The sequence below is a fragment of the Bradyrhizobium sp. SZCCT0153 genome (assembly GCF_018129995.1).
Taxonomy (GTDB): Bacteria; Pseudomonadota; Alphaproteobacteria; order Rhizobiales; family Xanthobacteraceae; genus Bradyrhizobium; species Bradyrhizobium japonicum_G.
In genome coordinates, this window is sequence record NZ_JAFCKS010000001.1 from 1,469,088 (window position 1) to 1,524,760 (window position 55,673).

54 protein-coding genes and 1 pseudogene (2 of these 55 cut by a window edge) are annotated in these 55,673 nt (G+C 64.3%); 32 read left to right on the top strand and 23 right to left on the bottom strand.

Going from position 1 to position 55,673, the window contains the following annotated elements; genetic code table 11:
• Positions 1–396 carry the 3' portion of a TetR/AcrR family transcriptional regulator gene (locus tag JQ572_RS07090; protein ID WP_211382223.1) on the top strand. 285 nt of this gene lie to the left of the window's left edge, so only the last 396 of its 681 coding nucleotides appear in the window; the start codon falls outside the window, past its left edge; its stop codon occupies positions 394–396.
• 151 nt (positions 397–547) lie between these two features.
• Here the strand turns inward: JQ572_RS07090 and pyk are convergent, their stop codons facing one another.
• Both pyk and JQ572_RS07100 read right to left on the bottom strand, forming a co-directional pair.
• Positions 548–1,984, bottom strand: coding sequence for a pyruvate kinase (gene pyk / locus JQ572_RS07095; RefSeq protein WP_211382224.1), 1,437 nt, complete (start codon positions 1,982–1,984; stop codon positions 548–550).
• A complete protein-coding gene (locus JQ572_RS07100; protein ID WP_211382225.1) occupies positions 1,981–2,568 on the bottom strand; it encodes a DUF1036 domain-containing protein in 588 nt (195 codons plus the stop codon). Before JQ572_RS07100 ends, pyk begins: the two co-directional genes overlap by 4 nt.
• Before the next feature lie 181 nt (positions 2,569–2,749).
• On the opposite strand from JQ572_RS07100, the gene JQ572_RS07105 reads away from it, so the two are divergent.
• The 4 genes from JQ572_RS07105 (at position 2,750) to JQ572_RS07120 (ending at position 5,863) form a co-directional block, all read left to right on the top strand.
• Entirely contained in the window at positions 2,750–3,052 is a 303-nt protein-coding gene (locus JQ572_RS07105; RefSeq protein WP_211382226.1) for a DUF1244 domain-containing protein, read from the top strand.
• A 188-nt stretch (positions 3,053–3,240) separates the two neighbouring features.
• A complete protein-coding gene (locus tag JQ572_RS07110; protein WP_200295726.1) occupies positions 3,241–3,513 on the top strand; it encodes a DUF2312 domain-containing protein in 273 nt (90 codons plus the stop codon).
• Between the two features lie 116 nt (positions 3,514–3,629).
• Positions 3,630–5,396: an adenylate/guanylate cyclase domain-containing protein gene (locus tag JQ572_RS07115; RefSeq protein WP_211382227.1), complete on the top strand. Its 1,767-nt coding sequence runs from the start codon at positions 3,630–3,632 to the stop codon at positions 5,394–5,396.
• Positions 5,397–5,443: 47 nt separating this feature from the next.
• Positions 5,444–5,863, top strand: coding sequence for a DUF1801 domain-containing protein (locus JQ572_RS07120; RefSeq protein ID WP_211382228.1), 420 nt, complete (start codon positions 5,444–5,446; stop codon positions 5,861–5,863).
• 116 nt (positions 5,864–5,979) lie between these two features.
• Here the strand turns inward: JQ572_RS07120 and JQ572_RS07125 are convergent, their stop codons facing one another.
• The 3 genes from JQ572_RS07125 to JQ572_RS07135 all read right to left on the bottom strand — a co-directional run bounded on the left by JQ572_RS07125 (position 5,980) and on the right by JQ572_RS07135 (position 11,959).
• Positions 5,980–7,602: a peptidoglycan L,D-endopeptidase MepK gene (locus tag JQ572_RS07125; protein WP_256805691.1), complete on the bottom strand. Its 1,623-nt coding sequence runs from the start codon at positions 7,600–7,602 to the stop codon at positions 5,980–5,982.
• 287 nt (positions 7,603–7,889) lie between these two features.
• The gene (locus JQ572_RS07130) at positions 7,890–10,100 is read right to left on the bottom strand and encodes a L,D-transpeptidase scaffold domain-containing protein (RefSeq protein ID WP_211382230.1); all 2,211 of its coding nucleotides are present in this window, start codon (positions 10,098–10,100) and stop codon (positions 7,890–7,892) included.
• Positions 10,101–10,462: 362 nt separating this feature from the next.
• Positions 10,463–11,959, bottom strand: a complete 1,497-nt coding sequence (locus tag JQ572_RS07135) for a sigma-54-dependent transcriptional regulator (RefSeq protein WP_211382231.1) — start codon at positions 11,957–11,959, stop codon at positions 10,463–10,465.
• A gap of 127 nt (positions 11,960–12,086) precedes the next feature.
• Between JQ572_RS07135 and JQ572_RS07140 the strand changes: the two genes are divergently transcribed.
• The 12 genes and pseudogenes from JQ572_RS07140 to JQ572_RS07195 all read left to right on the top strand — a co-directional run bounded on the left by JQ572_RS07140 (position 12,087) and on the right by JQ572_RS07195 (position 22,796).
• A complete protein-coding gene (locus JQ572_RS07140) occupies positions 12,087–14,039 on the top strand; it encodes a M3 family oligoendopeptidase (RefSeq protein ID WP_211382232.1) in 1,953 nt (650 codons plus the stop codon).
• A gap of 113 nt (positions 14,040–14,152) precedes the next feature.
• Positions 14,153–14,377 (top strand): AbrB/MazE/SpoVT family DNA-binding domain-containing protein, encoded by a 225-nt coding sequence (locus JQ572_RS07145; RefSeq protein ID WP_211382233.1) that lies wholly within the window; start codon positions 14,153–14,155, stop codon positions 14,375–14,377.
• A 12-nt stretch (positions 14,378–14,389) separates the two neighbouring features.
• On the top strand, positions 14,390–14,782 hold the full coding sequence (locus JQ572_RS07150; protein WP_211382234.1) for a type II toxin-antitoxin system death-on-curing family toxin: 393 nt from the start codon (positions 14,390–14,392) through the stop codon (positions 14,780–14,782).
• Positions 14,783–14,878: 96 nt separating this feature from the next.
• Positions 14,879–15,031 (top strand): aa3-type cytochrome c oxidase subunit IV, encoded by a 153-nt coding sequence (locus tag JQ572_RS07155; protein ID WP_008546229.1) that lies wholly within the window; start codon positions 14,879–14,881, stop codon positions 15,029–15,031.
• Between the two features lie 134 nt (positions 15,032–15,165).
• The gene (locus JQ572_RS07160) at positions 15,166–16,293 is read left to right on the top strand and encodes a Re/Si-specific NAD(P)(+) transhydrogenase subunit alpha (protein ID WP_211382235.1); all 1,128 of its coding nucleotides are present in this window, start codon (positions 15,166–15,168) and stop codon (positions 16,291–16,293) included.
• Positions 16,294–16,304: 11 nt separating this feature from the next.
• The gene (locus JQ572_RS07165; RefSeq protein WP_211382236.1) at positions 16,305–16,622 is read left to right on the top strand and encodes a proton-translocating transhydrogenase family protein; all 318 of its coding nucleotides are present in this window, start codon (positions 16,305–16,307) and stop codon (positions 16,620–16,622) included.
• A gap of 38 nt (positions 16,623–16,660) precedes the next feature.
• Positions 16,661–18,058 carry an NAD(P)(+) transhydrogenase (Re/Si-specific) subunit beta gene (locus JQ572_RS07170; protein ID WP_211382237.1) on the top strand — a complete coding sequence of 466 codons (1,398 nt, stop codon included), beginning with the start codon at positions 16,661–16,663 and terminating at the stop codon, positions 18,056–18,058.
• Between the two features lie 253 nt (positions 18,059–18,311).
• A pseudogene (locus JQ572_RS07175) lies at positions 18,312–18,716 on the top strand (alpha/beta hydrolase); the annotation flags it as partial.
• The gene (locus JQ572_RS07180) at positions 18,670–20,151 is read left to right on the top strand and encodes a sodium:proton antiporter (protein ID WP_211382238.1); all 1,482 of its coding nucleotides are present in this window, start codon (positions 18,670–18,672) and stop codon (positions 20,149–20,151) included. The pseudogene JQ572_RS07175 and the gene JQ572_RS07180, both read left to right, overlap by 47 nt.
• 141 nt (positions 20,152–20,292) lie before the next feature.
• Positions 20,293–21,390: a calcium:cation antiporter gene (locus tag JQ572_RS07185; RefSeq protein WP_211382239.1), complete on the top strand. Its 1,098-nt coding sequence runs from the start codon at positions 20,293–20,295 to the stop codon at positions 21,388–21,390.
• Positions 21,391–21,474: 84 nt separating this feature from the next.
• Positions 21,475–21,759: a cupin domain-containing protein gene (locus JQ572_RS07190; RefSeq protein ID WP_211382240.1), complete on the top strand. Its 285-nt coding sequence runs from the start codon at positions 21,475–21,477 to the stop codon at positions 21,757–21,759.
• Positions 21,760–21,851: 92 nt separating this feature from the next.
• Positions 21,852–22,796, top strand: a complete 945-nt coding sequence (locus JQ572_RS07195; RefSeq protein ID WP_211382241.1) for a hypothetical protein — start codon at positions 21,852–21,854, stop codon at positions 22,794–22,796.
• Positions 22,797–22,822: 26 nt separating this feature from the next.
• Here the strand turns inward: JQ572_RS07195 and JQ572_RS07200 are convergent, their stop codons facing one another.
• Together JQ572_RS07200 and rpsU are read right to left on the bottom strand one after the other, a co-directional pair.
• On the bottom strand, positions 22,823–23,473 hold the full coding sequence (locus tag JQ572_RS07200; RefSeq protein ID WP_211382242.1) for a tetratricopeptide repeat protein: 651 nt from the start codon (positions 23,471–23,473) through the stop codon (positions 22,823–22,825).
• A gap of 126 nt (positions 23,474–23,599) precedes the next feature.
• Complete coding sequence (rpsU, locus tag JQ572_RS07205; RefSeq protein ID WP_071909764.1) at positions 23,600–23,902, bottom strand: 30S ribosomal protein S21; 303 nt, start codon at positions 23,900–23,902, stop codon at positions 23,600–23,602.
• A 260-nt stretch (positions 23,903–24,162) separates the two neighbouring features.
• Here rpsU and aqpZ point away from each other — a divergent pair, with 260 nt between their 5' ends.
• Positions 24,163–24,885 carry an aquaporin Z gene (aqpZ, locus tag JQ572_RS07210; RefSeq protein ID WP_211382243.1) on the top strand — a complete coding sequence of 241 codons (723 nt, stop codon included), beginning with the start codon at positions 24,163–24,165 and terminating at the stop codon, positions 24,883–24,885.
• A 36-nt stretch (positions 24,886–24,921) separates the two neighbouring features.
• Here the strand turns inward: aqpZ and JQ572_RS07215 are convergent, their stop codons facing one another.
• Both JQ572_RS07215 and purE read right to left on the bottom strand, forming a co-directional pair.
• On the bottom strand, positions 24,922–26,028 hold the full coding sequence (locus JQ572_RS07215; protein ID WP_211382244.1) for a 5-(carboxyamino)imidazole ribonucleotide synthase: 1,107 nt from the start codon (positions 26,026–26,028) through the stop codon (positions 24,922–24,924).
• Entirely contained in the window at positions 26,025–26,513 is a 489-nt protein-coding gene (purE, locus tag JQ572_RS07220) for a 5-(carboxyamino)imidazole ribonucleotide mutase (protein ID WP_211382245.1), read from the bottom strand. Before purE ends, JQ572_RS07215 begins: the two co-directional genes overlap by 4 nt.
• Positions 26,514–26,654: 141 nt before the next feature.
• Between purE and JQ572_RS07225 the strand changes: the two genes are divergently transcribed.
• A complete protein-coding gene (locus JQ572_RS07225; RefSeq protein ID WP_211382246.1) occupies positions 26,655–27,413 on the top strand; it encodes a GGDEF domain-containing protein in 759 nt (252 codons plus the stop codon).
• Between the two features lie 40 nt (positions 27,414–27,453).
• On the opposite strand, the gene JQ572_RS07230 is transcribed toward JQ572_RS07225, so the two are convergent.
• The 3 genes from JQ572_RS07230 to JQ572_RS07240 all read right to left on the bottom strand — a co-directional run bounded on the left by JQ572_RS07230 (position 27,454) and on the right by JQ572_RS07240 (position 28,268).
• Positions 27,454–27,705 carry a hypothetical protein gene (locus JQ572_RS07230; protein ID WP_211382247.1) on the bottom strand — a complete coding sequence of 84 codons (252 nt, stop codon included), beginning with the start codon at positions 27,703–27,705 and terminating at the stop codon, positions 27,454–27,456.
• Positions 27,706–27,725: 20 nt separating this feature from the next.
• Complete coding sequence (locus tag JQ572_RS07235) at positions 27,726–27,944, bottom strand: hypothetical protein (protein ID WP_211382248.1); 219 nt, start codon at positions 27,942–27,944, stop codon at positions 27,726–27,728.
• Positions 27,945–28,061: 117 nt separating this feature from the next.
• Positions 28,062–28,268: a YdcH family protein gene (locus JQ572_RS07240; protein ID WP_027553252.1), complete on the bottom strand. Its 207-nt coding sequence runs from the start codon at positions 28,266–28,268 to the stop codon at positions 28,062–28,064.
• Between the two features lie 330 nt (positions 28,269–28,598).
• Here JQ572_RS07240 and JQ572_RS07250 point away from each other — a divergent pair, with 330 nt between their 5' ends.
• The gene (locus tag JQ572_RS07250) at positions 28,599–28,778 is read left to right on the top strand and encodes a YdcH family protein (protein ID WP_211382250.1); all 180 of its coding nucleotides are present in this window, start codon (positions 28,599–28,601) and stop codon (positions 28,776–28,778) included.
• Between the two features lie 206 nt (positions 28,779–28,984).
• On the opposite strand, the gene JQ572_RS07255 is transcribed toward JQ572_RS07250, so the two are convergent.
• The gene (locus JQ572_RS07255) at positions 28,985–30,088 is read right to left on the bottom strand and encodes an NAD(P)/FAD-dependent oxidoreductase (RefSeq protein WP_211382251.1); all 1,104 of its coding nucleotides are present in this window, start codon (positions 30,086–30,088) and stop codon (positions 28,985–28,987) included.
• A 202-nt stretch (positions 30,089–30,290) separates the two neighbouring features.
• Here JQ572_RS07255 and JQ572_RS07260 point away from each other — a divergent pair, with 202 nt between their 5' ends.
• From JQ572_RS07260 to JQ572_RS07280, 5 genes are all read left to right on the top strand, one after another.
• On the top strand, positions 30,291–32,978 hold the full coding sequence (locus JQ572_RS07260) for a sensor domain-containing protein (protein ID WP_211382252.1): 2,688 nt from the start codon (positions 30,291–30,293) through the stop codon (positions 32,976–32,978).
• A gap of 140 nt (positions 32,979–33,118) precedes the next feature.
• Positions 33,119–34,579 (top strand): glycerol-3-phosphate dehydrogenase, encoded by a 1,461-nt coding sequence (locus JQ572_RS07265; RefSeq protein WP_211382253.1) that lies wholly within the window; start codon positions 33,119–33,121, stop codon positions 34,577–34,579.
• Between the two features lie 75 nt (positions 34,580–34,654).
• A complete protein-coding gene (locus JQ572_RS07270; protein ID WP_211382254.1) occupies positions 34,655–35,827 on the top strand; it encodes an ABC transporter ATP-binding protein in 1,173 nt (390 codons plus the stop codon).
• A complete protein-coding gene (locus JQ572_RS07275) occupies positions 35,824–36,738 on the top strand; it encodes an ABC transporter permease (RefSeq protein ID WP_211382255.1) in 915 nt (304 codons plus the stop codon). The genes JQ572_RS07270 and JQ572_RS07275 overlap by 4 nt, the downstream gene beginning before the upstream one ends.
• A gap of 4 nt (positions 36,739–36,742) precedes the next feature.
• On the top strand, positions 36,743–37,555 hold the full coding sequence (locus JQ572_RS07280; protein ID WP_211382256.1) for an ABC transporter permease: 813 nt from the start codon (positions 36,743–36,745) through the stop codon (positions 37,553–37,555).
• On the opposite strand, the gene JQ572_RS07285 is transcribed toward JQ572_RS07280, so the two are convergent.
• The 5 genes from JQ572_RS07285 to JQ572_RS07305 all read right to left on the bottom strand — a co-directional run bounded on the left by JQ572_RS07285 (position 37,488) and on the right by JQ572_RS07305 (position 43,002).
• Positions 37,488–38,480, bottom strand: coding sequence for a hypothetical protein (locus JQ572_RS07285; RefSeq protein WP_211382257.1), 993 nt, complete (start codon positions 38,478–38,480; stop codon positions 37,488–37,490). The genes JQ572_RS07280 and JQ572_RS07285 overlap by 68 nt on opposite strands.
• Positions 38,481–38,592: 112 nt before the next feature.
• Positions 38,593–39,444 (bottom strand): carbohydrate ABC transporter permease, encoded by an 852-nt coding sequence (locus JQ572_RS07290; RefSeq protein WP_211382258.1) that lies wholly within the window; start codon positions 39,442–39,444, stop codon positions 38,593–38,595.
• Positions 39,441–40,313 carry a carbohydrate ABC transporter permease gene (locus JQ572_RS07295; protein ID WP_211382259.1) on the bottom strand — a complete coding sequence of 291 codons (873 nt, stop codon included), beginning with the start codon at positions 40,311–40,313 and terminating at the stop codon, positions 39,441–39,443. The genes JQ572_RS07290 and JQ572_RS07295 overlap by 4 nt, the downstream gene beginning before the upstream one ends.
• A gap of 66 nt (positions 40,314–40,379) precedes the next feature.
• A complete protein-coding gene (locus JQ572_RS07300; RefSeq protein WP_211382260.1) occupies positions 40,380–41,765 on the bottom strand; it encodes an ABC transporter substrate-binding protein in 1,386 nt (461 codons plus the stop codon).
• Between the two features lie 253 nt (positions 41,766–42,018).
• Entirely contained in the window at positions 42,019–43,002 is a 984-nt protein-coding gene (locus JQ572_RS07305; RefSeq protein WP_211382261.1) for a LysR family transcriptional regulator, read from the bottom strand.
• A 118-nt stretch (positions 43,003–43,120) separates the two neighbouring features.
• Between JQ572_RS07305 and JQ572_RS07310 the strand changes: the two genes are divergently transcribed.
• Both JQ572_RS07310 and dctA read left to right on the top strand, forming a co-directional pair.
• Positions 43,121–44,194, top strand: coding sequence for a 4-oxalomesaconate tautomerase (locus JQ572_RS07310; protein WP_211382262.1), 1,074 nt, complete (start codon positions 43,121–43,123; stop codon positions 44,192–44,194).
• A 54-nt stretch (positions 44,195–44,248) separates the two neighbouring features.
• A complete protein-coding gene (dctA, locus tag JQ572_RS07315; RefSeq protein ID WP_211382263.1) occupies positions 44,249–45,634 on the top strand; it encodes a C4-dicarboxylate transporter DctA in 1,386 nt (461 codons plus the stop codon).
• A 76-nt stretch (positions 45,635–45,710) separates the two neighbouring features.
• Here dctA and JQ572_RS07320 read toward each other — a convergent pair whose 3' ends face one another.
• Positions 45,711–47,639, bottom strand: a complete 1,929-nt coding sequence (locus JQ572_RS07320; RefSeq protein WP_211382434.1) for an AsmA family protein — start codon at positions 47,637–47,639, stop codon at positions 45,711–45,713.
• 271 nt (positions 47,640–47,910) lie between these two features.
• Between JQ572_RS07320 and JQ572_RS07325 the strand changes: the two genes are divergently transcribed.
• From JQ572_RS07325 to JQ572_RS07335, 3 genes are all read left to right on the top strand, one after another.
• On the top strand, positions 47,911–48,618 hold the full coding sequence (locus JQ572_RS07325; protein WP_211382264.1) for a CoA transferase subunit A: 708 nt from the start codon (positions 47,911–47,913) through the stop codon (positions 48,616–48,618).
• A gap of 15 nt (positions 48,619–48,633) precedes the next feature.
• A complete protein-coding gene (locus JQ572_RS07330; RefSeq protein WP_211382265.1) occupies positions 48,634–49,284 on the top strand; it encodes a CoA transferase subunit B in 651 nt (216 codons plus the stop codon).
• Between the two features lie 378 nt (positions 49,285–49,662).
• Complete coding sequence (locus JQ572_RS07335; RefSeq protein ID WP_211382266.1) at positions 49,663–50,856, top strand: hypothetical protein; 1,194 nt, start codon at positions 49,663–49,665, stop codon at positions 50,854–50,856.
• A 132-nt stretch (positions 50,857–50,988) separates the two neighbouring features.
• On the opposite strand, the gene JQ572_RS07340 is transcribed toward JQ572_RS07335, so the two are convergent.
• From JQ572_RS07340 to JQ572_RS07350, 3 genes are all read right to left on the bottom strand, one after another.
• Complete coding sequence (locus JQ572_RS07340; protein ID WP_211382267.1) at positions 50,989–51,867, bottom strand: SUMF1/EgtB/PvdO family nonheme iron enzyme; 879 nt, start codon at positions 51,865–51,867, stop codon at positions 50,989–50,991.
• Between the two features lie 54 nt (positions 51,868–51,921).
• Entirely contained in the window at positions 51,922–53,019 is a 1,098-nt protein-coding gene (gene nirK / locus JQ572_RS07345; protein WP_211382268.1) for a copper-containing nitrite reductase, read from the bottom strand.
• A 234-nt stretch (positions 53,020–53,253) separates the two neighbouring features.
• A complete protein-coding gene (locus JQ572_RS07350; RefSeq protein WP_211382269.1) occupies positions 53,254–53,460 on the bottom strand; it encodes a hypothetical protein in 207 nt (68 codons plus the stop codon).
• Between the two features lie 193 nt (positions 53,461–53,653).
• Between JQ572_RS07350 and hemN the strand changes: the two genes are divergently transcribed.
• Positions 53,654–55,006 (top strand): oxygen-independent coproporphyrinogen III oxidase, encoded by a 1,353-nt coding sequence (gene hemN, locus JQ572_RS07355; RefSeq protein WP_211382270.1) that lies wholly within the window; start codon positions 53,654–53,656, stop codon positions 55,004–55,006.
• Positions 55,007–55,081: 75 nt separating this feature from the next.
• Positions 55,082–55,279 carry a DUF1858 domain-containing protein gene (locus JQ572_RS07360; protein ID WP_211382271.1) on the top strand — a complete coding sequence of 66 codons (198 nt, stop codon included), beginning with the start codon at positions 55,082–55,084 and terminating at the stop codon, positions 55,277–55,279.
• A 111-nt stretch (positions 55,280–55,390) separates the two neighbouring features.
• Here the strand turns inward: JQ572_RS07360 and JQ572_RS07365 are convergent, their stop codons facing one another.
• On the bottom strand, positions 55,391–55,673 hold the 3' portion of the coding sequence (locus tag JQ572_RS07365; protein ID WP_211382272.1) for a Crp/Fnr family transcriptional regulator. 428 nt of this gene lie beyond the right edge of the window; 283 of the gene's 711 nt are visible here — the last part of the coding sequence; the start codon falls outside the window, past its right edge; its stop codon occupies positions 55,391–55,393.

Sequence of the window (55,673 nt, forward strand, 5' to 3'; positions counted from 1 at the left end):
GTGACCACCGTGGCGGTCCATACCCTGTCGCAGCGCAGGCTGGCGTGGGGCATCGTGGCCGAGCCTGTCGACGTCGATGTCAGCGCCTCGCGCCTGGCCAGCCGCCGCGAGATCGCCGGCGAGATCGCCTCGCGGATCGACGCCGCCGTGCGTGCCGGTCACCTGCCCGCGCAGGACACCGCGCTCGCCGCCACCGCGCTGCTCGGTGCGCTGCAGGAGGCCCTGGTGGGTCCGCTCGCGCCCGATAATCTCGAAGATCCAGCCCGGATGCGCGATGCCGTGCAGACCGTGACGCTGCTGGCGCTGCGTGCCGTCGGCGTCATGGACGCCCGCGCCCGTGGTCTTGTCGTGCAGCAGACGTTGCTGCCGGCGGCGAAAGCGCTGGTCGGGGCGTAGAGCCCGGGCAGGCCGGGGCTGGAGGCCTGATCGCGCTCAGGCCATTGGCTGAGCGCGTCTTTTCGGGAAACCCAGGCAACTTCGCCGGACCAGCCGGCTACTGTGCATGGGGTTGTTTTCGACGTTTTTGTCTTGCCGCGTGCCGGCGGACCTAAATATCGGCGCCGCCATCGGGGCCGACCGAGGCAATGCGCACCATGTTGGTCGTGCCGGGAATGCCGAGCGGCACGCCGGCGACGATCAGCACGCGCTGGCCGGCGCGGACGAAGCCGTCGCGGAACGCGATCTGGCCGGCGCGGCTCACCATGTCGTCCTGGTCGCGCGCATCTTCCGCCACCACGCAATGCACGCCCCAGACCACCGCAAGCCGACGGCCGGCGGTGATGTTGGGCGTGATCGCCACGATCGGCGGCTTCGGCCGCTCGCGCGCCACGCGCACGGCGGTGGAGCCCGAGCTGGTCCAGCAGATCAGGGCAGGCAGGTCCAATGTCTCGGCGATCTGCCGCGCGGCGTCGGCGATGGCGTCGCCGGCGGTGGCTTCCGGCGCCGGGCGCTGAGCTGTAATGACGGAGCGGTAGATCGGGTCGCGCTCGACCTCCTCGCCGATGCGGTTCATGGTCGAGACCGCCTCGACCGGGAATTTTCCGGCCGCCGATTCCGCCGACAGCATGATGGCGTCGGCGCCCTCATAGACGGCGGTGGCGACGTCGGAGACCTCAGCGCGGGTCGGCACCGGCGACTGGATCATCGATTCCAGCATCTGGGTCGCGATCACCACCGGCTTGCCGGCGCGGCGCGCCATCCGCGTCATCTGCTTCTGCAGGCTCGGCACGCGCTCCAGCGGCAGTTCGACGCCGAGGTCGCCGCGCGCCACCATCAGGGCGTCGGAGACCTCGAGGATGTCGGCGAGGCGGTCGATCGCCTGCGGTTTCTCGATCTTGGCCATGACAGCAGCGCGGCCGCGGATCATCTTCTTGGCCTCGATGACGTCGTCGGCGCGCTGCACGAAGGACAGCGCGATCCAGTCGACGCCGGTGACCAGCGCCGCCTCGAGGTCGGCGCGGTCCTTCGGTGTCATCGCCGAGACCGGCAGGTCGGTGTCGGGCAGGCTGACGCCCTTGCGGTCGGACATCCGGCCGCCGACCACGACGCGCGTCACCGCGTGTTCCTTCGAGGTCTCCTCGGCGATCAGGCGCACCTTGCCGTCGTCGAGCAGCAGCGAATGGCCCGGCCGCAGCGCGGCCAGGATCTCCGGATGCGGGAGCTGGACGCGGGTGGTGTCGCCCGGCGTCTTGTCGGAATCCAGCGTGAAGGTCTGGCCGTTCTGCAGCTGGACCGCGCCCTCGGCGAAGGCGCCGAGCCGCAGCTTCGGCCCCTGCAGGTCGACCAGGATGCCGATCGGCCGGCCATAGCTGCTCTCGACGTTGCGGATCGTCGCCACCAGCTCCCGCATCTTGTCATGCGGGGTGTGGCTCATGTTGATGCGGAACAGGTCGGCGCCGGCCTCGAACAGGCGGCGGATCATCGCGAGGTCTGAAGAGGCAGGTCCCAGGGTCGCGAGAATCTTGATACGGCGAAGACGCCTCATGGCTTATTTCCAGGCGGGGGTGGCAGGCCGGGCGAGCCCGGGGGGGTAGCACCGGGCGGGCCATTGGGCAAACCCGGAACGCCGCCACCCGGACCGACGGGGCCGGGCATGCCGGGCAAGCGCTGCTGTTGTGACGGCTGCTCATTGGCGTCGGTGAGCTGCACCGTCCAGGCCCGCTGCTCGCCGGTATCGACCTCGAAATAGCCGGTCCGGTCGTAGCCGCGCGCCAGGCAATCCTCGGTGCCGCGGATGGTGAATTCCTTGTCGCGCGAGCACATGAAGGCCTGGCCCGACCATTCGCCGCCGCGGTCGTAGTCGATGGCGTAGATGTAATAGAAGCGGGCGACCAGCGTTCCCCGCAGCAGGGTCTCGCAGGAGCGGGAGGAGATGTTCCACCAGCCCTCGGTGGTCCAGCCCTCGGCATCCTTGTAGCCCAGCGCGATGCCGACCCGGCTCGATGTGTTGTTGCAAAGCCGGAAATCGGCGGAGGCCGGGCTGGCCCAGAGGCACAGCAGGCCAACCACCAGCACCGGGACCAACCGGGCGAGCAGGCGAAGGGGGGAGCGGGGAGATTCGGCGATCATTGTCGCGGAAGCTATATCAGATCATTGACGATTTGGCGTAGGGCCCAGGGAACGGCCCCAAAGCCGGGTTCGAGCTCCGTTTGACCCGCGATATGGCAAAATCTGTGACAAGGCCCCACCTGATCCCGTAATGGTGACCACCATCCGGGTCAGTCCAATTCGCAAGCCGAGGGATCCAGCCATGGCAATCGACGACAAAACCAGAACGGAGCTCGAGGCCGCCGCTTTCCGGCGCCTGGTCGATCATCTGAAGACGCGGACGGACGTCCAGAACATCGACCTGATGAATCTGGCGGGCTTCTGCCGCAATTGCCTGTCCAACTGGCTCAAGGATGCTGCGGACGCGCAAGGCGTGCCCTTAAGCAAGGACGAGAGCCGCGAGGCCGTCTACGGCATGCCCTACGAGACCTGGAAGTCGAAATACCAGGGCACGGCCACGGCCGAGCAGATCGAGGCCATGAAGAAGGTCCATCCCGGGCACTGAATTCGCGCGGCCTGAGTCGCACCACACAACAGCTTTCTTCGCCTTGCCGAAGGAAGGTGTGGGCGCGCTGTGGACGAGCGCGATGCTTGCTTGAACGCAGGGGACACCAACCCTAAGGGTCTACCCAGCACGCGCGGTGACGGATGCCGGCGTCACCTCGTTTTGCCAGTTCCATTGGGAGTACCAAGATGGCCACCTCCGCCGCCGTCCGCGACGACGAGCCCGCGACGAAATTTGCCAAGGACCAGCTCAAATCCATCATCGAGCGCATCGAGCGGCTGGAGGAAGAGAAGAAGGCGATCTCCGACGACATCCGCGACGTCTATGCCGAGAGCAAGGGCAACGGCTACGACGTCAAGGCGCTGCGCGCCATCGTGCGGATGCGCAAGCAGGATCCCAACGAGCGCGCCGAGGCCGAGACGATTCTCGAAACCTATATGCAGGCGCTGGGGATGATCTGAGGCGATGAGGCCGCTGCGTCAGCGGTAGGAGGACCTCGTCCCGCCGCAATTTGCAGCGCACCCGGCTTGGGCAAAATCCGCACGTCTGCTAGAGTGCTCGGTGAAGGGACCGAGCAATGGACGTGCCTGGACCAGAGCGCAGGCTCGCAGCCGTCCTCGCGGCTGACATGGTCGGCTTTAGTCGGCTCATGGAGGTGGACGAGGCTGGTACGCTCGCACGCCTCAAGACCCACCGGATCGAGCTCATCGATCCGGCCATTGCCAAAAATCACGGCCGCATCATCAAGACGACGGGTGACGGCATGCTCGTCGAATTCCATAGCGTCGTCGACGCCGTGCTGTGTGCCGCTGAAATTCAGGGCCGGATGGGGCGACGCAATGCCGACGTCACGCCGCCGCGATGGATGCAATTCCGCATTGGCATCAATCTGGGCGACGTGATCGTCGACCAGAACGATATTTTCGGCGACGGCGTCAACGTCGCGGCACGGTTGGAGGCACTGGCCGAGCCTGGAGGTATCTGCATCTCGAGCGCGGTGCGCGACCAACTCGGCCAGCGCCTTGATGGCGTTGCATTCGAGGATATCGGCGAGCAGAACGTCAAGAACATCGCCCGTCCAATCCGCGTCTACCGGATACGGCTGGAGGAGGGTCCGGCAAGCACGCCAGTCGGCACGAAGGGCACTGCAAAGACGACAGGCAAGTCGAAGAAGCCGTCCATCGCGGTGCTGCCCTTCGCCAACATGAGCGGCGACCCGGAGCAGGAGTTCTTTGCGGACGGCCTGACCGAAGACATCATCACCGAGCTTTCACGCTTCCACGACCTGTTGGTGATCTCCCGCAACTCGACCTTCGTGTACAAGGGCAAGGCGGTCAAGGTGCAGGACGTCGGCCGCGAATTCGGCGTCGATTATGTCATCGAGGGCAGTGTGCGAAAGGCCGGAGATCGCGTTCGCGTCACCGTACAGCTGATCGATGCGGAAACCGACCGGCACATTTGGGCCGAACGCTACGACGGCGAGCTCAGAGACATCTTCGCCATCCAGGACGAGATGACACGGGCGATCGTCGCCACGTTGCCCGGCCGCGTCGAGGCGGCGACGCACGATCGGGCGAACCGCAAGCCCACGGACAACATGGCGGCCTATGAATGCGTGTTGGCCGCCAAGGTCTTGCATCATCGTTCCAATCGCGAAGACAATGCGCGGGCGCAACTTCTGCTCGACCGGGCGCTCGAACTCGATGCGAACTATGCTCACGCACACGCGTGGAAGGCGTGCGTCCTGGGCCAGACCTGGGTCTATAGCTGGTGCGCGGATCGCGAAGTCACCTTCCAGAAGGTCGCTTCAGAGCTGGAGACCGCGCTGGTCCTCGACGACAATGACAGCGACGTCCACCGCATCCTCGCGGCGCTCAATCTGAACCGCGACGACCATGACAAGGCCACCTACCATCAGGAGCGGGCGCTTGCGCTCAACCCGAACTACGACTTGGTCGTGGTGCAACAGGGCGAACTCCTGACCTGGTTGGGCCGACCTGAAGAGGGCGTCGACTGGATCAAGAAGGCGATGCGGCTCAACCCGTATCACCCGGAACGCTTCTGGAGCCATCTCGGGCGCGCCTATTATTGTGCCGAGAAATACGCCGAAGCCGCCGAGGCCCTCTCACGGATCACACGCCCCGATCACACCCATCACGCGTTCCTTGCGGGCATCTTCGCGCAAATGGGCAACGCAATTGCCGCTGGCGCGCACGCAGCCGAAGTTCTCAAGCGTGAACCGGCATTTTCGGTGGCCAATCATCTCTCTACCCAGCATTATAAGCGCGACGTAGATCGTCAGCGCTACGAGGCGGGCCTTCTCAGGGCAGGCCTGCCGGCTTGATCCGGCGCGCAGCGGAGACCGATTGGCGATCGATCGAGAGTGAGAACGTGACTGAGCCGCTGTTGCCGCGCGAGGTGAGCCGGGCCTTCGACGACTTTCCATTGCCGATCCGCCGGCGCCTTCTCGACGTGCGCAAGCTCATCTTTGCGACAGCCAAGGCGCATGGCGACGTCGGTCCGCTGACCGAGACGTTGAAATGGGGCGAACCGGCCTATCTTACCGAGCAGTCCGGAAGCGGCAGCACCATCCGGCTCGGCCGCGTAAAGGATTCCGAGCACGCCGCCATTCTGTTCAATTGCAGGACGACGCTGGTCGATACGTTCCGCGAGCGCTTTCCCGATCAGTTCGAATATCGGCAGACCAGGGCGTTGTTGTTGCCGATGTCGGGCAAGCTGTCCACGCAGCCGCTATCGGTCTGTCTATCGCTAGCGCTCACGTATCATCTGGATCGGCGGCGGAAGCGCTAGAGCATGATCCGGAAAAGTGCGAAGCGGTTTTCCGAAAAGATCATGCTCAAACAAGAACCTAAAGCGCGATGACGATTCATCCCAATCTCATCGCGCTTTAGCATCGCTCCAAGACGTCAGCGCAGCGAAGCCGTCCGCATGACGAACGACGTCGTCTCGAGCTTTGCGGTCGCAGTGCCCGTGAAACTGTCGCAGGACATGCCCTGCATCGGATCGTCGACAAACCCCACGGCGATCACGGACTGCGGCTTGACGAAGTAGGCGCGCATTGCGGCGGTGTCGAGCTCGCCCATCAGCGTGACGGACATCGCGCGGCTGGCGCTCGGCGACAGCATCACGATCTTGAGCCAGATGCTCTCGCCCTTGGCCGCGGAGAGCCGGGTCGCGGTCGCGACCATGCCGTCGATGCGCTTGCCGACCACCGTGTTGATCTCGGTCGCGGGCGCAAGGTTGCGCGCCGCGGAGGCGGGGCGACCGGAGCGCGGGATCGGCGCGGAGGCAGCGACGACGTTGGCGCGGTCGACCGGCGATGCGGACGCCGGCGCATAGGCCAGCGCCTGATAGGCCGCGTTGGAGACGCTCGCGGTTGCTTGCGGATCGGTGGCGGAAGCAAGCGCCTGACGTGCCTTCAGCGCGGCGATCTGCGCCGGCGTCGCCTGCTGCGGCGTGGCCGGGGTGTCCCAGAAACCGCGGGCATTGATGATGTCGGCGGGGGTCTCGGGCTTGCTGTCGGCAGGTCTGCCGGCTGCCGGCTTGTCAGCCACGGGCGCGGGCTTCGGCCTGGGCGGCGCGACGATCTGCGCATCGGCCGAAGCGAGCTGGATCGTGGCGGCCACTGACGGCTTGGCGCGCGGCGTCGGCACCGGATCGGCGGGCCTGGCTGCGGCGGCGACCACGGTCGGCGCGGCTGGCTTCGCGCTCGCGGCGGGCGCGCCCTCGTCATCCTCGTCGCTGCTCGTGGCGGCCGGAGCCGACTTGCCCCTGAATAATGCGGCAAAGAAATTCGGCTTGCTGCCGGAATCGTCGCCGCTACCGCGGCGCTCGATGTCGGCCTTGGCGAGCTCATAGCCCTTCAGCGGCGTGCCGTCGGCCGGGACATGCACCGTGCGGCCGTCCGGGAAGACGCGGGCGAGCTGGTCATGCGTCATGCGCGGCCAGTGCCGGATGCTGCCGGTGTCCAGATGCACGAAGGGCGAGCCGGAGGTCGGATAGAAGCCGACGCCGCCGCGCTGGAGGCGCAGTCCGGCGAAGCGGATCTGCTCCAGCGGCACGTTCGGAATGTAGAAGTCCATCGCATGCCCCAGCATGTGCTGGCTGAAGCGCGCCACACCGGAGGAGCGGCGGCGGAGCATGGCGTTGGTGGCAGGGGAGCGGTAGGAGGAGATGATCTGGATCGGCTGCTTGGCGTCGACGTCGCGATAGACTTCCCAGAGGATGTCGAAGAGGTGACGGTCCATGACCGTCTCGTCCTGGGTGCGCCAGTCGCGCAGGAAGTGGTTGAGCTGCTTCAGCGCCGTTTCGTCGTAGCGCCCTTCGCGCTTGAAGGTGACGGTGAGGTCTTCGCCGGAATGGGTGTGGTGGAACGAGAGCGTCTTGGTTTCGTTCAGCGCCGCCGCGTCATGAACCGAACCCGCGGCAGCAAACAGCAATACGGAAGCAAGGCCGATCCGGGATCCGGCCTTCACTCCCGCATGGGACAACGACAGCACAGCGAATTGGCGTGCGAGACCAGTCAGCACGTTAGAGCCCACCCAGTCGACCAGCGTTCAAAATGGACTCTCCCGCCAACCCCGTTAGCGCGCGAAAGAGGATGAACGCTTTGTTAAAGCGAGAAGGTTAATTTGAGGTTGACCTTCCCGCCCCCAAACCAAGTCAGAATACGAACCTAACCGGCTGAGTGTGGCAAAAAAACGCCCGCTGCCCGAGGTCGGATGGAGAATGGTTAACGTTAAGCGACCCCATCCAGAGGATGAGGTCGCTGATTTTATTGCAGAATTTCAAAAAACAGACGCCGGGCCGGCCCGGCTCAGCGGGTGAACACCCGCTGTTGCTGCGTACGGCGGCCGACCGGAGCCGGCGGCGGCGGGGTCGTCGGAGCCCCGAACAGCCGCTCGAAGAAGTTCGGGCCGGACGAGCCGAAGCCGCCGCCGTTGTTGGCCACCGCCACGCCGGGCGGCAGCGTCGTCGACGGACGCGAATAGCTGGGCTGGGAGTGCGCCACCACGTTCTCGAGATCCTTGCCGCGGCCGTTCTTCAGGATGTTGATCATGGTCGCGTCGCGGCCATAGACGTCCTTGCGGAATTGCAGCTTGCCGGCGTCATCCACGAACGCGGTCTGATAGGTGATGTTGACCGGGATCGGGGTCGGGAATTTCAGGTCGACCTCGCTCTTGCCGTACATGCTGCGCACGCGCTCCGGCGTGTACTTCTCGTTCGGCATGGTGATGTTGAGCAGGACGGAGGCGTACTGATCCGGATTCTGCACGCGCATGCAGCCATGGCTGAAAGCGCGCTCGTCCCTGGCGAACAGGTTCTTGTCCGGCGTGTCGTGCTGATAGACCAGGAACTTGTTGGGGAAGTTGAAGCGGATGCGGCCGAGCGCGTTGGCTTCGCCCGGCGGCTGCGAGATGTGCACCGAGCCGTCGCGGTTCTGCTCGAGCTTGAGGCCCATGCGCTGCAGCACGGTCGGGTCCTGCTGAAGCGCCGGCAGATATTCGTTGTAGACGATCGAGGGCGGCACGTTCCAGGTCGGATTGACCGTGATGTACTTCATCGTCTCGGTGAGCAGCGGGGTCGCGTGCGTGCCCGGCTTGCCGGTGACGACGCGGGTGGTCCAGACCTGCTGGCCGCGCTGCATGACCTTCAGCGTGTAGTCGGGAATGTTGAGGATGACATAGGCATCGCCCAGCGAGGGTACGCCGAGGTCGCGCGGCAGCCAGCGCCAGCGCTCCATGTTCACCTGCACCACGTCGATCTGCTTGTCGCGCTTCGGGGTGTTGATCGCCTTGACGGTCTTGTCGTCGAGGATGCCGGTCGCCTTCATCTCGGCGCTGGTCTGGAATTTCCGCACGGCTTCGGCGACCGTCGCGTCATACCGGGTGTCGCTCGCGTTCTCGGCGATGCCAAGTTTGGCACGGAGCTGCGGCACGCGCGGATCTTCGACGACGATTTCAGCCTGCTTCTTGCCGCGGGCCGGGGTGTATTTCAGCGCGGGACCATCGGCGATCTCGATCACCGGGCCGTTGCCCTGGCCGCGGAGCTCCGCGAGCTTGGCCTTCAGCTCCTTGTAGAGCTTCTGCGGCGGGTTGTAGCTGTCGAGCGCAGCGGAGGCGTCAGTCGCGGTCGTGATCTTGGCGAGCACCTCGTTCGGGTCGACCGGATGCTCGGGATAGAGGATGTCGCCGCTGACCTGCGACCAGTGCATGCGGCCGCTCTGGGCCTGGCGCGCATAGTCGAACATGCTGGCGGTGAGCTTGAGCTCGGCATCGGCGAGCGCGTCGGGGCTCGTCGCGGCAGCGAAATCCGGCACCGGATAGTCGGCCGGGTTGAGGCCGTCGGAGGCCGCGTCCTTCAGCCGCGCGATCAAGCCCTTGGCCGCAGCGGTCAGGCTGCCGGCTTGCGTCCAGACCGGCGCGAAGTCGCGTGCGCCGTAGAACTTCTCGACGGCGGCGCGCTCGTTCTTGCGGTCGAAATGGCGCGAGGTCTTGGCGCCGATGATGTCCTTGAGCTTGTCGGCGACCGGCTGGTCGGCGGCGGGAACATTGCTCGCGGCCTTGACCGGCTCCGAGGCCGGAGCAGCTGCCGTGGCGGGCGCGGCCGGCGTTGTGGTCGCGGTGTCGGCCTTGGCAGGCTCAATCTTGGCAGGCTCGGTCTTCGCTGGTTCAGTCTTCGCCGTCTCGCTCTTCGGCGCCTCGGCAGGCGTTGTGGCGACGTCGGAAGGCTTGGTCTCGACCTTGTCCGGGGCCGGTGCGGCTTCCGCCTTGACGGGCTCCTTCGCAGCTTCCTTGGCCGGTTCCTGAACCGTGGCGGTGGCGTCGAGCTTGATGTCGGAGGCGGTCGGAGGCGGGACGTTTGCGGGCTCGGGGCGCGGGATCGCGGCTTCGATCGCAAGCTCGGCAGCGCTGCTGCGCGCCTGATCCTGGGCCAAGGCTGAGCTGGCCGATACCGTGAGGAAGGTCGCAGCGACCGTCATCAAGACACGGTCGAGGCCTGCACGGTGGTTCAAACAGTCACGCATTGTGTCGCACCCCTCGGGTGAACTGTCCCTCGTGGAACAGCTTCGTTATCGTCTATTGAGCTTCGGCTAAACTGCGCCGGCCTCTCGAAAGTTGCACGCCTGCACGCAACGATTCCTACGGAGACGAATCCTACGCAGACGATATACAGGCCCCGATTTCGCAGCCAGCGCTACCCGGGACAACTCACGACAAACTGACTTCAAGGAAGCCCGTTTGCAACGGATTGTGCGTCTCTGCCACGCGCTTTTCCCTGTGTCTGTCACTTCCAAGTCACGGTTCACGCCGCAGTCGAATTCTGTCGTCATGCGAACGGCTTACAGTCGCCGCGCACCGGCCGAACGAACCTCCGTTCGCATCAGGCTCAGTGCGTCTCCTCACCGCTTTTGCCGCCATGGCCGGGAACCCCGGCCTCGTCGAGTTTGCGGTAGAGGGTGGACCGGCCGATTTTGAGGCGGCGGGCGACCTCGGACATCTGGCCGCGGTAATGCGAGATCGCGAAACGGATGATCTCGTTCTCAATCTCCTCCAGCGGGCGGACGTCGCCGGTCGCGGTCAGCATGGGGAGGGTCCCCGTCAGGGGGAACGGCGCAATCGGTATTTCATTTCCTGACACCACGGAGGGCGCCGCGATCGGCTCGAGCATCAGCGGCGCGGTCGGAATCTCCGTCGCGTGATGCGGCTGCGACGTGAGAAGGGGGAAGTCGGCAAGGCCAAGCTGGTCACCGTCGCTCATGACCACGGCGCGGTAGACCGCGTTTTCGAGCTGGCGGATGTTGCCGGGCCAGTCGAGCTGGGCCAGGTGTGCGACGGCCTCGCCGCTGATGCCGGTGATGGGACGGTTCTCCTCGGCGGCAAAGCGCGCCAGGAAATGCCGGAGCAGATGCGGGATGTCCTCGCGCCGGGAGCGCAGCGAGGGGATCGTCAGCGGCAGCACGTGCAGGCGATAGAACAGGTCTTCCCGGAAATGTCCCTGTTTCACCCGCTCCAGCAGCCTGCGGTTGGTCGCCGAGATGATGCGGACGTCGACCTTGACCGGTTTGCGTCCGCCGACCGCCTCGACCGCGCCTTCCTGGAGCGCGCGGAGCAGCTTGACCTGCGCGGCCAGCGGCAGCTCGCTGACTTCGTCCAGAAACAGCGTGCCGCCATGAGCTTCGACGAACTTGCCGGTGTGGCGTTCGGTGGCGCCGGTGAAGGCACCCTTCTCGTGACCGAACAGGATGGACTCGACGAGGTTGTCGGGGATGGCGCCGCAATTGACCGCGACGAACGGCTTTGCCTTGCGCTCGCCGCTGCCATGGATGGCGCGCGCGAACATCTCCTTGCCGACGCCGGACTCGCCCTCGATCAGCACGGGGATCGACGAGCCTGCCGCCTTCTGCGCGGTCCGCATCACGCCCGCCATCGCCTCGGCGCGGGTGATGATATCGGAGAAGGTCAGCCGGCCCTCGCGGCTGTGACGGATGCGCTGCAATTCGCCCTTGAGCGCGGATGCGTTGAGCGCATTGCGCAGAGAAACCTGAAGCCGCTCCAGGCCGACCGGCTTGACGACGAAGTCGGCCGCGCCCGCGCGCATCGCCGAGATCACGTTGTCGATGCCGCCATGGGCGGTCTGCACGATGACGGGGATGCTGAGGCCTGCTTCGCGGATTTTCGCCAGCACGCCCATGCCGTCGAGCCCGGGCATCACGAGATCGAGGATGACGCCGTCGATGGCCGGTGCGTCAGGGGCGGTGAGGGCGGCGATCGCGGCGTCGCCGGAGTCCACGACGACCGTCTCATAGCCGCATTTCTGCACCATGTTCTCGACCAGCCGGCGGGCTACAGCGTCGTCGTCGGCGATCAAAATACTGGCAGCCATGGTGTTCCCCGCACGCTACTACTATCTGTCTCGAATCGGGGCACTCTGGCCGAAGCCGATTAACGCACTCTTAAACCTTGGTGCCCCCGCCCGCCGTCGCGATTGTTGAACACAGGTTTCCCACACAATGAATTCGCGCTCCAAGTCTGCCGTTAAAAAGCCTGCTCTCAAGAAGCCCGTTCCGAGCAAAGCCGCCGTCCGCAAGCCGAGCACCAAGAAATCCGCTGCCAAGGCAAAGCCCTCCAAACCTTCACGCGCCGAACCTTCACGCGCCAAATCTTCACGCGCCAAGCCTGCGATCAAGACCGGCAAGCTTCCGGAGTGGAACCTCGCCGATCTCTATTCCGGGATCGATGCGCCGGAAGTGGCGCGCGATCTCGAGAAGATGGATGCCGATTGCGTCGCGTTCGAGACCGACTACAAGGGCAAGCTCGCGACAGGCACAGCAAATGAAGATGGCGGAAAATGGCTCGCGGGCGCCGTGCGACGCTATGAGGCGATCGACGATCTGGCCGGCCGTCTCGGCTCCTATGCCGGTCTCGTCCATGCCGGCGACAGCGTGGACCCTGCGATTTCAAAGTTTTACGGTGATGTCTCTGAGCGGCTGACGACCGCGTCCACGCATCTGCTGTTCTTCGCGCTCGAGCTCAATCGTGTCGATGACGATATCTTGAACCGTGCGATGCAGGCCGCCGAGCTCGCGCACTACCGTCCCTGGATCGAGGATCTGCGCAAGGAGAAGCCGTATCAGCTCGACGACAAGCTCGAGCAGCTCTTCCTGGAGAAGTCGCAGACCGGCTATTCCGCCTTCAACCGGCTGTTCGACCAGACCATCTCGGGCTTGCGCTTCAAGGTCGGGGCCAAGGAGCTCGCGATCGAGCCGACGCTCAATTTGTTGCAGGACCGCGACGGCGCCAAGCGCAAGAGCGCTGCGGAAGCGCTGGCCAAAACCTTCAAGGCCAATGAGCGCACCTTTGCGCTGATCACCAACACGCTCGCCAAGGACAAGGACATCTCCGACAATTGGCGCGGCTTCAAGGACGTCGCGGATTCTCGCCATCTCAACAATCGCGTCGAGCGCGAAGTGGTGGATGCGCTGGTCGCTTCGGTGCGTGCGGCCTATCCAAAGCTGTCGCATCGCTATTACGGGCTGAAGGCGAAGTGGTTCGGCAAGAAACGGCTGGCCTATTGGGACCGCAACGCGCCACTGCCGTTTGCGGCGACCGACATCATCGGCTGGCCCGACGCGCGAAGCATGGTGCTCACGGCCTATCGCGGCTTCTCGCCGAAAATGGCCGATATCGCCGAGCGCTTCTTCACCGACCGCTGGATCGATGCGCCGGTGCGGCCCGGCAAGGCGCCGGGCGCCTTCTCGCATCCGACCACGCCGTCGGCCCACCCCTATGTGCTGATGAATTACCAGGGCAAGCCGCGCGACGTGATGACGCTTGCGCACGAACTCGGCCATGGCGTGCACCAGGTTCTGGCCGCCAGGAACGGCGCGCTGATGGCGCCGACGCCGCTGACGCTGGCCGAGACCGCAAGCGTGTTCGGGGAGATGCTGACTTTCCGCCGGTTGCTGGCGCAGACCAAGAGCGCAAAGCAGCGCCAGGCGCTGCTCGCCGGCAAGGTCGAGGACATGATCAACACCGTGGTGCGGCAGATCGCGTTCTATTCCTTCGAGCGCGCGGTCCACACCGAGCGCAAGAACGGCGAGCTCACGGCAACGCGGCTTGGCGAGATCTGGCTCTCGGTGCAGGGCGAGAGCCTCGGGCCGGCGATCGAGATCAAGGCGGGCTACGAGAACTACTGGATGTACATTCCGCACTTCATCCATTCGCCGTTCTACGTCTACGCCTATGCCTTCGGCGATTGTCTCGTGAACTCGCTGTACGCCGTCTACGAGAACGCGGCCGAGGGTTTTGCCGAACGCTATCTCGACATGCTCGCCGCCGGCGGCACCAAGCACTATTCCGAGCTGCTGCGGCCGTTCGGCCTCGATGCCAAGGATCCGAAATTCTGGGACGGGGGGCTGTCGGTCATCGCAGGTATGATCGATGAGCTGGAGGCGATGGGCTGAGGGCGGGGGGCTGGGCTCAGTCCTGGCGCCAGCGGAAGGCTAGTAAAACATTTGTTGAACTTCCGTCCGACCGATGTTATACAAATGTATAACGTGCGAGCGGGCGGGAAGTCATGAAGATCGAGATCAGGAAAATCGGCAATTCGGATGGTCTGTTGCTGCCGCGCGAGTTGATGCAGCGGCTCGATCTCAAGCGTGGACAGCAACTCCACATCGTGGAATTGTCCGGCGGTGGTTTCCAGTTGCTGCCGTATGATCCCGATTTCGAGCGGACGATGGAAATCGCCGACGAGATCATGGACAAATATCGCGACACTCTCGCGGCGCTCGCGAAGTAAGGGCTCGTTTAAATGAGCGAGCCCGAGGAGCCGCTCTGGATCACCTACGAGCAGGCTGTGGCAATTCATGGTCGACAACTCCGGCGCTTTGGCGGTGCGCCGGGATTGCGCGACGAAGGAATGTTGCGTTCAGCGTTGGAGCGGCCGATCAAATGGCGCTATGAGCAGGCCCCGCTGGAAGAGCTTGCTGCGGCATATGCATTCGGTCTTGCGAAAAACCACGCATTCGTCGACGGTAACAAGCGCATCGCCTTCATGGCGTTGATGGTCTTCCTCCACAAGAACGGTGTTGCCTTCAGTCCCGATCCTGCGGAGGCGACCACCATCATCCTCTCGCTCGCCGCTGGCGAAGTCAGCGAGCAGAGCCTCACTCGCTGGATCCGCGACAATCTGGATTCCAAATGACCTGATTTGCGTGAAACCGCGCCTGGCCGCCGTTGCCCTGCCCGGCGGTTTGCGCTATTGCCAGCCGGGAATTCGACTTTCGACGGGGGACAATCCATGGCTGACCATAGCGAAGTGGCCTACACCACGGCCGACGGCAACGACTACGTTGCCCACGAGCAGACCTATGAGGGCTTCATCAAGCTGGTGAAGTACGGCACGGTTTCCGTCGCGCTCATCGTGATCCTGATGGCGATCTTCCTGACCTGATCCATCGCCTACCGCACCGCCAGCGTCGTCGGTGCCCAGAAAATTTGCAATCAAGCCGGATTGAAAACCGGTATCCAACGTTGCGGGAGTGACGCTAAGTTGCGTGCGCGCTTTTCCGCGTCGCCGGAGGGCCTATGAAGATCGCCGTTGCCAAAGAAATCGATCCGTCGGAGCCGCGCGTTGCCGCTTCGCCTGATACGGTGAAGAAGTTTAGGGCGTTGGGCGTCGAGATCGCCGTCGAGCCGGGCGCCGGCCTCAAATCGGGCCTTCCGGATTCCGAATTCACCGCCGTGGGCGCCACCGTCAGCGCCGATGCGCTGAAGGACGCCGACATCATCATCAAGGTGAAGCGTCCCGAGGCGTCCGAGCTCGCGCAGTACAAGCGCGGCGCGCTCGTCATCGCCATAATGGACCCCTACGGCAACGAGGCCGCGCTGAAGACGATCGCCGATGCAGGCGTCTCCGCCTTCGCGATGGAATTGATGCCGCGTATCACGCGCGCGCAGGTGATGGACGTGCTGTCGTCGCAGGCGAACCTTGCCGGCTACCGTGCCGTGATCGAGGGTGCCGAGGCTTTCGGCCGCGCCTTCCCGATGATGATGACGGCGGCCGGCACCGTGCCTGCCGCCAAGGTGTTCGTGATGGGCGTCGGCGTCGCCGGCCTCCAGGCGATCGCGACCGCGCGCCGTCTCGGCGCGATCGTCACCGCCACCGACGTGCGGCCCGCAACGAAGGAGCAGGTGGAATCGCTCGGCGCGAAGTTCCTCGCCGTCGAGGACGAGGAATTCAAGAATGCGCAGACCGCCGGCGGCTACGCCAAGGAGATGTCGAAGGAATACCAGGCCAAGCAGGCCGCGCTCACCGCCGAGCACATCAAGAAGCAGGACATCGTGATCACGACGGCGCTGATCCCGGGCCGGCCCGCGCCGAAGCTCGTCAGCGCCGAGATGGTCAAGTCGATGAAGCCGGGTTCGGTGCTGGTCGATCTCGCCGTCGAGCGCGGCGGCAATGTCGAGGGCGCCAGGCCCGGCGAGGTCGTCGACCTCGATGGCATCAAGATCGTCGGCTACACCAACGTCGCCGGCCGCGTCGCTGCCTCGGCCTCCAGCCTCTACGCGCGCAATCTGTTCTCCTTCATCGAGACCATGGTCGACAAGAAGGAGCAGAAGCTCGCCGTGAACTGGGACGACGAACTGGTCAAGGCCACCGCGCTGACCAGGGACGGCGCCGTGATCCACCCGAACTTCCAGCCGAAAGCTTAAGGAGAGCCGCCATGGAGCACATTGCACAGGTCGTCGACCCCTTCGTCTTCCGGCTGTCGATTTTCGTTCTCGCCGTCTTCGTCGGCTATTTCGTGGTGTGGTCGGTCACGCCCGCGCTGCATACGCCGCTGATGAGCGTGACTAACGCGATCTCCTCGGTGATCGTGGTCGGTGCGCTGCTCGCCGGCGGGGTTGCGAATGTTTCGAGCGGCTCGGGCTGGGCCCGAGCCTTCGGCTTCGTGGCGCTGATCTTTGCCTGCATCAATATCTTCGGCGGCTTCCTTGTCACCCAGCGCATGCTGGGGATGTACAAGAAGAAGGCCAAGTAAGCGTCACCTCGGGGTGAACTGGCGAATGGGGACCTGAGATGAGCGCCAATCTGTCTGCAGTCTTGTATCTCGTGGCGGGTGTGCTGTTCATCCTGTCGCTGCGAGGTTTGTCGAGCCCGGCCACGTCGCGCCAGGGCAATTTGTTCGGCATGATCGGCATGGCGATCGCGGTCGCCACCACCCTTGCCAACCATCCGCCGGCGGATGGCCTTGCCTGGCTTCTCGTCATCGTCGGCATCGCGATCGGCGGTGGCATTGGTGCGGTCGTTGCGCGCCGCGTGCCGATGACCTCGATGCCGGAACTGGTCGCCGCCTTCCACTCGCTGGTCGGCATGGCCGCGGTGCTGGTCGCCGCCGGCGCGTTCTACGCGCCCGAGGCCTTCGATATCGGCAGCCCCGGCAACATCCATCCGCAGAGCCTGGTCGAGATGTCGCTCGGCGTCGCCATCGGCGCGCTGACCTTCACCGGCTCGGTGATCGCGTTCCTGAAGCTGTCCGCGCGCATGAGCGGTGCGCCGATCATCCTACCGTTCCGCCATGTCATCAACATCGCGCTTGCCGTGGCCCTGGTGGTCTTCATCGTCGGCCTCGTGCTGACCGGCAGCGCAGTGGACTTCTGGCTGATCGTCATCATCGCGCTGGCGCTCGGCGTGCTCATGATCATCCCGATCGGCGGCGCCGACATGCCGGTCGTGATCTCGATGCTGAACTCCTACTCCGGCTGGGCCGCGGCCGGCATCGGCTTCACCCTCGGCAATTCCGCGCTGATCATCACCGGCGCGCTGGTGGGCTCGTCCGGTGCGATCCTGTCCTACATCATGTGCCACGCGATGAACCGGTCCTTCATCTCGGTCATCCTCGGCGGCTTCGGCGGCGAGACCGCCGCAGCGGGCGGGGCTACGGGCGAGCAGAAGCCCGCCAAGCTCGGCTCGGCGGACGACGCGGCCTTCATCATGAAGAACGCGCAGAAGGTCATCATCGTGCCCGGCTACGGCATGGCGGTGGCGCAAGCCCAGCATGCGCTGCGCGAAATGGGCGACATCCTGAAGAAGGAAGGCGTCGAGGTGAAGTACGCCATTCACCCGGTCGCCGGCCGCATGCCCGGCCATATGAACGTGCTGCTGGCCGAAGCCAATGTGCCCTACGACGAGGTGTTCGAGCTCGAGGACATCAACTCCGAATTCGCGCAGGCCGACATCGCCTTCGTGATCGGCGCCAACGACGTCACCAATCCGGCGGCCGAGGAGGACAAGACCTCGCCGATCTACGGCATGCCCGTGCTCCAGGTCTGGAAGGCCGGCACCGTGATGTTCATCAAGCGCTCGCTGGCCTCGGGTTACGCCGGCATCGACAATCCGCTGTTCTATCGCGACAACACCATGATGCTGCTCGGCGACGCCAAGAAGGTCACCGAGAACATCGTCAAGGCGATGTAGCGCCAGCGCGTCGCATGGCACGCCGCTCACGAGGCGGCGTGCGGCTGGGGTGACGTTCCAGCGAGACTCCAGCCCGATGTCATGTGGCCCGATGTCATGAAATGGCTGCGGAGCGGTGCCAAGTCCTGAACCGGGGACCGGGCCGCATCGTCATGACCATGGTCAAGTGGATCACCATCCTGCTCGTGACCGGCTATTGCGCCGGTCTTCTCGTGCTGTATGTCAGGCAGCGCGGGATGCTGTTTCCGATCCCGCCCGTCGCACCGCGCGCTACGCGGCGGAACGAATCGTCGCCTGGGGCTTTTCGCTCGGGACGGGCGTGGCAGTCGCGATCGCCTCGGAGCATCTCGCTGGAAAACTCATCCTGGAAGCTCCCTATACGTCGACGGTCGACGTTGCAGCTTTGACGTTCTGGTTCGTTCCGGTCCGCCTGCTGATGCGCGATCCATTCCACTCCGACGACCGCATCGCGCGCGTCACTGTGCCGCTATTGGTCATGCATGGCACCAATGACCTTGCCATTTCGATCGTGTTCGGAGAGCGTCGGTTCGCGCTCGCGCATGAACCGAAGCAGTTCGTTCGCTTTGCGGGCGGCGGACACGACAATCTCGATGCTTTCGGTGCGATCGAAAAGGCGAGGCGCTTCATTGCTTCCTAGACGGCCTGTTGTTTGGCGCGGGACCGGTTTGATCACCGCGATCCTTGTCGTGCTGCTGCCGCAGCACGCATGGGCGGCGACCGGGCTCGACGGCGCGGCGATGCGTTGGCCCTACGCGCTGCCGTTTGCCGGCCTGCTGCTGTCGATCGCGCTCGGGCCGCTTTTGTTTGCAAAATTCTGGCACCATCATTACGGCAAGATCGCCGCGGCCTGGTCGCTGCTGGCACTGGCCTTGCTCGTCATCCTTGCCGGGAGCATGGCGACGCTGGCCGCGCTCGTTCACGCCATGCTCGCCGAATATCTCGGCTTCATCGTGTTGTTGTTCTCGCTCTATGTCGTGGCAGGGGGCATCCTCGTCACGGGCGACATCAAGGCGACGCCGGCGGCGAATGCCGGCATCCTCGCGCTCGGCACGCTGATGGCGAGCATCGTCGGCACCACGGGGGCGGCCATGATCCTGATCCGCCCCTTGATCCGCGCCAACCGGCCACGGCGCCACAACGCCCACGTCGTCATCTTCTTCATCATCCTGGTCGCCAATGTCGGCGGCGCGCTGAGCCCGCTCGGCGATCCTCCGCTGTTCGTCGGCTTTCTGCACGGCATCGACTTCTTCTGGACCACGCGGACCATCTGGCTGCAGACGGCGATCGTCGCCGGACTGCTGCTGGCGATCTTCGTCGCCGTCGACGTCTGGCACTTCCGCAGCGAGCCGCCGCCGGGCGATACAGGTCCCACCAAGCCGGTCCGAATCCGCGGCCTCGTCAACCTGGTGCTGATCGCAGCCATCGTGGCGAGCCTCTTGGCCTCGGCGATGTGGAAGCCCGGCGTCGCCTTCGACGTTCTCGGAACCACGATGGAGCTGGAAGACATCGCCCGCAACGCGGCGCTGCTGGCCATTGCGGCCCTGTCGGTGTGGCTGACGCCGGAGGAGCACCGGCAGGCCAACGGCTTCACCTGGGAGCCGATCCGCGAAGTCGCGAAACTGTTCGCCGGCATCTTTGTCGCGATCATCCCGGTCATTGCGATGCTCGATGCCGGCCATCACGGCGCGTTTGCCTGGCTGTTGTCGGCCGTGACCGCGCCGGACGGCACGCCGCGCGAGGTTGCCTATTTCTGGTTCACCGGCCTGATGTCGGCGTTCCTCGACAATGCGCCGACCTATCTGTTGTTCTTCGAACTCGCCGGAGGCGACCCGCAAGTGCTGATGCATCAGCTTTCGGGCACGCTCGCCTCCATCTCCATGGGCGCGGTCTATATGGGCGCGCTCACCTATATCGGTAATGCGCCGAACTTCATGGTGAGCAGCATCGCCAGCGAGAACGGCATCGAGATGCCGAGCTTTTTCGGCTATCTCCTGCGCGCCGGTGCCGTGCTGATCCCGCTGTTCCTGCTGCTGACGCTGCTGCCGGTCGCGCCGATCCTGCACTGGCATTGAATCTGCCGCCCGATTTGCTACTGCTCGGCTGAGGTGTGATGAACTTTCATCGCACCTCAGCCTTTTTCGATCGAGCATGATCTTTTCGGAAAACCGCGGCACACGTTTCCGGGTCATGCTGGACATAATTGGAGCCGATGGATGAGCGCGCATGATCCGATGCCCCGGTCGGCCTGGGTCTTTCCGGCACTGGCCGTGCTGCTGTTCGCGGCCGTCAGCGCCACGGGCTACGTGTTCACGCTGTCGTTCGGCGGGCTCGTCTTCGCCCTCGTGCTCCTGGTCATCCTGTTCGGCACGGTTTTCGCCGCGGTTCATCATGCCGAAGTGATCGCCGAACGGGTCGGCGAGCCCTATGGCACCCTGGTGCTGACGCTCTCGGTGACCATCATCGAGGTGGCGCTGATCACCACGATCATGCTGGGCGACAAGCCTGCCCCGGCACTGGCGCGCGACACCGTGTTCGCCGTGGTCATGATCGTTTGCAATGGCCTCGTCGGGCTGTGCATCTTCATCGGCGGCCTGCGCTATCGCGAGCAGGGTTTTCAGCTCTCGGGGGCCAACGTCTATCTCAGCGTGCTGTTCGCGCTCGCGACCATCACCCTGATCATGCCGAACTACACGACCACCACGCCGGGCCCGGTCTATTCGGCGGTTCAGCTCGGCTTCGTCGACGTGGTCACGCTCGCGCTGTATGGGGTGTTTCTCTACACCCAGACCGTGCTGCACAAGGATTACTTCGTCCACGAACGGGCGGATGGTGGGAGCGGCGAGGCGCATCCGTCGGGCCGGACCCTGGTGCTCAGCGTCGTGCTGCTGCTGATTGCGCTGCTGGCGGTCGTGCTGCTGGCCAAGAAATTCTCCCTGGTGGTCGACGCCGTCGCGGCCAGGATCGGCGCGCCGCCTGCCTTTGCCGGACTTCTGGTCGCGCTCCTGATCCTGATGCCGGAAGGCGTCGCAGCGGTCTCGGCGGCCCGCAAGAACGACCTCCAGAAGAGCATCAATCTCGCGCTCGGCTCGTCGCTGGCGACGATCGGGCTGACCATCCCGGCCGTCGGCGTCGCCACCTACGCGCTCGACAAGGAGCTCGAGCTCGGCCTCAGCGACCAGGGCAGTGTGCTTTTGCTCCTGACTTTCTTCCTGAGCATGCTGACCTTCGGTACAGGCAGGACCAATGTCCTGTTCGGGCTGGTCCATATGGTGGTATTTGCCGTCTACGTGTTCATGGTTTTCGTGCCCTAAAGCGCGGTCGCGCTTTAGGCTATTGTCTGGGCATGATCTTTCCGGAAAACCTTCTTTCCGGATCCTGCCGTAAGGAGAGTTCCAATGCTTGCCGCCAAGTCAGAGGTTCAGGTCGACAACGAGCAGGTTCGGGTGACCGAGTGGCGGCTTGCTCCGAACAGCGCCACCGGGCATCACACCCACGGCATGGACTACGTCATTGTTCCCGTGGTGGCGGGGGAGATGACCATCGTGGCGCCCAATGGCGAGCGGTCCAGGGCTCAGCTCGCGGCTGGAAAATCCTACTTTCGCAAGGCCGGCGTCCAGCACGACGTGCTTAACGAAACCGCAACCGAGATCGTGTTCCTTGAGATCGAGCTGAAGCCGTAAGTCCGGCGTTACCCTTTGCCATCGATCCGTCGCAGTTGATCCCTTACAATGCCCCAAAGTTCCCGCATCAGATCGCGCGGGGAGTGGCCGGAATGCTGAAATACATCGCTAAAATCTCGATGGATATCTTCCCTTCGGTGCTCGCGACGATCATCGGGGCGTACATCGTTAATCATTACATCAACGCCAAGCCGGCGGCGGATGCGCCCGCGGCCGTGATGGCGCCCGCCGATTCCGGCAAGAACGGCAAGCCCGCCGCTGTGGCCAACCTCCCGGCACCCGGCGTGAAGGCGAAAGGCATCTCCGAGAAGAGCATGATGGACAAGCCGGCGGCCGAGAAGGCTGCCGACCACTCGGGTGCTGAGCCCAAGACGGCTGATAAGTCCGCTGACAAGACGACCGAGAAGGCTATTGCGGACGTGGCACCGGCCGAGGCTGCCCCGCGCGGCAAGCCGTCCGCGCGCGAGAAGGCGCTCGCCAAGTCAACCCCGTCCGTCACTGCGCCTGCTCCCGCCGCCCCGGTGGTCGAGGCCAATTCGGCGGCTGCCGCTCCGGCCGCGACGCCCGACGCCAACGATCTCGTGCGTGCGGCGATCGAGCGCCTGCGCAAGTCGCCTGAGGGCAAAGCCGCCGAGGCCAAATCAACCGAGACCAAGTCGTCCGAGAAGGCCCCTGAGTTTGCGGTCCGGGACGCGGCCCGCACCCCGGAGGCGCCGCGTGTCGTGGCGACGGAGCCGTCCATGGTGCGCCCCTTGCCACCGCCGATCACGGTCTCGACCCCCGCACCTGAGGCCTATGGCAATAACGACTCGTCGCAGGCACCCCCCCCTTACACGGCCTCGGTCGGCGGCGAGAACCCGAATCGGCTGACGCCGCCGGCTGACATTCCCGTCCCGATGATCGCACCGCCGCTGGATCTGCGCGCCGATGCCGGCGCGTCCATGCCGAGGCCGAAGACCAATGTCGCCGACGACATGCTGTCGGGCGTCAAGTCCATGTTCCATTCCGTTCTGCCGAAGAGCGTCACCCCGGATTAAGACGGCGCAGGCGCTGCGCCAAGTCGTCAGCCGCCGACGCGGGCGAGGCCGCTGCGCGCGGTGTCGTCGCGCGGTCGGAGCGAGACTGCCTTGGTGTAGGACGCGGCCGCCTTGGTCCTGTCGCCCAGCCGTTCATAGGCCTGTCCGCGCGTGGTCCAGACCTGGGCATTGAGCGGATCGGCCTCGGAGGCCTCATCGAGATCGGCCGCGGCCTCCTTGACCTTGCCGAGGGCGAGGTAGCTGGTGGCGCGCCCGAGCAGCGGCTCCACCTTCTGCGGGTTGAGCCCGCTCGCCGCGCTGAAATCGGCGATCGCGAAGTCGTGCTGGTTGCTGCCCTGATAGATCAGGGCGCGACCATAGAGCGCCTGCGCATTGTAGGGATCGAGCCCGACCGCGCGATTGAACTCATCGAGCGCCGCCGCCGTCTCGCCGGACTTTGCCAGGGCCTGGGCCTTTGCCGTAAGGGCCTGGGCTTCGCTGACGTTGCCAGGGCTGACGGCGCTCTCGGCGGTGGCGGCCGCCTTGGGCGCCTCCTGTGGCTTGTCCTTCTCCGGCATCAGCGATCCCAGGTCGAAGGAGCAGCCGCACAGCACCATCCCCAACAAAGCCAGCACGAGCGGCGGCTGCCAGATCTGGCGTAACCGCGCCAAGCGGTGCTCGGGGAAAGGGGAGGCCATCTACGGTTCGCTCGCGCTCGTGCCGCATCGGTAGTGCCCTGTCCCAGAAAGGCACCCCTCACAAAACAATAACGCGGGCCTGGGGCCCGCGTCATCGAAAACTGAAGTCTTGCTAAACCCGGTAAATCAGCGCGGTCCGCGCGGACCTGCACCTGCACCCGGGCCGCTACGACCACCGCGATCACCGCCGGGACCGGCGCCGAACACCGGCTTCGGCTTCATCGGCAGCAGGCCTTCGCGCTGGAGCTTCTTGCGGGCCAGCTTGCGTGCGCGACGCACGGCTTCGGCCTTTTCACGGGCCTTCTTCTCGGAGGGCTTTTCGTAGTGACCGCGGAGCTTCATCTCGCGGAAAATACCCTCACGCTGCATCTTCTTCTTCAGCGCCTTGAGGGCTTGATCGACATTGTTATCGCGAACGAGAACCTGCACGCGGCATCCTCTTCAGTGGATCAGATTTGAATTCTGGTAAGTCAAAGGGGATGGCGAAACGCACAAGCCCTTAACCTTGAGGGCGCGGATGTATCAGACAAAACGTGGGATGTCCACCGGCCAAGCGGGCTTTCGGGCCAAGTTCAGCCATTAAATGAGGCAAAAATAGCTCCGCGCGGCCCCGATTTGGGAGATTCGACGCCAAGGGTGGGGCCGTTTCCGGAGCTTCGTTCCGGAATCTTTGAAAGCAGGGGACGACCATGGATATGAAAAAATACGCGGCCGAGGCTATCGGCACCTTCTGGCTCACATTCGCAGGTTGCGGGAGCGCGGTGATCGCAGCCGGCTTTCCGCAGGTCGGCATCGGTCTGGTCGGTGTCTCCCTCGCATTCGGGCTGAGCGTGGTCACCATGGCCTATGCGATCGGGCACATCTCCGGCTGCCATCTCAACCCGGCTGTCACCGTCGGTCTTGCGGCCGGCGGGCGTTTTCCGGCCGGACAGATCCTGCCTTATGTGATCGCGCAGGTGGCCGGCGCGATCGTGGCCGCGTGGCTCCTCTACATCATCGCAAGTGGAGCTCCCGGCTTCGACGTCACCAAGGGCTTTGCGTCCAACGGTTACGATGCCCATTCGCCCGGCCAGTACAGCATGATCGTGTGTTTCCTCACCGAGGTCGTGATGACCATGATGTTCCTGTTCATCATCATGGGCGCCACCCACGGCCGGGCGCCCGTGGGCTTCGCGCCGCTGGCGATCGGGCTCGCACTGGTGATGATCCATCTCGTCAGCATCCCCGTCACCAACACCTCGGTGAACCCGGCACGCAGCACCGGTCCCGCACTGTTCGTCGGCGGCTGGGCGACAGCGCAGCTCTGGCTGTTCTGGGTCGCGCCCCTGATCGGCGGCGCGCTGGGCGGGGCGATCTATCGCTGGCTCAGCGAGGAGCCCGCCGGCATCGTCGCGGGCGCAAAGACGGCGTGATTGCAAAGCGGGATCGCTGCATCTGCTGCGGTCCCGTTACTTGCCTTTCGTCGGCCTGACCTCGGTGACGTGGCCCATCTTGCGGCCGGGGCGCGGTGCACCCTTGCCGTAGATGTGCACCGTGGCGCCGGGCACGGACAGCCACTTGTCGTAGTCGTTGATCTCGTCGCCGATCAGATTGGTCATGGTGACCATTTCGCCATGGCGCACGGGCTTGCCGAGCGACCAGCCGGCGATGGCGCGGATGTGCTGCTCGAATTGCGAGACGGACGCGCCGTCAAGCGTCCAGTGTCCGGAATTGTGCACGCGCGGGGCGATCTCGTTGACCAGCACCTTCGGGCCGGTGCCATTGGCGAGCACGAACATCTCCACCGCGAGCACGCCGACATAGTCGAGCGCGCTGGCAATCTTGCCGGCGATGCTGCGCGCTTCTTCCGCAAGGGCGTCCGGTATGAGCGCGGGCGCGCGCGATATCTTCAGGATGTGGTCGCGGTGCTCGTTCTCGGTGACGTCGAAGCATTCGACCTGACCCGTGGCCGAGCGCGCGGCGATCACGGAGATCTCGCGCTCGAACGGCACGAAGGCTTCCAGGATAGCCTGCTTGGTCCCGAGGCTGGTCCAGACCTTGGCGATGTCGTCGCCCTCGCGGATGATGGCCTGGCCCTTGCCATCGTAGCCGAAGCGGCGGGTCTTCAGCACGGCCGGGAGGCCGATCCGGACGATCGCCTCGCGCAACGACGCGACGGACGTGACGTCGGCATAGTCTGCGGTGCCGATGCCGAGCCGCGTCACGAAGTCCTTCTCCGCGAGCCGGTCCTGCGTGGTCTCCAGGACCTTGCGGTTGGGCAGCACCGGGCGGCGCGCGTCCAGCACCATCGCCGCCGCGGACGGCACGTTCTCGAATTCGTAGGTGATGACGTCGACGTCGTTCGCAAACAGCTCGAGTGCCTCGACATCGGCATATTCGGCGCAGGTCGCGTTCAGGACGACGTCGAAGGCCGGCGAGTCCGGATCGGGCGAGAACACCTGGCAGCGCAGGCCGAGCCGCGCCGCCGCCATGGCCAGCATCCGCCCCAATTGTCCGCCGCCGAGGATTCCGATGGTGTCGCCGGGTTTCAGCTTCACCTGCTTCGAGTCGGTCACGCCTTGTCCTCCGGGCGCTCGGCAACCGCATCGGTCTGCGCCTTGCGCCAGGCGACCAAGCGATCGGACAAAGCCGGGTCGGACAATGCCAGCACCGAGGCCGCCAGCAGCGCCGCATTGATCGCACCGGCCTTGCCGATGGCGAGGGTGCCGACCGGGATGCCCGCGGGCATCTGGACGATCGAATAGAGCGAATCGATGCCCTTGAGCGTCCTGGATTCGACGGGAACGCCGAACACGGGCAGTTCCGTCAGGGCCGCCGCCATGCCGGGCAGATGCGCAGCGCCGCCGGCGCCGGCGATGACGACCTTGTAACCGGCCACCTTGGCGCCCTTGGCGAACGTAAACAGCCGGTCGGGGGTACGGTGGGCGGAAACGATGCGGGTGTCGGCGGCAACGCCGAGCGCGGCAAGCGTGTCGGCGGCATGCCGCATCGTCTCCCAGTCCGACTGGCTTCCCATGATGATGGCGATCGGCGCGGTCATGACGTCAATTGTGCCCAAAAAATAGAAGGATAGGCCAGATTAACGGTTCCGGCCGGCGGCTCGCAAGGCGATGGCAAGGAGAAGGGAATGCACTATCCTGTCTTGGTGAATCCCCGCAAGCCTTCATTGAGCAGGAAGCCCATGAAGAAACCAAAAAGGGCGAACGCTGCGAAGGCCAAAAAGGGCCCGAAGACCGGCGTCAGCCGCTCCAAAGCCGCCCCCAAGCGCCTTGCCAAGAGTCCTGCCAAGAGTGCTGCCAAGAGTCTTGCGAAGCCTCTTGCCAAGCGTCCGGCCAAGGCGGCGCGGCGCGAAGCGTCGGCCGACAACGGCGCCAAGGTCGTCCGCGGCCTGCGGAGCAAACTCAAGCGGGCCCTGCAGCGGGTCGCGGAACTCGAGGCGGCCGCCGACACCGATTTCCTGCTCGAGATTCCGAACCGTCGCGGCTTCGAACGCGAGCTCGCGCGCGCCATCGCCTACATGAAACGGTATCGCGCCAGCGGCGCGCTGATCGTGCTCGACGTCGATCGTCTGAAGCCGATCAACGATTCCTTCGGTCATGCCGCAGGCGACGAGGTGCTGAAGACGATTGCCACTGCGCTGAAGCGGCAGGTCCGCGCCTCGGACGTGGTCGGCCGGCTCGGCGGCGACGAGTTCGCGCTGCTGCTCTGGAACCTCAGCGAGACCGACGCCAAGGCGAAGGCCGCGGCCTTCGAGCAGGCAATCGACGAATTGTCCTTCGTCTTTCGCGGTCAGCATGTGAGCGCGGGCGCCTCCGCCGGCGTCGCGCTGCTGGGGGCGCAGTCAGACGCGAGCCGCGCCCTGGAGGAGGCGGATGCCGCCATGTATGTGCGCAAGGCGCACCGGCGGCACGAGCCGCGGATCAGGCTGGTCAGCAGCTGATCTTACAGCGTGGCCAGATATTCACTGCGTAGCCAGGCCTTCACAGCGTGGCCAGGTCTTCCGGCACGTTGCCGAATTTGCGCAGCAACGTGGCGTCACCGAATTCGCCGGTCATCGGATCGCCGCTGCGGCTGAACGCGACGGCACCGATGTGGCCGGGACCGCGCGACAAGATCTCGGCGCGCCGCAACGCGGCCGTCGAGCTCTGGCATTCCTCGGCGGCGCCCGCCACCGGCGATCCGTCGGTATCGATCAGGAAGGGCATTGCAACGTAGTAGGTCACGTCCGACATGGCGTTGCTCCGAGCTTGGATCAGGCGGCGCTGCTGTTGCTCCGCATCTTGCTGCGCGAGGTCTCCGGAATGCAGCCGGCGGAAATCGCCGCCTGCAATTCCTCGAGTTCGGCCTCGAGATATTCATTGGCCATGATCAGCGCCTTGATGGTGCTGCGAAGATTGCCGTCGCACATCGCGATCGCCTGATCGCAGGCTTGTTCATAATGGCCGTTGTCGAGAAGGGCGGTTGCCGGCATCTGCTTTTCCTTGGGCGGTTTCCTGGGGGCGTAGGGCTCCCGGATGTTCTTATTTTGTTCTTTTGGAGTCAAGCGGATTCACATGCGGCGAGCCGCCGCAAAAATTGTCCCTGTGGATCAGGCGATGATGTCGGGCGTGATCTGGTCTTCGATGAACGCGATACGGTCGCGCAACAACAGCTTGCGCTTCTTCAGTCGCTGCAACCGCAACAGGTCGGGGGCAGGCGATTGATGCAGTGCATCGATCGCCGCATCGAGATCTCGGTGTTCCTGCTGCAACCGGGCGAGTTCGGCTTCGAGCTCGCGCTCGTCTTCATTGGTCATGTCTGCGGTGGCCGAAAAACCGAAAGGCGTGAGATTAAGGCTGTGGATGCCCTGTGGAAATTATCGTCCTTGCGCGAGGTGATCGCAAGCGATCTGCGAGCGTTGCTCGCCGATCTCCCGCAAGATATTTCTGCGGTTCGCTACGGCACCGCGCAAGCACATTGATATCATGGATTTTTCCCGTGTGGTTCCATTACTCACGGTTCGTTACATATGAATTTTCAAAAATGACGCTGCGACGACGGATACCCATCGACAGAACGAAACGGTGATGTAGACTTCCTTGTCCGGATCGAATCCTGAGGTTCACCCCTACCGAGGAGGTTTCGAATGACAATTCAGGCACATCTCGTTGAATTGGAACGGAAGCACAAACTTCTGGAAAACGAATTGCACGAAGCTCTCGTGCACCTTTCAACAGACGACCTGCAAATTGTTGAGTTGAAGCGCCGGAAGTTGTTGGTCAAGGATCAGATCGAGCGTCTGAGGCACGGCGACACGCTCCACTAGTACCCCCGCAACAGCGTAGAGTTTGATCGCACCCTTTCAGGCAGGGGTGAGTGTTGTTGCGCTCATCCCTGCGGGAAGGTTCGAACCGTGCAAGGATCTTTGCGCGGCGCCGAGAGTCGTTTCCGATGGAATCGGAACGGGGCTCCAGCTTCGGTTTGAACGTGTGTTCCCTCCGCGCACCGGTATCCAATTCGCTCGAAAGCGCTCTATGAATTCGCGAGCTCGGCGACGTGGTCCGCGATCGCGAGCGATGATGTCAGTCCCGGGGACTCGATGCCGAACAGATTGATCAGGCCTTCGACGCCGTGATCGCGCGGGCCCTGCATCAGGAAATCCTGCGTGGCCACCGCCGGCGGCACGATTTTCGGGCGGATGCCCGAATAGCTCGGCATCAGCGCGCCGTCTGGCAGCGTCGGCCAGTATTTGCGGATCGCCGGGTAGAAGCGCTCGGCGCGCGACGGGTCGACCTCGTAATCGATCGTCTCGATCCACTCGACGTCGGGGCCGAAGCGTGCCTGCCCCGCCATGTCCAGCGTCAGATGCACCCCTAGCCCGCCGGGCTCGGGCACCGGATAGATCAGGTGCGAGAACGGCGCCCTGGCGTTGCAGCTGAAGTAGTTTCCCTTGGCGAAATAGGTCGGCGGAATCCGGTCCAGCGGCATTCCGTCGATGTTGCGCGCCACCGTCGTTGCCGAGAGCCCCGCGGCGTTGACGAGGAGGCTGCATTGCAGCGTCATCGGCGCTTCGCCGCCCGCCTCGATCTCGATGGCGCCGGCGGTCGCCTTGGCGCGGATCAACGGGGTGTGAAACGCGAAGGCGGCGCCCGCTTCCTCGGCTTCACCGCGCAGCGAGAGCATGTAGGCGTGGCTGTCGATGATGCCGGTCGACGGCGACAGCAGCGCGGCGTCGCAGGCGAGCGCCGGCTCCAGCGCGCGTGCCGCCTCGCCCGCGAGCAGCTGCATGTCGAGCACGCCATTGGCCTCGGCATGCGCCCTGATCGATTGCAGCTTCTCGGTCTCTTTCGGGTTGGTCGCGACGATCAGCTTGCCGCAATTCCGGTGCGGGATGCCGCGCTCGGAACAGTAACGGTAGAGTGCGTGCTTGCCGCTGACGCACATGCGCGCCATCCAGCTCCCGGCGCGGTAGTAGATGCCGGCATGGATCACCTCGCTGTTGCGTGAGGAGGTGATGGTGCCGATGGCCTCGGCTTCCTCGAGCACGATCACCTCGCGCCCGGCCTGCGCCAGCTTTCGAGCCACCGCGAGCCCGACCACGCCGGCTCCGATGACGATGCAGTCGACCCTATCCATGGTTGTGCGGGACGTTTGCCGGAAGCGGCGGTGGCATCGGGCCTGGAAACGCCGGTGCGGGGGCGTTTTCCGTTAAGCAAGCATTTATCATGTCAGGGCAATTGCCGTATTTGACGTCACATTTTTCCGTTGCGCTTACAGGCGTTTACCCGATCCAAACCCGCGAGGCCAGACAATCCGACGTTGAAATCGCGGGTGGCTGATGGTTGAGAAGAACTGGCACGTGGGCAGCGCGCTTCCGATTGCGGTGCAGGCCGTCGTGTGCCTGGCCGCTGCGGTCGCGCCCGCGCGCGCCTCTGCCCTCTTGGGCAGCTTCGCCCCTCCGAGCTATCTCGACAAGCTGGACCCCAACGTGATCTGGGAAGCCCTGATCGCGGGCGTCGTCGTCTGTTCCTTCCTCGCCGCGGTCGCGCTCTGGATCCATTCCTCGCTGCGCCGGACCAGGCGTTTGCAGTTGCGGCGCAATGCCTTCGTCTCCTCCGCCATGAACAATCTCAACCAGGGCGTGGTGATGACGGATGCGCAGCGGCGCATCATCTTCTGCAACGACCGCTATCTCGAGATTTACGGTCTGGCGCGGTCAGATCTCTGGACCGGCATGAACGGCTACGAGCTCCTCGAGCTGCGACGCAAGCGGGGGGTAATCGGCGGCGCCTCCGACGACGAGTTCTACGAGAAGGCGGCGAGCACCAACGGCCTGATTACCGAACTGCCGGACGGGCGCGCTATCCTGGTCAAATATTTCGTGCTGCCCAACGGCGGCTCGGTGGCGACGCATCTGGACGTCAGCGAGCAACGCAGACTGTCGCGACAGCTCGCCTCCACCAAGCAGTTCCTGGAAACGGTGCTGGACAACGTGCCGGCCTGTGTTGCCGCGAAGAACATCGAGGACGGGCGCTACATCTTCGCCAACAGCGCCTATGAGCGGTTCTGGGGTTTCTCGCGCGACCAGGTCGTGGGCAAGAACGCGCGCGAGCTGTTCGCGCCGAATTCGGCGGCCAGCATCGAGGCGACCGATCGCGCGGCGCTGATCGCGCCCGCCGGCCAGTACCGCAACGAGTTCGAGGTCGAGCGCGGCGCGACTCAGCGCATGGTGGCCTCGATCCGGATCGTGGTCCGCAACGAGAGCAACAAGCCTGAATTCCTGCTGGTGGTGTTCGAGGACATCACCGACCGCCGCTCGCTGTCGCAGGAGCTGGAGAGCACGAAGAAGTTCCTCGAGCTCGTGGTCGACAACATCCCGGTGGCGCTGATCGTCGAACAGGTCAAGGACGGCCGCTATCTGCTCGCCAACCGCAGCGCAGAGACGATCCTCAACCGCAGGCGCGAGGAAGCCACGGGCCTGACCGCGTCCGACATCTTCAATCCCAAGGAAGCCAAGCTGATCATCGCGCGCGACGAAGCCGCGATCAAGAAGCGCGGGATGATCACCGAGGAGCATCCGATCTCCACCAAGGACGGTCTGCGACTGTTCCTCACCCGCCGCGCCACCGTGCTGAACGACGCCGGCGAGCCGCAATATCTGATCAAGACCCACGAGGACGTCACCGATCGCCGGCAGACCGAGTCGCGCATGGCGCACATGGCCTACCACGACGGCCTCACCGATTTGCCGAACCGTGCGGCTTTCCTGCAGGCGCTGACCCAGATGATCGAGGCCTGCGAGGGCACCGGCGAGGAATTCGCGGTTCTGTGCGTCGATCTCGACGGCCTCAAGGAGGTCAACGACGTCTTCGGTCACGCGCTCGGCGACAAGCTTCTGGTCGAGGTTGCCCAGCGGCTCCAGGACTCCGCGCGCGGCGGCGTGGTGGCGCGCCTGTCCGGCGACGAGTTCGGCCTGATCATCGACGGCAAACAGCCCGAAGCAGGTCTCGCACTGGCACAGCAGATCGGTGATGCTGTCGCCGAGGACTTCCAGATCGACGGCCGGGCGGTCCGCGCCGGCGTCACCACCGGCATGTCGATCTTCCCGCACAACGGCGCGGACGGTGCCTCGCTGCTGGCCAATGCCGGCGCGGCGCTGTTCCGTGCCAAGCAGAAATCGCGCGGCACGATCAGCCTGTTCCAGCCGGAGATGGACCAGCAGATCCGCGATCGCCGCGTGCTGCACCAGGACCTCTCGATGGCGATCAAGAACGGCGAGCTCTCGCTCGCCTTCCAGCCGCAGGGAGCCGCGGGCCACAGCGTCGCGGAGAGCGAGATCATCGGCTTCGAGGCGCTGGCGCGCTGGCAGCATCCGGTGCGCGGCCAGGTCTCCCCGGCCGAATTCATCCCGATTGCGGAGGAAAGCGGCCTGATCGTCGAGATGGGCGAGTGGATCCTGCGCGAGGCCTGCCGCGAGGCGTCGTCCTGGCCGAAGCCGCTCCAGGTCGCGGTCAATCTGTCGCCGGCGCAATTCATGCACGGCGACGTGGTCGGGCTGGTCCATTCGATCCTGATCGAGACGGGCCTTGCACCCGGCCGGCTCGAGCTCGAGATCACCGAGGGCGTGCTGATCGAGGACTTCGACCGGGGCCTGGCCCTGCTGCGCCGGCTGAAGGCGCTCGGCGTGCGCATCTCCATGGACGATTTCGGCAGCGGCTATTCCTCGCTGAGCTATCTCCAGGCGTTCCCGTTCGACAAGATCAAGATCGACCGCGCCTTCATCATCAATCTCGGCCGCAACCCCCAATCGGCCGCGATCGTGCGCGCCGTGATCGATCTCGGCCATGGCCTGGACATGTCGATCGTCGCCGAAGGCGTCGAGACGATCGAGCAGCTCGCCTTCCTCGCCAAGGAGGGCTGCGACGGCGTGCAGGGCTACCTGCTCGGCAAGCCCCTGCCGATCGGGAAATATGCTGATCTCGTCGGCCGCGCCGAGGCCATGGAGCTTGCGCTCAAGACCGGTTAGAGCGTTTTCGAGCGAACTGAATACCGGTTCGCGTCAAGAAAACGCGTCAGAACAAAAATCTAGAGCCCGTTCCGATTTCATCGGAACGGAAATGGCTCTAGGGATGAGAGCGTTTCGCTTCGCTCCCTCTCGACGGTTTCATGGCAGATTACGACCTTGCGATCATCGGCGGCGGCTTGAATGGTGTCAGCCTCGCCCGCGATGCGGCCGGCCGTGGCCTGCGCGTCATCCTGTTGGAGCAGGGCGATCTCGGCGGCGCGGCATCGTCGGCGACGCCGCGGCTGATCCACGGGGATCTGTCGGTCCTGGAGCGGCGTGGCTTCCGGCGGGTGCACCGGGCGCTCGCCGAGCGCCGGACCTGGCTCCGGATCGCTCCGCATCTGGTCCGGCCGATGCGCTTCGTGATTCCGGCACATTCCGACGAGCGCCCGCCATGGTTATTGCGCGCCGGCCTGTTCCTCTATGACGGGCTGACGAACCGGAGCGGCCTGCCTGCCGCGACGACCCTCGACATCACGCATCATCCGGTCGGTAACGCGCTGAAACGACCATTCGGCACGGCTTTCGAATATTCGGACTGCGTCGTCGACGATTCCCGCCTGGTGGTGCTCACGGCCCTGGATGCGGCCGAGCGCGGCGCCGCGATCCGGACCGGAGCACGTTGTGTGCGCGCCGATCGAACCGACACCTGGCGGCTCGCGGTGGTCGATCGCGGCCACCGCCGCACGATCACGGCCCGGGCGCTCGCCAACGCCACCGGCGGCTGGACGTCGATGGTCGCGGAGACCGTGCTGCGGCAGCCGCAGCCCGCCATGGCGGCGATGCAGATGAGCCAGATCATCGTCCCGCGGCTGTTCTATTCCGATAACGTCTACGTCTTCCAGAACAGCGATGGACGGCTGATCTTCGCGAGCCCGCTCGAGCGCGACTTCACGCTGATCGGCACGGTCACGCATGATTTCACCGGCGATCCCGCGATCGTCGCGATGCCGGGAGCCGACGTCAGCTATCTCTGCGAAGCGGCCAGCCGCTATTTCCGCGAGCGTGTTGCTCCGACCGACGTGGTCCGGTCGGTCTCAGGCGTCAACCTGACGCTGGCGTCCGCGCGCCGACGCGATGGCACGACGCTGTTCCATGTCCGCCGGCGCAAGGCGCCGCTGATCACGACGTTCGGCGGCGACGTCACCACCTCCCGCCTGCGCGCGGAGCGTGCGCTGACGAAGTTGACCAAGTTCTATCCGATGTCGCCGCCCTGGACCGCTGGATCGGCGCTACCGGGCGGAGATTTTGCCTGGGATCGTTTCGACACCGAGGTCGATCTTGCGCGCGACCGCTGGCGCTTTCTCTCGGAGCCGCAAGCCCAGCGCCTCGTCGGGTCCTACGGCTCGCGGCTATCGGCTGTGCTCGGTGAGGCGAAGTCCCGCGACGAGCTCGGCCCCGCCTTCGGCCCCGACCTGACCGGTGCCGAGGTGCATTATCTAATGAGCCGCGAATGGGCGCGCTTCCCGGAGGACATCCTGTGGCGCCGTTCCAAGCTCGGCCTGACCATGCCGGAGGCTGACCGCGACGCGCTGGCGGCGTTCATGGCGAATGTGATGTGAACGATCTGCCCCGAGCCGGTTGAGCAAAGGCCGATCCGCCGCTAGCGTGCGGCGGAATCGGGGTTGGCAGGGACCATGGCGGAAGAGTTGCCCGGAACGGACGTCGCGGCGGATGCGGCTGGCGCGGATCCGCACCCTGCGGCGGGCCAGCCGCTGCTGCGCATCGAGGGCGTCGCCAAGACCTTCGGGACGTTCCGGGCCGTCGACGGCGTCTCGCTCGACATCAAGGCCGGCGAGTTCTTTGCGCTGCTCGGGCCCAGCGGCTGCGGCAAGACCACGCTGCTCCGCATGCTCGCCGGCTTCGAGGCGCCGGACGAGGGACGCATCCTGCTCGGCGGCAAGGACATTGCGCAGGCGCTGCCGCATGAGCGGCCGATCAACATGATGTTCCAGAACTACGCGCTGTTTCCGCATCTGTCGGTGCGCGATAACATCGCCTTCGGCCTGAAGCGTGCAGGCATGGCGCGCGCGGAGATCGCCAGCCGCGTGGCCGAGATGGTCGCATTGGTGAAGCTCGAAGGACTCGAGAAGCGCAAGCCCGACCAGCTCTCCGGCGGCCAGCGGCAGCGCGTGGCGCTGGCGCGTGCGCTGGCGCGCCGTCCGCGGCTTCTTCTGCTGGATGAGCCGCTCGCAGCGCTGGACAAGAAGCTGCGCGAGAGCACGCAGGACGAGCTGATGGAGCTGCAGCGCCGGCTCGGCATGACCTTCATCATCGTCACCCACGACCAGGAGGAGGCGATGACGATGGCGAGCCGGATCGGCGTGATGAAGGCCGGCAAGCTCGCCCAGGTCGCCAGCCCCCGCGAACTCTACGAGGCGCCGCGCTCGCGCTGGATCGCAGAGTTCGTCGGCGACATCAATCTGTTCGACGGCGAGTCCAAATTGCGCGACGGTCATCGTCTGATCATCGGCACGCGCGATGCGGGTGCGCTGGTGGTGGCCGAGCCGCGCGAACCGGTCGGCGCGGGAAAATTTTCGGTCGCGATCCGCCCCGAGAAGGTCAAGCTGTCGCGCCGCGGCCCTGTGAGCGAGGCCGGTCATGAAATGGCGATCAACCGGCTGGACGGCGTGATCGCGGACATCTGCTATCTCGGCGGCACCACCACCTACAAGGTGAAGCTCGACACCGGTGGCATGATGCAGGCGTCCGTCGCCAACAGCGCGCGCCTCGATGTCGACGCCTACAGCCTGAACCAGCACGTCGTCGCCTGGTTTACGCCCGACGATTGCGTGGTGCTGCCGTCATGAGCTCCCGTCGCATCTTCGCGCGGCCGGCGCGGTTTGCCGCCATTGCGCCCTATGTCTGGATGGTGCTGTTCTTCCTGGTGCCGTTCGGCTTCGTGCTGAAGATCAGCCTGTCGCAGACGGCGATCGCGCAGCCGCCTTACGAGCCGGTGTTCGACCTGGCGGCGGGGTGGGGAGCGATCAAGGCCGCCTTTGCCGCGCTGTCGCTCGACAATTTCAGGCTGCTCGCCTCTGACGACATTTACCTGTTCGCCTATGAGCGCAGCCTCGCCGTCGCCGTCACCGCGACCGTGCTGTTGCTTCTGATCGGCTATCCCATCGCTTACGGCATGGCGCGGCTGCCCAAGCGCTGGCAGGCGGTGGCGATGGTGCTGGTGATCGTGCCGTTCTGGACCTCGTTCCTGATCCGCATCTATGCCTGGATCAACATCCTCCAGCATGACGGCCTGCTCAACCGGATCCTGCTGGCGCTGCATCTGGTCAGCCAGCCGGTGGTGTGGCTCTCCACCGACAGCGCGATGTATATCGGCATCGTCTATTCCTACCTGCCGTTCATGATCCTGCCGCTCTACGCCACGCTCGCGAAGATGGAGCCGATGCTGGAAGAGGCTGCCTCCGATCTCGGTGCGCCGCGCTGGCAGGTGTTCTGGCTCGTCACCTTTCCTCTGTCGCTGCCCGGCGTCGGCGCCGGCGTGCTGCTGTGCTTCATCCCGATCGTCGGCGAGTTCGTCATTCCGGATCTCCTGGCGGGCTCCAATTCGCTGATGATCGGCCAGACGCTGTGGCTCGAATTCTTCACCAACAAGGACTGGCCGGTGGCATCCGCCGCGGCGATCGTGCTGCTGGTGGTGCTGCTGCTGCCGCTGCTGCTGTACGAGCGGCTGCAGAAGCGACAGCTGGAACAGGGGCGCTGAGGCGATGCGCAAGGTCTCTCGCCTGTCCCGCTTCAACGTCGCCTCACTCGCGCTGGGTCTGGCCTTCCTCTATCTGCCGATCCTGATCCTCGTCATCTATTCCTTCAACGCCTCGCGGCTGGTGACGGTGTGGGGCGGCTGGTCGCTGCGCTGGTATCACGAGTTCTTCAATGACCGCGCCATGATCGAGGCGGCCTGGATGAGCTTGCGGGTGGCCGTTTCCTCCGCGACCATCGCCACGCTGCTCGGAACGCTCTCGGCCGTGGCGCTGTCGCGCGGAGAGCGCTTTCGCGGCCGCACGCTGTTTTCCGGCATGCTCTACGCGCCGCTGGTGATGCCGGAGGTGATCACCGGATTGTCGCTGCTGCTGCTGTTCGTGGCGCTGAACGCCGAGCGCGGCTTCTGGACGGTGACGATCGCCCATACCACGCTGACGATGTGCTTCGTCGCCGTCGTCGTCCAGTCCCGCCTCGGCTCGCTCGACCGTTCATTGGAAGAGGCCGCGATGGACCTCGGCTGCGACCCGATGCGCGCGTTCGTCGCCGTCACGCTGCCGCTGATCGCGCCCGCGATCGTCGCCGGCTGGATGCTCGCTTTCACGCTGTCGCTCGACGATCTCGTGATCGCGAGCTTCACCACCGGCCCGGGCTCGGCGACGTTGCCGATCCGGATCTATTCGGAGGTGCGGCTGGGGGTGAAGCCCGAGATCAACGCGATCTGCACGCTGGTGATCGCCCTGATCGCGGTCGTCATCGTGATCGCTTCGCTCGCCTCGAAACTGTCGAGCGCGCAGGGCGAGAGCGCGGCGCCGCTGTAGCGGTCCGTGCAGCGTGCCATCCACGCGCTGAGCCTTGTATCGCCGCACCGAGCTGCCGCAGCGCAAGGCTGTCGAGCGGAAATTCGAGCAGGATGTGGATCAGGCTCAGCGCCAGCAGGAAGGTGAAGCCGAACGCGTAGTCGTAGAAGTACAGCGCGGTGGAGGCGGCGCTGGCGGCGGCCATCGCTGCCAGACGGGCCTTCGGCACCGCCGTCCAGCGGATCACGTCGGCTTTGATGAACCAGTTGAGGTAATGGTAGGTGTAGACGAAGGCGAGCAGGCTCGTCAGCCTGGTGTCGAGGACAAGGCCGGGCACGCCGAACAACCTGCTCAGGGCCGGGCCGACATTGCCGAAATAATCCTGTCCGACGCGGGCAAAGCTCGTGATCCGGATTTCGGCGGTCGGCGGCAGCAGCAGGATCGTGGCGAGCGCGACGACATAGACGGCCACCAGCGCGGCCTGCACGCGGCTACCGGACCGGTAGGCACCGAGCACCATGAAGATCAGCGTGAACAGGCAGACGTGGATCAGGGTCGGAATCAGGATGCCGATGACCGCCAGTGACGACCCGCTCGAATACATGATCGCGGACAGCGCGATCGCCACCATGAACAGCAGCATGCTTTCGATCGCCGAGGCGGTCGCCGCCAGCATGGCGCACACGACCAGCGCGGCCCACATCGCGAAGCCGAACCAGGAAGCATTGTCGATCAGGGCCGCGACCACGGCGAGGATCGCGAGCGCAGCCGCGATGCCGCGGTGGGGCAGGTAGTAGCTGCGGTCGTGCAGCCACGAGATCTCGGTGAAGTAGTGCGCCGGGCCGAGCACCACATAGGCCAGCAGCAACAGCTCGAACGGCACCAGATAGGCCGCCGCGAGCGCCAGCAGCATCAGGCCGAGATGGATCGCGTCGTTGCCCCGCATGATGACGAGCCCTTGATAGGGCTCGAAGTCTAGAGCAGGCGGGGACAACCCGCAATTGTCCACGCTATCGCTAGATCGCCCTGCTTGTGACGACCCGTTGCGTCCTGCTGCGTCAGGACTTCACCGCACCTGCCGTCAGCCCGCCCACCATGTAGCGGCGGAAGGCATAGTAGATCGCGGCCGGCGGCAGCGCGTAGATGAAGCCGGTGGTCATCAACAGCTCCCACGGCGAGTCGTCGGCGGCGAGGAAGTTGCCGAGTGCGACGGGAAGCGTGATATCGCGGTCGTTCGACAGCAGCAGGAACGCGTAGAGATATTCGTTCCAGGCGAGCAGCACCGCATAGGTGCCGATCGCGACCAGCGAGGGCATCATCAGCGGCAGATAGATCAGGCGGAAGATCTGTGGCGTGGTCGCGCCGTCCATCACGGCGGCTTCGTCGAGCTCGACCGGCAGCTTGTCGGAGGCCTGCTTCAAGACCCAGATCGCGTAAGGTGAGGCGATCGTCACCATGGCCAGGATCAGGGACCAGTGATTGTTGAGCAGGCCGTAAATGCCCATGGTCCTGTACATCGGCACGGCGAGGAACGCCGCTGGAATGAAATAGGTGAAGAGCGCGAGGTTCATGACGACGCGTCCGCCCGGCACGCGCAGCCGCGAGATCGCGAATGCGGCCGCAGTCGCGATGAACAGCGTCAGCACGCCGACGGCGGCGGCGATGACCATCGAATTCCAGAACTGCAAGTAGAAGTCGCGAAGGAAATAGTGTTGCTGATGGAACACGATCGAGAAGTTGTGCAGCGTCGGATGGTCCGGCCACAGCTTACCCGAGAACGCGTCCTCCTTTGGGGAGATCGCGAACAGGAACATGTGATAGATCGGGATCATCGTCCACAGGAAGACGGGAATGCCGATCAGCAAGAGCCGCGCTTCGGTCGCGACTTCGCGCAAGGTAGGGAGCTTCATCGCGACAACCGTTTCATCATGAAGTACACGAGCGGCAACACGAACGGCATCGCGCAGACGATGGATGCCATCGCGAGCGAGAGCTGGTCGAGCCGGAGATAGCGGATGCCGAGCGTGGCCAGCACATGCGTGAGGTCGGCCGGACCGCCGCCGGTCAGCAGATAGACGCTGTTGAAGTCGCCGAGCGTCCAGATCATCGAGAGCAGCGTGCAGGTGATGTAAAGAGTCTGCATCGACGGCCAGGTGATGAAGCGGAATTTCTGCCACCAGCTCGCGCCATCCACCTCCGCGGCCTCGAACAGATCGTGCGGTATCGCAAGGCGTCCGGTGATCAGGATCAGCGTCCAGAACGGCAGCGACTTCCAGATGTGGACACCGATCGCCATGGCCAGCGCCACGGTCGGATCGTTCAGCCAGTTCGGGCCGTCGTCGCCGGTGAACTTGAAGATGAGTTGGTTGACCACGCCCCATTCGGGATTGAGCATGAAGCGGACCGACAGAATGGTCGGGATCGACGGCACCGCCCAGGGCAGGATGAACAGCACGGAAAGCCATTTGATCCAGGTGCGCTGCTGAACGAAGAAACCGGACAAGAACAGCGCAATCAGCATCTTGATATTGATGCCGATGACCAGGAAGACCAGCGTGTTGACGGCGGCGCGTGCGAAGACGGGATCGTGATAGAGCGCGACGTAGCTCGCGGGATGGCGCGCCAGCCACAGCCCGTAACCAACGGGGTAAATCACGAAGGCGCAGAATACGAGGAGATAAGGGGCGAGCAACACGATGCCCCAGACCTGCGCCGGGGTTAGCCGTGCCGACAAGGGCGGCGCGGCCATTGCATGATCGCCAGAAAGCGTGATCGCCATATCGGATACCTACCGGAAAGCGGCCGGCCGCGGTGTCACCGCGGCCGGCCCGACTCGCAATTTAGATCAACCCGCGACCTGCTTGATGCGGGCAATCATTTCGTCGACGGCCTTGTCCACCGGCACCTTCTCGCTCACCACCCGGTTCATCGCCTTGGCCCAGACGTTCTCGTTGTTCAGGATCGTGAACTTGTAGTTCTTGGTGAAGTCGAACGGCAGCGTTCCGCCAGTGAACTGCGCATAGACCGCTTTGCGATGCTTGTCCGCCTGCCAGAACGGGCTCTGCTGACTCGCCGTGGTTACCGGGAACCAGCGGCCGAGTCCGCCTTCGACATAAGGCCTGAGGTTTTCCTCCTGGAGCAGGAACTTGATGAATTCCTTGCCTTCCGCCTTGTTCTTGGAGGCCGTGAAGATCGCGCCGGTCTTGACGTCGGAGCGATACTTCATCGGCGAGCCGTCCGGCTTGTTGGGAAAGCCAGCAGTGATGATGTCCTGCTCGTAGGCCTTCTTGCCGGCGGCGCGCTGTTCCGGGGTCAGCGCCGGGTTGGTCGAATCCTCGAACCACTTCGCCGCGATCGAGATCGTGAAGTTGTGGGTCATCACGATTGTCTTGTTGTGGAAGGCGACGTTGTTGTCGGGGTCCTTCCATGTCGTGGAGGAGGGCGGCGTGCAGCCCCTGATATAGGTGTCAGTATAATCCTTCATGGCATGGATCAAGCCGTCACGCACCTTGGGATCGTCGACCAGGAGCTTGCCGTTGTCATCGACGAGCTTGACGTTATAGGCGTCCATGAACGTGTAGAAAGACTGGAAGGCGTCTGTGGATTCCACGCCCATCGGCTGGCCGACGGCGTAGATGCGCTGGCCCGTCGCCTTGCGGATTCCCGGCTGCACCTTGTCGCACCAGAACGACCAGTAATCCTCCCATTTGGTCGGAATGTCGCTCTGCTTGAAGCCGGCCTTCTCCAGCATGTCGTTCCAGATGTTGACGTGCATGGTCTGCTGCTTCAGGGGGAAGCCGTAGTAGGCCCTCTTCTTGGCAACGTCGTCATAGAGCAGCGCCGTCTCCAGCGTGTTCGGCGCAAAGGCCGACTTCATCGGCAACAGGATGTCGGACAAGTCCTCGAGCTTGCCCTCGAACGCCCATTTTCCCGCCGCCTGCACGTCGTAGGAATCGGAATAGGCGACATCGGGCACGGTACCGGAATCGAGCGCCGCCACTGTCTTCGGTATCATGTCCTGAACGGCGTATTGCGACAACTCGACCTTGATGCCGCTCTTGGCCTCGAATTTCTTGATTGTCTCCAGCAGGGCGTCATCTTCGGACTTGTAGAAGCCCTTCACCCACCAGACCGTAATGGTCTTCTGCTGAGCAAACGCGGGTGCGGCGGCTGCAAACAGCCCGACCGCGGCGACCGCGAGTGATAGTGCGCCAATAACTTTGGATTTCACGTTTTTCTCCCTCAAGCCGCCGGTGTTTTAGCCGGTCGACAAAACTCTAGCGCATGGCCGTCAGCCGATCTAGCGGCTTCTTGTCAGACCTAGGTCGTGGGTGTCGGGCGAAGGAAGATGCTTAATGCGTGCATCGATGCAATCGCCGCATCAATTCGCGGCAATCAATTCAGCTTGTGCGTGCTGGCTTCGCCCGACCATCCGCAATTCCACATACCTGCTCGCCGCCAGCGTTGCCCGCTTCGCCGGCGAGCTACCGGCGTTTCCCCTTCCGGTCGGTCAGGACGGCATTCGAACTTGCCCCAGCGGGGCGGTTCCGCGGCTTGCCGTGCCCGCTGGCTCGGGAAGGAGAGCGCCATGCCTCGAGGAGCATCTTGAGAAGTTGGCTGGCATGAGGGGATAGCGTCGCCCCGCGCCTGCGCACGATTCCGATCGTCCTCGACACGTCCGGCTCGATCAACCGAATGGTGTGAATGATCGGATGGCCGGCGGCTGGCGTCGCCAGCCTCGGTAGCACGGCGACGCCCAATCCCGCTTCGACCAAGCCAAGCGAACCGGAGAGGTGAGCGACTTCGTACGTCCAGTTGAGCTGCAAGCCGTGCCGTGCCATCGCATTGTCGATCAACGCGCGATTGCCGCTGTTGCGGCCCACCGTGATGACACGGTGCGGCACAATCTCAGACCAACTCACCTGCTTGCGCGATGCCAACGGATGGTCATGGCGACAGGCCAGGACGAAAGGGTCTTCAACCAGTTTTTCAAATTCAATTTCGGCATGCGAAGCGCCGATGAAATTGATGCCGAAGTCGGCTTCTCCGCGCGCGACCGCTTCCAATCCTTCATTGGCGCCGATATCCAGAATCCGGATGCGAATGCGCGGATACGCTTCGGCGAACCGGCCGATCGCGCGCGGCAGGAAATAGAATACCGCCGTCGGCACGGCAGCCACCGAAACCAGACCCGAACTTCGCCCGCCGATATCCTGGATGGCCAGCACCGAGGTTTCGAACTCATCGATGAGGCGGCGCACCTTCGGCAGGAAGTCGCGGCCCGTCATGGTGAGATTGACGTGGCGCGTGGACCGTTCGAGCAGCGGCGCGCCAAGGCTTTCCTCCAGCTTCTGAATGCGCCGGCTCAGCGCCGGTTGTGACAGGTTCAGCGCCTTCGCGGTGCGGACGAAGCTGCCCATCTCCGCCACGGTGATGAACGCCTTGAGGTCGAGCAGTTCTGCATTCATGGGCAGGCTCCGTTGTACCGATATACGGAATAATACTTCAGATATTTGCATTTCACAAAAGAGTTCGGACGGGGGATGGTCTGGTTCGAGCAAAGATGTCCGGGAACGGAAGGGCTCCATGAACGATCAGATCGCTATTCCCTGTGTGGTGATGCGCGGAGGCACCTCGCGCGGGCCGTTTTTTCTGGCCGGCGATCTTCCGGCCGATCCCAGGCTGCGCGACGCCATCCTGCTGTCTGTCATGGGAGGTGGGCACGATTTCGGGATCGACGGCATCGGTGGTGGCAACGCCGTTACCAATAAGGTCGCGATCGTCGGACCGGCATCGGTGGCAGGCGCCGATATTGACTACCTGTTCGCCCAGGTGCGGGTTCGTGAAGGGATCGTCGATACCTCACCGAACTGCGGGAACATGCTGGCGGCGGTAGGGCCGTTCGCAATCGAAGCCGGCCTGGTCGCCGCGGCCGCAGATCGCACCCACGTGCGCATCCATAATGTCAACACCGGCAAGCTGATTGACGCGACGGTTGCCACCCCCGGCGGGCGGGTAACCTATGAGGGCGAAGCGCGGATCGACGGGGTACCGGGAACGGCCGCGCCCATCGAACTGTCGTTCCCCAACGCGGCCGGCGCACGCACCGGTCGCCTGCTGCCGACAGGACGTCCGGTCGATCGCATCGAAGGGATCGACGTGACCTGCATCGACGCAGCCATGCCCGTCATGCTGGTCCGCGCGGCCGATCTGGGATGGACCGGCCTTGAAGCACCCTCGGCCTTCGCCGACGGCGGCTTCCGCGCGCGGCTCGAAAACCTGCGCATTGAGGCCGGTCGCCGGATGGGCTTCCCGGATTCCGCGTCAATGGTGATTCCGAAACCGGTTCTGATTGCGCCCGCGGTCGGGGCGACGTTGAACACCCGCTACTTCATGCCGCACGACTGCCATAGCGCGCTGGCGGTGACCGGCGCTGTCGCGATCGCGACTGCGTGTGTGACGCCCGGAACCATTGCTGCAGAGATGATCGGACTGCTGGCGCCGCCGGCGACGATCACGCTTGCCCATCCCTCCGGCCAACTCGTGGTTCGGTTGGAGCCCGGCCCGGTTGCCAGGGTGCAGCGGACAGCCCGGCGAATCTTCGAGGGCCACGTCTTCGCCCGCCGATCGCACCTGCCTCATTCGGTGCTGGCGGCCTGAAGCCGGGTCGCTCTCAAAGCCGTCAAAAAAATCAGAGCCATGGGAGAAACGAGAATGCAGAAGCAAGCGCTGGCCGGGCCCGCGAACAGCGAGCCGCGAAAACCGTTCTACCGGATTCTCTACGTCCAGGTGCTAATCGGCCTCATGCTGGGCGTCCTCACCGGCCACCTCTGGCCTGAATTTGGCGCCGCGCTGAAGCCCTTCGGAGACGGCTTCGTCAAGCTGGTCAAGATGATGATCGCGCCGATCGTGTTCTGCACCATCGTCAGCGGCATCAACAGCATCAGCGATTCCCGGGAGATCGGTCGCACGCTGGTGAAATCCATGGCGCTGTTTTACCTGCTGACCGTGCTCGCACTGCTGGCCGGCCTGATCGCCGTATCGCTGATCCAGCCAGGCGTTGGCATGCATGTTTCTGTCAGCACGCTGGATCCCTCGGTGGCCGCGAAATTCACCAAGCAGGCAGGTGCGACCGGATTCGCGGACTTCGTGCTGCACATCATCCCGCATTCCTTCTTTGGAGCGTTTGCCGATGGCGAAGTGCTGCCGGTTCTGCTGGTCTCGATCCTGATCGCCTTCGGCCTGAGCCGTGCCGGTGATGGGGGTGTTGTGGTGACAAAGGCAGTCGACTCGTTCTCACAGGTGCTGTTTGTATCCTTCGGCTTCATCATGAAGCTCGCCCCGCTCGGTGCCTTTGGAGCGATGGCGTTCACCGTGGGCCGCTACGGCGTCCGTTCGATCGGCTCGCTAGGACTGCTGATCCTGACATTCTATGTCGCCTGCTCCCTCTTCGTGGTCGTCGTGCTCGGTACTCTGGCTCGGCTGAACGGCTTCAGCCTGTGGAAGACCATTCGCTACTTCAGGGAAGAACTGCTGATCGTGCTCGGCACGTCATCGTCGGAGCCGGCGCTGCCTGGGGCGCTGCGCAAGCTGGAGCAGCTCGGATGCCGGAAAGGCGTGTCGGGGCTCGTGCTGCCGATGGGCTACTCCTTCAATTTGGACGGCAGCGCCATCTATCTCACGCTGGCTTCCATCTTCATCGCGCAGGCCTGCGACATTCACCTCTCGTGGGGGCAGATTGCGGCGATGCTCGGGCTGATGCTGCTGACGTCCAAAGGCGCGGCCGGCGTCACCGGCAGCGGCTTCGTCGCGCTTGTCGCAACGCTTTCCGTCATGCCGGATCTGCCCGTGACCGGCGTGGCGCTGCTTGTCGGCATCGATCGTTTCATGTCGGAGGCGCGGGCGCTGACCAGCATGATCAGCAACTGCGTCGCAGCCATCACCGTTTCGCTGTGGGAGGACGCTTGTGACCGCGAGGTGTTGGCCCGTGAACTGGGACGCAGCGGCACTTCCAACGCTGCGGCCGGATCGAAGATCGGCGGGGCAGCAGTGGTGCAGGGGGACGAAACCTGGATTTCGACGACGCAATCGGCCGCTTAACTCCACCCTTGGGATGAAATCGGCCGCGGTATTCTGCGCAAGCTACCAGGAATCTGACTAAGTGATGTCTATCAGCCTAGTTGGATTTGGCGCCTTCCTTGGCGTTCTCCGCCGTCGGCGAGTCTGCCGGGGCGGGACGCTTGCCGGTACCGGTGATGCGCTCGATCGCGGAGCGCACGGCGTTGCCCCCCTTGCGGTCCTTGAGCATGTCGAGCAGGGGTGCGGAGGCAGGCGAGCGGCGGATCAGGCTTTCCGGATCTGGGAAGATCAGGGGATCGTCCCAGGGGCCCTGCACCACGAAGGGCAATTCGAAGCCCGAGGCGCTGTTGAGGCTGGCCACGCCCTTCATGTCGTATTCGCGCGTCGGCACCGAGGCGGTGCCGGTCATCGTGATCTTCGCCGCAGGTCCCTCGACGCGGATGTCCTCGGCGGTGGCGACCCCGTCGGAGAATTTCACCGCGATGGTGAGGCTGTCGTAAGGGGTCGAGCCGTTGCGGAAATTGCCGCCGCCGGACAGCGGCCGCCGCTCCAGCCGCTTCAGGAGCTGTTCGGCGTTGAAGCCCGAGATCGCGCCGTCATGCCCGGTCACGGTGGCGCTGCCGTCGAGCGACTGCACGAGGCCGAACGGGCTCGAGCCGGAGGCAACGAGGGAGACGTTGATGTTGCCGCGGCCGGACAGCTTGTTGAGGCCGAACAGCTCGGAGGCGCAGGCCTGGAGGTCGACGTCGGTGAACTGGAATTGCGCCTTGATGTCGGCGACGGTGTCGGAGCGCGCGATGCCGAACGAGCCCTTGGCGATGCCGCCATAGACCTGGGCCTCGCCGACCGAGAGCGCCAGTGTGCCGTTGCGCAAATTGGCGCCGATCGCCGTGCGGCCGAGCTTGGTCGGCCCGACCGTCAGCTTTGCTGCCGACAGGCGCATGTCGAGGTCGGTGGTCGACAGGGCGTTGAGATCGAACAGCTGCCTGTTCCAGTCGCGCGCCCCGCTCGCGAGCAGGCGGAAGGTGGAGATATAAGGTGTGAAGTCGAGTGCGTCGGCGGCGAGCGTCGCCTGCAGCGTCTGCCGGCCGTTATTGGCGTAGGTCATCACGCCCTCGGCGGTGTTGCCGTCGAGCTCGACATTGACGTTGGTGAGCGCGATCGAGGCGCCCACGACATTGGCGCGCGCCTTCAGCGCGAAGCGGCCGAAACCGCCGCTGCCGGGTTGCGGCTGGCCGGTCCAGCGCAGCGCGTTGCGCAGGGACGGGCTGTCGATGGTGAGCGTGCCTTCCATCATCGGGCTGGTGCGGTTGGCGACGCTGCCGTCGAAGGCGAGCTTGAGCGGGGCACTGGCGATCCGCGCCTTCAGGCCGGAGCGGTCGCCGGAGAGGGCGGCGACGAAATCGGCGAAGCTGATCGAGCCGTCGACCCGTTCGCCGCGCCAGTCGAACTGTCCGGTCGCGGCGAAGGAGCGCGAGATGGAGGGCCAGGCCAGCGACAGGTCGATGTCCTCGAACTTCTCGGTGCCGTGGGTGGCGGTGTCCTCGTAGTTGAGCACGCCGTCCTGGATCCGGATCTCGGAGAACGACACCTGGTTCTCGGCGCCGGGCTTCATGGTGCGCGCGATGGTCTGGATGAAGGGCGTCCAGTTGCTCTCGCCGTCCGGCTGCAGGCTGACATGGATGCGCGGCCGCAGCAGCGTCAGGTCGGCGATCTCGAAGCGTTGCAGCAGCAGCGGCAGCAGCCGCAGGTTCGCGGTGAGCACGTCGACATGGAGGGCGGGATCGCTGGTGCCGCCGCCCTTCAGGCCGACGTCATGGAAGGAGATGTAGCTTGCCGGCAGCAACGAAATGTCGATGGCGCCCGCGACATTGAGCTCGAGCCCGGTGACGTCGCGGATCTGCGTTTCCACCGCCTTGCGCAGCGCGTCGCGGTTGATGAGCCAGGAGGTCGCGATCAGGGCGATCAGCGCGAGGCCGAGCAGCGCCGCGATCGGCGTCCCGAGGCGCTTCATTCCTTGGGCCATGGTCAATGGCGTGTCCTGATCGGGTTGGTCGCTGGAGCCGGAAGGCGGGCCGGGAAACCTGCGCGCCCACGCCCAACCCCCGCAACTTGATGGGTTTTCTTGTCGCTTTCAAGGCCGCGGGCGGTTCTGCCCACGGCGTGGGCAGCTTCTATCACTCGCCTGCCGGGCGGAGAACCCCGTATCATTGACGGCTTCGGACGATTTCGCCTAATAATCGCCGCCAATAAGGCGCGACGCCTGCAAGCCGAAGGTTCACTCGAAGGTTATTTGCATGAACAAGGTCTATCCCGACGCCAAGTCGGCTCTCGCGGGCGTTCTGAAAGACAACATGATGATTATGTCGGGCGGCTTCGGCCTCTGCGGCATCGCCGAGGAATTGTCGGACGCGATCCGCGAGTCCGGCGTCAAGGGCCTGACGGTGGTCTCCAACAATGCCGGCGTGGACGGCATCGGGCTCAGCCGCCTGCTGGAAACCCGGCAGATCAAGAAGATGATCTCGTCCTATGTCGGCGAGAACAAGCTGTTTGCCCAGCAATTCCTCGCCGGCGAGCTGGAACTCGAATTCAACCCGCAGGGCACGCTGGCCGAGCGCATCCGCGCCGGCGGTGCCGGCATTCCGGCCTTCTACACCAAGACCGGCGTCGGCACGTTGATCGCCGAGGGCAAGGAAGTGAAGGAATTCGACGGGCAGAAGTACCTGATGGAGCGCGGCCTGTTCGCCGATCTCGCCATCGTGCACGCCTGGAAGGGCGATACCGCCGGCAACCTGATCTACCGCAAGACCGCGCGCAACTTTAACCCGATGATGGCGACCGCCGCCAAGGTCACGGTTGCCGAGGTCGAGCACCTTGTTCCGGCGGGTGAACTCGATCCCGACCACATTCACACGCCCGGTCTTTTCGTAAAGCGCATCGTCGAGGTCGGCACGGCCAAGAAGCGCATCGAATTCCGCAACACCCGCCCGCGCACGGCAGCTTGAGATCAGGAGAGTAAGATGGCCTGGACCCGTGAACAGATGGCCGCGCGCGCCGCGAAGGAACTGCGTGACGGCTACTACGTCAATCTCGGCATCGGCATCCCGACGCTGGTCTCGAACTACATCCCGGACGGCATGGACGTCAGTCTCCAGAGCGAGAACGGCATGCTCGGCATGGGCCCGTTCCCCTATGAGGGCGAAGAGGACGCCGACCTCATCAACGCCGGCAAGCAGACCGTGAGCGAGCTGCCGTCGACCTCGTATTTCTCGAGCGCGGATTCCTTCGGCATGATCCGCGGCGGCCACATGGATCTGTCGATCCTCGGCGCCATGCAGGTGGCCCAGAACGGCGATCTCGCCAACTGGATGATCCCCGGCAAGATGGTCAAGGGCATGGGCGGTGCGATGGATCTCGTTGCCGGCGTCAAGCGCGTCGTCGTGGTGATGGAGCATTCGGCCAAGGACGGCGCCAAGCTGCTGAAGCAGTGCAATCTGCCGCTGACCGGCGAGCGCGTGGTCGACATGGTCGTGACCGACCTGGCCGTCTTCACCATCGACAAGCACGGTGACGGCGGCATGGCGCTGATCGAGCTGGCCGAGGGCGTCTCGCTCGACGAGGTCAAGTCCAAGACCGAAGCCGAATTCCGCGTCTCGCTGAAGAACACCTAAGGTCTTCGCGAAGGGGCGCGCATGACGATACGGTCTGCGCGTCCCGACGACGCCGGTTTCATCGTCTCCGCAATTCTGTCCGCGTAACGCGGACCAACGCGGCGCGGCTGGTTCGACATTGCCCTCGGCTGGCCCGATGCGCAGTGCCGCGACGTCATCGCGCAGATCGCTGTCGCCCGTACCGGGCCCTGGTGGCACATCTCATGAATGTCGCCGCGCGGGCAGGTCGCTCGCAATGACGGACGGGAGCCGTCGACATTGCTCCCCCTTCTCGCACGTCAGAATGGCATCAGGGCCTGAGCTGTTGAGCTAGATCAATCGCATATGGCGCGGTCAGCATAATTTTCCTCAGCAGACTTCCTGAGTGAGCCAGAATTGATGCGCCGCGATCGTGTGTTGCCGGATTTTGGCGAGTTCTCACTCGTCCTGGGCGGCCCGCTCTTTCAGCTTCTGCGTCGGGCACATCTGTCCGACGACGCGATGACGCTGGTGCGCCAGCGCATCGTCGTGTTCTCGTTGTCGGCTTGGCTGCCGCTCTTGATCCTTTCGGCGTTGGACGGCAAGGCGTTCGGTAGCAGCGTGAGCGTGCCATTCTTGCTGGACCTCGAAGTCTATACTCGGTTCCTGGTGGCAATGCCTCTTTTGGTCGTCGCCGAGCTTGTCGTGCATCACCGCATGCGATTTCTGGTCGTCGAATTTCTGGAGCGAAATCTGATTCCCGAGCACGCCATTGGGCAATTCAAGGCCGTCATTGCTTCGGAGTTTCGATTGCGAAACTCAGCGCTCGCCGAGGTATTGCTTCTCGGAGTTGTGTACATCGCCGGCGTCATGATCATTTGGCGTCACTATTTCACGCTCGATGCACCGACATGGTATGCGAGCCCCGTCGCCGCTGGCTCTACGCTCTCGTTTGCAGGAATCTGGTACGGCTACGTCAGCTTGCCGATCTTCCAATTCCTGCTGTGCCGCTGGTATTTTCGAATATTCATATGGATGCGCTTTCTCTGGCAGGTCTCGCGCATTCGTTTGAGCTTGGTGCCCACGCATCCCGATCGTGTCGGCGGCTTGGGGTTTCTATCCGAGACGGTCTATGCGTTTGTCCCGCTCCTCGTTGCGCACGGCGCATTGCTGGCGGGATTGCTCGGCAATCGCATCTACCACCTGGGAGCTACGCTGCCTTCTTTCATGCTTGAAATCGTTGTCCTGGTTGTCTTTCTCATATGCTTGATCCTTGGTCCCTTCCTCGTGTTCTCGCCGCAGCTTGCTCGGGTGAAGCGCATCGGAAAACGCGAGTATGGCTCGCTCGCAGAACGTTACGTACGGGAGTTCGATGAAAAGTGGCTGCGCGATGGCGCACCTGCCGAGGAACCCCTGATCGGCAGCGCCGACATCCAGTCGCTCGCCGATCTCGGCAACAGCTACGAGATCGTGCGGACGATGCGCGTCATGCCTTTTTCCAAGGAAGCGATCCTTCAGCTCGCGGCCGTAACGGTCGCGCCGTTAGCGCCGCTGGTGCTCACCATGATGTCGTTGGAAGAGATTTTGAAGAAGCTGATCGGGATATTGTTCTAAAGCGCGATGAGACGGGGATGAATCGTCATCGCGCTTCAGGGTATTGTTTGAGCGTGACCTTTTCGAAAGTCTCTTCGCGCTTTTCCGGATCATGCTCCAGCATCCTGGATGTCCGTCGCAACCAGTTGGCCGTTACGACCTCGCCGCCCACGCCTTGCTCCATCGCGCCGACACGCTCGCGACCCACGACGGCTCTTCGCGGACCAGGCGGAAGCCGAGATTGGCGGGTGGCACGCCTTGTGCGCAGCCGCCGGCGCGGGCGTCGCGGATGAAATCGGTGACGTAGGCGCGGTGCGCGCCTTCGGCGACGCGCACGCCGCAGTTCACGGTCGGGCGGCCGGCATTGCCGGCCTCGTCGACGCGCGAGCGCACGAAGCAGGTCGAGGTCCACTCCCAGACATTGCCGGCGAGATCTTCGATGCCGTGCTCGTTCGGGCCGAACTTGCCGAACGGATAGGCCGTGGTGTCGAACGGATCGCTCTCGGATTCGCGCTCATAGCGGCTGATCCAGCGTTTCGAGGGATCGTCCGCGTCGACGGTCACGCCGTCGTCCTTGAACCGGGCTCCCGCCGCAAAGGCCCATTCTGCGTCGCTCGGCAGGCGGTAGTGGTGCCCGGTCTTGCGCGACAGCCAGCCCGCATAGGCCTCGGCATCGTACCAGTTCACCTGCACCGCGGGCCGATCGGGGGCGATCGCCACGCCGCGATCGAGCACGCGGCAGGCGCCATCATGCACGCACATCTGATAGTCGGATGACGAGACCTGATGTCGCATGATGTGAAGTGGTCGCTCGAAGCGCATCGCGCGCAGCGGCGCTTCCGCCTGCCGCCCGGCACGCGTGAAATCGCCGGCCTCGCGATAGGACAGGCCGCCCGGCGCGACCCTGACGATGACGGGCTCCGCCGCCGTGCCGCGGACCGCCATGTCCGAGACCAGCGGCGCCACCGCGATCGGCCCTGCAAGTCCGGCAGCGCAGGCCAGTACCAGTTTCAGCTTGAATGCGATCAGCATGGTCGTCCCCCGAAAGGAAAAAGGGGCCGGTGATCCACCGGCCCCTTGTCGCGCTTAGTTGGTGTTCGGAGCCGGTATTTCCACAGGCGCCTTCACCTGGGTCATCAGATCGTCGTTCCACTTGCCTTCCACCTTGAAGTGCGCGGTGGCGCCGAGGTCGGCGGCCTCGATCAGATTGTGCGTGACATAGGCGTAGATGCCGGGCTGCATGAACTTGTACATCGCAGCTCCCGCCGAGCCGCCGCGGATGAACCAGGTCTCGAGTCCGACTTCGGGTGCATTGCCGAATTTGCCGGTCTCCCAGACATAGTCGCCATGGCCGCCGATCAGATGCGGGCGGCTGTCGCGATTGGCCTGCGAATGCACGATCAGCACGTTCTCGCCGACATTGGCGGTGAGCGCATTCTTGCCGGTGAGCGCGCCGGCCTTGCCGTTGAACACGACATGGGAGGGGATCAGTTTCTTCATGACCTCTTCGGTGTCGGTGAAGGCTTCGCCCGGCGAGTCGTAGGACTTGAAATTGCCTTTCTCGTCACGCGGTACGTACATGTCCTGCTCGCCGATGTAGTAGACCTTGTCGTATTTCAGCGCGTGACCCTTGCCGTCGTTCAATCCGTCGCGCGGCAGCACCATCACGGCACCGTTCATGCCGGAGACGACGTGCCAGGGGATCATCGGGCCGCCGGGTGCGCAGTGATAGACGAACACGCCGGTCTTGGTCGCCTTCCAGCGCAGCACGACCTGCTCGCCGGGATTGATCAGGGTGAGCGCGCCGCCGCCGAGCGCACCGGTCGCGGAATGGAAGTCGATGTTGTGCGGCATGGTGTTGGTCGCGGGATTGACCAGCGTCGTTTCGACGTAGTCGCCCTCGTGTACCACCATCAGCGGTCCCGGCATCGAGCCGTTGAAGGTCATCGCCTGGAAGGTGGTGCCTTTCTCGTCGATGACGACCTTCTTCTCCTCGATCGTGAGCTTGAACTCCACGATCTTGGGACCTTGCTTGGTCGCCTGCTCGTGCGCGTGGACGAAGGGCGGCGCGACCAGCTCGACTTTCTGACGTGGCAGTTTGAGATCATCGGCGGCCAAAGCGGGGGTCGCCAACATCAGCGCGGTCACGGCGGCGCTGATCAATGCGGCTCTGCGGGTGAACATCGGAAGCATCCTTCATGTGAAAGGGTTTTGATGACGGATGCAGTGTGCGCCTGTTGCGGCAAGGGTGTTTGCGCTGCGACAAGCTTTGGCCGGATTCGCCTCCGGTAAAGTCCCAAAGACATTTGCCGAAGATCTCATCGGCAATGCGACGGACGTCTCGCGCGACGTCGGCCGCGCCGGCAGCAAATCGTTCGCATGTTCAGATGCGCACGATCGTGAATGCATGGTCGTCGATTAGTAAAGCTGGATCGCAATCCAGACCAGGCCCCAGACCGCGAGTGACAATGCGGTAAGGACCGCAGCCGTAATCGTCAGGATCCGGACGATATGACCAGCGCCGGCGGCGGGCGTTGCGGGTACGGGCTGGTAATCGTCGAAACGCGGAATGCGGCCGCGAACGCCGGTGAGCCAGAGAACGAGATCGAGCACGAACGGCGCCAAGGCTTGTCTCCAAAGAATGGCTTATATCCAGGTAATGGCTTGTCGCCAGGGAACGTGATTGGACGCCACCATGGCTCCGATCCGACGCTCCGACTTTGAGCGAGCGCAAGGTGCCCGGTCCGAAAACGGGTAATCCAGTGCCATCGGCATTTGCCGCGCCACTGCGCGGCATGAATTTACGAATGGGCAGGACATGAGGACTGATCTCGCAGCAAGCTACGGCGAGGAACGTCTGCCGCGCTACACGAGCTATCCGACCGCACCGCACTTTTCGACCGCGGTCGGTCCGCAGACTTATGCAGAGTGGCTCGCCAGACTCCCGGCGGGAGCCAGCGCATCGCTTTATCTGCACGTGCCGTTCTGCCGCGAAATGTGCTGGTATTGCGGCTGCCACACCCAGATCGTCCGCCGCGACGAGCTCATTGCGGCCTATCAGCGGACGTTGCGCAGCGAGATCGCGCAGGTCGCAGAGACCATTGGTCGCCGCATCAGGGTCGAGCACATCCATTTCGGCGGCGGCACGCCGACGATCATGGCGCCGGAGGCCTTTGCCGAACTGATGGCGGCGATGCGCCAGGCTTTCTTCGTGCTGCCTTCGGCCGAGATCGCGGTCGAGATCGATCCCCGTACATTGACCGCCGGCATGGTCGAGGCCATGCGGCTCTCCGGCGTCAATCGCGCGAGCCTTGGTGTGCAGAGCTTCGATCCGGTCGTGCAACGTGCGATCAACCGCGTGCAGAGCTTCGAGCAGACGGCCTGCGTTGTCGACATGCTCAGGAGCGCCGGGATCGAGGGACTCAATTTCGACCTGATCTACGGGCTGCCCCATCAATCCGTCGCCTCGTGCCTGGATACCGTCCGACGCAGCCTGGCGCTCGCGCCCGATCGCTTCTCGGTGTTCGGCTACGCGCACGTGCCTGATTTCAAGAAGCACCAGCGCCTGATCAACGAGGCCGTGCTGCCCGACGGCCTTGCCCGCCACGACCAGGCCTGCGCGATCGCCAACGCGCTGAAGGAGGCCGGTTACATCCAGATCGGTCTCGATCATTTCGCGCGGCCCGGCGACGCCATGGCCGTGGCGTTCGAGGAACGGACGCTGAGGCGCAATTTCCAGGGCTATACCACCGACAAGGGCGAGGTTCTGCTTGGTTTCGGCGCGAGCGCGATCGGACATCTGCCGCAGGGCTATGTCCAGAACGAGGTGCAGATCGGCGCCTATGCGCAGAGCATTGCCGCCGGCTGCCTCGCCACCGCCAAGGGTTATGGGCTCACCGACGACGATCGGCTGCGTGCCGACATCATCGAACGCATCATGTGCGAGTTCAGCGCCGATCTCGGCGACATCTGTGCGCGCCATGGTGCAGAGGCAGGGGCGATGCTGAAATCCGCGTCCCGGCTGAAGCCGCTGATTTCTGACGGTGTCGTGAGGCTGGACGGCGACCGCATCGCAGTCGCAAAGGATTCGCGCTTCCTGGTCCGCAGCGTCGCGGCCGCGTTCGACGCGCACCTGGATCCGGGAAAGCAGTTGCATAGCAGGGCGGTGTAGTTCTCGCGCCAGCTTGCGCCTCGACAAAGAAACTCCGGCCCGCTCCGCTATCGTCGGTCCAGAACGGAGTTGTCCATGCCTTTTGATTCCGACGATCTGGTCGATGACATCATGCGCACGGCGCCGCACACGATCCGCGTGTTTCTCGCCTTCAGGATGGCTTGTGTCGGCTGTCCAATCGCAACGTTCCACACAGTGGATGACGCCTGCCGCGAGCATGGCATCGACCGCGACAAATTCCTCGCTGCGCTGTGTGATTGCGTGCCGGCGTGAAGCGGCTTGGAATTCGCGCGGGTCGCGCGCGGATTCCCGGGTGAGGGATAGCTTCGCCGCAAGCGGAGCGCCTCTCACCCCGAGCTTCAGGGAGACGTCCCGGTGCTGCTCTCAGGCCGCGCCGCTGTCGGGGTTTCGCTCCGCCAGAACGACGATCCCATGCGGATCGCGCAGGATGATGCGCTGGCGGCCGCTCTCGACCAGGCCCTGCTGTTCCCAGCCGCTCAGGATGCGGCTGACGGTGTGCAGCGTGGTGCCGGTCATCTGTGCGATGTCCTGGCGGCTGATCGGGAAGTCGATCTCGATGCCATGGTCGAGTTTTTTGCCGGACTGCTTGGCGAGCCGCAGCAGCGCATGCGCGACGCGCTGCTCGACCTGCTGGGTCGACATTTCC

Excerpts from the sequence above, each read along its gene's own strand:
- pyk (WP_211382224.1), bottom strand. The coding sequence starts at position 1,984 with ATGAGGCGTCTTCGCCGTATCAAGATTCTCGCGACCCTGGGACCTGCC.
- JQ572_RS07100 (WP_211382225.1), bottom strand. The coding sequence starts at position 2,568 with ATGATCGCCGAATCTCCCCGCTCCCCCCTTCGCCTGCTCGCCCGGTTG.
- JQ572_RS07105 (WP_211382226.1), top strand. The coding sequence starts at position 2,750 with ATGGCAATCGACGACAAAACCAGAACGGAGCTCGAGGCCGCCGCTTTC.
- JQ572_RS07110 (WP_200295726.1), top strand. The coding sequence starts at position 3,241 with ATGGCCACCTCCGCCGCCGTCCGCGACGACGAGCCCGCGACGAAATTT.
- JQ572_RS07115 (WP_211382227.1), top strand. The coding sequence starts at position 3,630 with ATGGACGTGCCTGGACCAGAGCGCAGGCTCGCAGCCGTCCTCGCGGCT.
- JQ572_RS07130 (WP_211382230.1), bottom strand. The coding sequence starts at position 10,100 with ATGCGTGACTGTTTGAACCACCGTGCAGGCCTCGACCGTGTCTTGATG.
- JQ572_RS07135 (WP_211382231.1), bottom strand. The coding sequence starts at position 11,959 with ATGGCTGCCAGTATTTTGATCGCCGACGACGACGCTGTAGCCCGCCGG.
- JQ572_RS07140 (WP_211382232.1), top strand. The coding sequence starts at position 12,087 with ATGAATTCGCGCTCCAAGTCTGCCGTTAAAAAGCCTGCTCTCAAGAAG.
- JQ572_RS07145 (WP_211382233.1), top strand. The coding sequence starts at position 14,153 with ATGAAGATCGAGATCAGGAAAATCGGCAATTCGGATGGTCTGTTGCTG.
- JQ572_RS07150 (WP_211382234.1), top strand. The coding sequence starts at position 14,390 with ATGAGCGAGCCCGAGGAGCCGCTCTGGATCACCTACGAGCAGGCTGTG.
- JQ572_RS07155 (WP_008546229.1), top strand. The coding sequence starts at position 14,879 with ATGGCTGACCATAGCGAAGTGGCCTACACCACGGCCGACGGCAACGAC.
- JQ572_RS07160 (WP_211382235.1), top strand. The coding sequence starts at position 15,166 with ATGAAGATCGCCGTTGCCAAAGAAATCGATCCGTCGGAGCCGCGCGTT.
- JQ572_RS07165 (WP_211382236.1), top strand. The coding sequence starts at position 16,305 with ATGGAGCACATTGCACAGGTCGTCGACCCCTTCGTCTTCCGGCTGTCG.
- JQ572_RS07170 (WP_211382237.1), top strand. The coding sequence starts at position 16,661 with ATGAGCGCCAATCTGTCTGCAGTCTTGTATCTCGTGGCGGGTGTGCTG.
- JQ572_RS07180 (WP_211382238.1), top strand. The coding sequence starts at position 18,670 with ATGCTTTCGGTGCGATCGAAAAGGCGAGGCGCTTCATTGCTTCCTAGA.
- JQ572_RS07185 (WP_211382239.1), top strand. The coding sequence starts at position 20,293 with ATGAGCGCGCATGATCCGATGCCCCGGTCGGCCTGGGTCTTTCCGGCA.
- JQ572_RS07190 (WP_211382240.1), top strand. The coding sequence starts at position 21,475 with ATGCTTGCCGCCAAGTCAGAGGTTCAGGTCGACAACGAGCAGGTTCGG.
- JQ572_RS07195 (WP_211382241.1), top strand. The coding sequence starts at position 21,852 with ATGCTGAAATACATCGCTAAAATCTCGATGGATATCTTCCCTTCGGTG.
- JQ572_RS07200 (WP_211382242.1), bottom strand. The coding sequence starts at position 23,473 with ATGGCCTCCCCTTTCCCCGAGCACCGCTTGGCGCGGTTACGCCAGATC.
- aqpZ (WP_211382243.1), top strand. The coding sequence starts at position 24,163 with ATGGATATGAAAAAATACGCGGCCGAGGCTATCGGCACCTTCTGGCTC.
- purE (WP_211382245.1), bottom strand. The coding sequence starts at position 26,513 with ATGACCGCGCCGATCGCCATCATCATGGGAAGCCAGTCGGACTGGGAG.
- JQ572_RS07225 (WP_211382246.1), top strand. The coding sequence starts at position 26,655 with ATGAAGAAACCAAAAAGGGCGAACGCTGCGAAGGCCAAAAAGGGCCCG.
- JQ572_RS07230 (WP_211382247.1), bottom strand. The coding sequence starts at position 27,705 with ATGTCGGACGTGACCTACTACGTTGCAATGCCCTTCCTGATCGATACC.
- JQ572_RS07235 (WP_211382248.1), bottom strand. The coding sequence starts at position 27,944 with ATGCCGGCAACCGCCCTTCTCGACAACGGCCATTATGAACAAGCCTGC.
- JQ572_RS07240 (WP_027553252.1), bottom strand. The coding sequence starts at position 28,268 with ATGACCAATGAAGACGAGCGCGAGCTCGAAGCCGAACTCGCCCGGTTG.
- JQ572_RS07250 (WP_211382250.1), top strand. The coding sequence starts at position 28,599 with ATGACAATTCAGGCACATCTCGTTGAATTGGAACGGAAGCACAAACTT.
- JQ572_RS07255 (WP_211382251.1), bottom strand. The coding sequence starts at position 30,088 with ATGGATAGGGTCGACTGCATCGTCATCGGAGCCGGCGTGGTCGGGCTC.
- JQ572_RS07260 (WP_211382252.1), top strand. The coding sequence starts at position 30,291 with ATGGTTGAGAAGAACTGGCACGTGGGCAGCGCGCTTCCGATTGCGGTG.
- JQ572_RS07265 (WP_211382253.1), top strand. The coding sequence starts at position 33,119 with ATGGCAGATTACGACCTTGCGATCATCGGCGGCGGCTTGAATGGTGTC.
- JQ572_RS07270 (WP_211382254.1), top strand. The coding sequence starts at position 34,655 with ATGGCGGAAGAGTTGCCCGGAACGGACGTCGCGGCGGATGCGGCTGGC.
- JQ572_RS07275 (WP_211382255.1), top strand. The coding sequence starts at position 35,824 with ATGAGCTCCCGTCGCATCTTCGCGCGGCCGGCGCGGTTTGCCGCCATT.
- JQ572_RS07280 (WP_211382256.1), top strand. The coding sequence starts at position 36,743 with ATGCGCAAGGTCTCTCGCCTGTCCCGCTTCAACGTCGCCTCACTCGCG.
- JQ572_RS07285 (WP_211382257.1), bottom strand. The coding sequence starts at position 38,480 with ATGCGGGGCAACGACGCGATCCATCTCGGCCTGATGCTGCTGGCGCTC.
- JQ572_RS07290 (WP_211382258.1), bottom strand. The coding sequence starts at position 39,444 with ATGAAGCTCCCTACCTTGCGCGAAGTCGCGACCGAAGCGCGGCTCTTG.
- JQ572_RS07295 (WP_211382259.1), bottom strand. The coding sequence starts at position 40,313 with ATGGCGATCACGCTTTCTGGCGATCATGCAATGGCCGCGCCGCCCTTG.
- JQ572_RS07305 (WP_211382261.1), bottom strand. The coding sequence starts at position 43,002 with ATGAATGCAGAACTGCTCGACCTCAAGGCGTTCATCACCGTGGCGGAG.
- JQ572_RS07310 (WP_211382262.1), top strand. The coding sequence starts at position 43,121 with ATGAACGATCAGATCGCTATTCCCTGTGTGGTGATGCGCGGAGGCACC.
- dctA (WP_211382263.1), top strand. The coding sequence starts at position 44,249 with ATGCAGAAGCAAGCGCTGGCCGGGCCCGCGAACAGCGAGCCGCGAAAA.
- JQ572_RS07320 (WP_211382434.1), bottom strand. The coding sequence starts at position 47,639 with ATGGCCCAAGGAATGAAGCGCCTCGGGACGCCGATCGCGGCGCTGCTC.
- JQ572_RS07325 (WP_211382264.1), top strand. The coding sequence starts at position 47,911 with ATGAACAAGGTCTATCCCGACGCCAAGTCGGCTCTCGCGGGCGTTCTG.
- JQ572_RS07330 (WP_211382265.1), top strand. The coding sequence starts at position 48,634 with ATGGCCTGGACCCGTGAACAGATGGCCGCGCGCGCCGCGAAGGAACTG.
- JQ572_RS07335 (WP_211382266.1), top strand. The coding sequence starts at position 49,663 with ATGCGCCGCGATCGTGTGTTGCCGGATTTTGGCGAGTTCTCACTCGTC.
- JQ572_RS07340 (WP_211382267.1), bottom strand. The coding sequence starts at position 51,867 with ATGCTGATCGCATTCAAGCTGAAACTGGTACTGGCCTGCGCTGCCGGA.
- nirK (WP_211382268.1), bottom strand. The coding sequence starts at position 53,019 with ATGTTCACCCGCAGAGCCGCATTGATCAGCGCCGCCGTGACCGCGCTG.
- hemN (WP_211382270.1), top strand. The coding sequence starts at position 53,654 with ATGAGGACTGATCTCGCAGCAAGCTACGGCGAGGAACGTCTGCCGCGC.
- JQ572_RS07360 (WP_211382271.1), top strand. The coding sequence starts at position 55,082 with ATGCCTTTTGATTCCGACGATCTGGTCGATGACATCATGCGCACGGCG.